The organism is Sphingomonas sp., from assembly GCF_050725575.1.
Lineage (GTDB): Bacteria > Pseudomonadota > Alphaproteobacteria > Sphingomonadales > Sphingomonadaceae > Sphingomonas.
This window is the reverse complement of the sequence record NZ_JBOHHW010000011.1, coordinates 1-56,193: the sequence shown is the minus strand read 5'-3', so window position 1 is coordinate 56,193 and position 56,193 is coordinate 1. Positions and strand designations below refer to the sequence as shown.

The window sequence follows — 56,193 nt, the reverse complement described above, 5'->3', positions numbered from 1 at the left end:
CTGGTGCTGCCTGTCCTGCTGCATAATTTCGGCAATTCCATTTTCCTGGTTCTTTAGGTGTATCGATGATCAAGTCTCTCCTCATCGCCAATCGTGGCGAGATCGCCTGCCGCATCATCCGCACTGCGCGCGCCATGGGCGTGCGCACCATCGCGGTCTATTCCGATGCCGACGCCAAGGCGCTGCATGTCCGCCAGGCGGATGAAGCGGTGCATATCGGCCCATCCCCGGCACGCGAAAGCTATCTAGTCGGTGAGAAGATCACTGCCGCCGCCAAGGCGACCGGCGCCGAGGCAATCCATCCCGGCTATGGGTTCCTGTCGGAGAATGCCGATTTCGCACAGGCCGTGAAGGACGCCGGCATCATCTGGGTCGGACCCAATCCCGACAGCATCCGCGCAATGGGCCTGAAGGACGCCGCCAAGGAGCGGATGATCGCCGCCGGCGTGCCGGTGACGCCCGGCTATCTCGGCGAGGATCAGTCGCCCGAGCGGCTCGCAGCCGAAGCGGCCAAGGTCGGCTATCCGGTGCTGATCAAGGCGGTCGCCGGCGGCGGCGGCAAGGGTATGCGCCGGGTCGACGACCCTGCTGACTTTGCCGACGCATTGCTGTCGTGCCAGCGCGAGGCGGCATCGAGCTTCGGCAATACCCAGGTGCTGATCGAGAAGTACATCCTCAGCCCGCGCCATATCGAGGTGCAGGTGTTCGGCGACAGCCACGGCAATGTCGTCCACCTGTTCGAACGCGACTGCTCGCTGCAGCGCCGCCACCAGAAAGTGATCGAGGAAGCCCCTGCCCCCGGCATGGACGAGGACACGCGCGAGGCGATCTGCGCCGCGGCGGTCAAGGCGGCCAAGGCGGTCGATTATGTCGGGGCGGGCACGATCGAGTTCATCGCCGATGCAAGCGAAGGCCTGCGCGCCGACCGCATCTGGTTCATGGAGATGAACACCCGGCTGCAGGTCGAGCATCCGGTGACCGAGGAAATCACCGGGCAGGACCTGGTCGAGTGGCAGCTGCGCGTCGCGTCGGGCGAGACGCTGCCGAAGCGGCAGGACGAACTGGCTATAAACGGCTGGGCGATGGAAGCGCGGCTCTATGCCGAAGATCCCGTGACGGGGTTTTTGCCCAGCACCGGGCCGCTCACGCATCTCATGCTGCCCGAACATCAGGTGCGGGTTGAAACCGGTGTCTATGAAGGAGGCAGCGTCACGCCTTTCTATGACCCCATGATCGCCAAGCTGGTCGCGTCGGCATCCAGCCGCACTGAGGTCATCGCCAAGCTCAAGACCGCCTGCGAAACAACAGCGGTATGGCCGGTAAAAACAAACGCAGCATTCCTCGCCCGCTGCCTCACCGACGACCTGTTCATCGCCGGGACGATGGACACCGGGCTGTTGGCGGCGCGCGCCGATAGCCTGATTCCACCAGCCACGGTTCCGGATGCAGTTCGTCAAGCCGGCGCCATGGCCGTGGCGGCGGCGTCCCCAGGATCACCGCTGCGTCAGTCTGGAGACAGCCTGATCGACCGGCGAGAGGCTCCCACGCCCTGGCAGAAAATGTTCGGTTTCCGCCTCAATGCAGGAAATCAGGGCGTCATCCATTTCGCAATCGATGGAAAGCCGGATTCGGCCACGATCGAAGACCCGTGGCAGCCTTTGCCGGCATGGGTCGAGACCGCCGGTGGCACCATTATCAGCGGCATCAATGACGGCCGGGTCTTTGCGATATCGCCCGCCCGCGCATCAGGCGTCGCCGCCGGCGCGGCCGGCGACGGCGCGATCCTGTCGCCGATGCCGGGGCGAATCATCGCGGTCGAGGTCGTAGCGGGCGATATAGTGACCAAGGGGCAAAAGCTCGTCACGCTCGAGGCGATGAAGATGGAGCACAGCCTGGTCGCGCCGTTCGATGGGACTGTCGCCGAACTCAATGCCGAAACCGGTGGGCAGGTCAGCGAGGGCGCCGTGCTGGCGCGGATCGAGAAGGCGGAGTGAGTTTTCCAATCCCGCTCGCCCCGAGCCTGTCGAAAGGCTGCTGATCGCGAACGTTGCACTTGGTGCTATGGGCTTCGACAGGCTCAGCCCGAACGGGAATTGGGGAGTGTTTTGGAACATGAGCATCGTCCTCCGCCTCGCCGCCCGGTCGGACCTTCCCGCCATCGTCGCGCTGCTGGCCGATGACGATCTCGGCAGCGGTCGCGAGGATGCGAGCCTGCCGCTCGACCCGCATTATGTCGCGGCATTCGAGGCGATCGATGCCGATCCGAACCAGGAGAGCATCGTCGCCGAACTGGGCGGCAAGATCGTGGGTACGATGCAGCTCAGCTACCTCCCCGGCATTGCGCATCGCGGCGCGTGGCGCGGGCTGATCGAAGCGGTTCGCGTCTCGTCCGAGCTCCGCGGCCAGGGCATCGGCGCGCAGATGATCGAGTGGGCCAATGCCCGCTTCGCCGCGCGCGGATGCCGCATGGCGCAGCTCACCTCGCACCGCAGCCGGACCGATGCGCACCGCTTCTATGAGCGGCTCGGCTGGGATAAGAGCCATTACGGGTTCAAGTACAAGCTCACCGACTGAGCGGTTCAGATCTGACCCGGGGAGAGAAACGCGATGGCATTCGATTTCAGCGGCAAGACGGTGATGGTGTTCGGCGGCACCAGCGGCATCAATCTCGGCATCGCCAAATCCTTTGCCCGCGCCGGGGCGAAACTGGCGGTGGCGAGCCGCAGCCAGGACAAGGTCGACGCCGCCGTCGAAGCGCTGTCGCACGACAACCCGGCGCTGGGCTATGCGCTCGACGTGCGCGATTTCGATGCGGTGCAGGCGGCGATCGCCGATTTCCATGACAAGCGCGGCTCGATCGACGTGCTGATCTCCGGCGCGGCGGGCAATTTCCCGATTCCCGCGGCGATGCTCAGCCCCAAGGGGTTCAAGACCGTCACCGATATCGATACGCTCGGCACCTTCCATGTGATGCGCGCAGCCTATGAGTATCTGACCAAGCCTGGCGCGAGCGTGATCAACGTGTCGGCACCCCAGGCCTGGATCCCGATGGCGATGCAGATCCATGTCTGCGCGGCGAAGGCCGGTGTCGACATGATCACCAAGACGCTGGCGATCGAATGGGGCCGCGAAGGCGTGCGGGTCAATTCGGTTTCGCCGGGCCCGATCGACGGCACCGAGGGGATGGAACGGCTGGCTCCGACGCCGGAGGCCAAGGCCGCCTCGGCACGCGCAGTGCCGCTGGGGCGGCTCGGCACGGTCGATGACGTGGCGGATGTGTGCCTGTTCCTCGCGTCGGACTATGCGCGCTATGTCAGCGGCGTGGTCATCCCGGCGGATGGCGGCTGGACCGCCGGGCGCGGATTTGGCGGGCTGGGCTGACCCGCCTGGCGTGCTGCTGCTGGCTGTTCCTGGCTGTTATTTCCCGATTATGTTTTTTGCTGGCTGTTATGTTGGATTTCAGTCCTGGATTTGCATTTGTTATCAGATGCTTGAGCCAGGCTGGCTGTTATCGGAATAACAGCCAGCGAACAGCCAGGTAACAGCCAATGAACAGCCAGCACATTGGCTGTTATGGCGCGGAACAGCCAGGGACGCGCGGTGCGATATTTTTCCGGTCATGAGAAAGAGCGCGGCGGGTGCAAACAGCATTCCGCCAGGCGCTACACTGTCATTAGCGGGGCCAGGGTTGAATCGGACTTCACTGGAACCTCACCCCGGACTTGTTCCGGGGTCGGGCCGATAGGTTTGAGCCAGGATGTTCAAATGCACTCCGCGCCGCGCCGTGGACCCCGGAACAAGTCCGGGGTGACGATCATGGTCGGTGATCGCAGCGCCTTTAGACCGTAAAGCTTTCCCCGCACCCGCATTCGCCCTTGGCGTTGGGGTTCTGGAACACGAAACCGGCGGCGAAATCATCCTCGACCCAGTTCATGGTCGAGCCGATCAGGTACAGGATCGACCCGCCATCGACGAACAGGGTGCCGCCGGGCGTGTCGATGCGTTCGTCGAACGGCTTTGCCTCAGTCACATAGTCGACCGAATAGGCGAGGCCGGAACAGCCGCGGCGCGGCGTCGACAGCTTTACACCGATCGCATCCGCCGGCGCCTTGGCCATCAATTCGGCAATTCGCGCCTCAGCCGACGGCGTCAAAAAAAGTGCGGTCGGGCGGTTACGGGTTTTCACATCTGACATCGTCTACTCCATGCCCCCGAAAGAGAAGTCGGAACGGACCGAGTCCCCCTTGACCCGTTCCGGCTTCTCAATTCCCTCACAACATGCCCAGTTCGAGCTTCGCATCGTCGCTCATCTTCTGCGGGTCCCAGGGTGGATCCCAGACGAGATTGACTTCGGCACTGCCGACACCGGGTACCGCGCCGACGCGCAATTCGACCTCCATCGGCATCGATTCCGCGACCGGGCAATGCGGCGTGGTCAGCGTCATCGTCACCACGGCATGACCATCATCGGTCACATCGACACCATAGATCAGGCCGAGATCATAGATATTGACCGGGATTTCGGGATCGAAGATTTCCTTCAGCGCATCGACCACCGCTTCATACAGTGCCCCGCCGGGCTCGCCCGCGGGAAGACCCTGCGGCTTTTGCGCGAGAAAGCCTTCGAGATAGTCGCGCTTGCGTTCGAACGTCTCTGCAGCCGCTTCGACGCGGACGCGCGGCGGTGCCTCGACCGCTTCGACCTCTTCGACCGCAATCTTGCGTTCTTCGTTCATCCGAAGATCCTCGTCACTCGTTCAATACCCTTGACCAGCGCGTCCACGTCCGCGGCACCATTATAAACCCCGAAGCTCGCCCGTGCCGTTGCCGGAACGCCTAGCGCCTCCATCAAGGGTTGAGCGCAATGATGCCCGGCGCGGATCGCGACCTTCGCTTCGTCCAAGATGGTGCCGATGTCGTGCGGATGCACCCCCTGGATCGAAAAACTGACGATCCCGGCCGAGTCTTCCGGTCCGTAGAGCGTCACCGAATTGATCTGCGACAGCGCCTCGCGGGTTTTCGCGACCAGCGCCGTTTCATGCGCATGGATCGCGTCGAGCCCGATGCTCTCGACATAGTCGATCGCCGCATGCAACCCGAGCGCACCGACGATGTGCGGCGTCCCCGCCTCGAACCGTGCCGGCGGCGGCGCATAGGTGGTGCGGGCGAAGGTGACCTTGTCGATCATCGCGCCGCCGCCCTGATAGGGCGGCATGGCGTCGAGCAGTTCCGCTTTGCCCCACAGGATGCCGATCCCGGTCGGGCCGTAGAGCTTGTGCCCGGAGAAGACATAGAAATCGCAATCGAGCGCCGCGACATCGACCGCCATACGCGGCACCGCCTGGCAGCCGTCGAGCAGGATCTTCGCACCGACCGAATGCGCAATCTCCGCCGCACGCTTCGCATCGAGAACCGAGCCCAGCACGTTGGAGACATGAGCGAGTGCAACCAGCTTGTGCGCGGGCGTGATCATCGCCGCCATCGCATCGAGATCGATGCGGTGATCGGCGGTCAGCGGCACGACATCGATCGCGGCGCCAACGCGCTCAGCGACGAACTGCCACGGCACGATATTGGAGTGATGCTCCAGCGTAGAGAGCAAGATGCGGTCACCGGCCTTGAGCTGAGTCCCGGCCCAGCATTGCGCGACGAGATTGATCCCCTCGGTCGCGCCGCGCACGAACACGATCTCGTCGGACGAGGTCGCACCGATAAAGCCGGCGGCGCGCTTGCGCGCCGCTTCATAGGCCAGCGTCATGTCGGCCGAGCGTTGATACACGCCGCGGTGCACCGTCGCGTAAGTCGTGTCGTAGCCGCGCGTGATCGCGTCGATCACGACCTGCGGCTTTTGCGCGGTCGCGGCCGTGTCGAGATAGGCCCAGCCGGCGGGGATCGCCGGAAAATCGGCGAGCCGATCAAGCGGGCGGGTATCGGTGACTATGGTCATGAGAGCATCCGCTCCAGCGCAGCCTGCGCTGCAGCCTCAATGCGCTCACGCTCGGCCGCATCCTCGATGCCGGCAAAGGCGCTGGCCACGAATGCCTGCAGCAACAGGATCTTTGCCTCGGCCGGCGCAATGCCGCGGCTCATCAGATAGAAGAGCGCCATCGCATCGAGCTCGCCGACCGTCGCGCCGTGCGCGCATTTTACGTCATCAGCGAAGATCTCGAGCTCGGGCTTGGCATTGGCGGTCGCTGTGCGGGTGAGCAGCATCGCCTTGACCGACTGGCTGGCGTCAGTCTTCTGCGCGTCGCGCGCGACCGCGACCTTGCCGAGATAGCTGCCGGTCGCCTTGCCGCCGAGCACCGAGCGGACCAGCTGGTTCGAGGTCGCATTGGGTTCAACATGGTTAAGCGTGGTGACAATCTCGAGCGTCTGATCGCCGCCGCCAAGCATCGCGCCGCCAAGCTCGAAATGCGATCCTTCATGGCAGGTCACATCGATCGCGACGCGGCCGAGCCTGCCGCCGATGTTGAGGATGTGGAAGGTCGCGGTCGCACCCTTGTGCAGCACGACACGGAAATCGCGGATCGCGACCGCATCAAGCGACGCGTCCTGCACGATCACGCGCGAGATTGATTCCCCCGCGGCGACTTCGACCAGTTCGGGCGCGGGGACTGGCCAGACTGAGGCGACCGCTTCGAGATCGCTATAGCGCCAGGCCTCGTCGCGCCGGGTGGGAAGAGCGAGAGTCATAGTTCCTCCCCGGCACGGGGAGGGGGACCATTCGCCTCTTCCGGCGAATGGTGGAGGGGGAGTGCCGCAGGTGACGCGCTTGTGGAGAGCCCCCTCCACCGCTTCGCGGTCCCCCTCCCCGTGCCGGGGAGGATTTGAAGGGCGCTCATGCCGCCACCGCCGCATAGCCTTCGGCTTCGAGCTCATGCGCGAGTTCCGCCCCGCCGGAGCGAATGATGCGACCGCCGCTCAGGACATGCACGAAATCCGGTTTCACATAGTCGAGCAGCCGCTGGTAATGCGTGATCAGGATCACCGCCTTGTCGGGCGCCCGCATGATGCGGTTGATGCCGTCGCCGACCACGCGCAGCGCATCGATATCGAGGCCGGAATCGGTTTCGTCGAGGATCGCCAGCTTCGGGCCAATAATACCCATCTGCACCATCTCGTTGCGCTTCTTCTCGCCGCCGGAAAAGCCGACATTGACCGGGCGCTTGAGCATCTCCTGGTCCATCGACAGCAGATCTGCCTGCGCGCGCGCCAGCTTGAGGAACTCGCCGCCCGATAGCGGCGCCTCGCCACGCGCCTTACGCTGAGCGTTCAGAGACTCGCGCAGGAACTGGACGTTGGACACGCCGGGGATTTCGACCGGATACTGGAAACCCAGGAACAGGCCGGCGGCGGCACGCTCATGCGGCGCCATCTCCAGCAGGTCCTCGCCGCCAAGCGTCACCGAGCCTTCAGTCACTTCATAACCGGGGCGCCCGCCCAGCACATAGCCGAGCGTCGACTTGCCCGCGCCGTTCGGGCCCATGATCGCATGGACCTCGCCGGCATTGACCGTGAGCGAGAGTCCCTTGAGGATTTCCTTGCCGTCGATTTCGGCATGGAGGTTGTCGATCTTCAGCATTTCAGTTTGAACTCGCCTTTGGCTTGAAACGATATTTGTCGCCCGCCTCTTGATAGAAGCGGCACCAGTTAAACTGCTGTCCGGACGAACCGGGATGGTCGCACAGATCACCCAGGACACTGCGCAACAGGAGATAATCTCCACTGCTTTTCGCATCGAAAAACCGCGCACCCACTTGCTCATTGGCAAAATGAGTCGGCGTCGAACCCAGCTCATGAAACAAGCCGAGCGCTTCATGACATGCCGGCGCATTCGCACGATCCGTTGCGGGGTGTCCGAAACATGCCTCAGCCCGCTGACGGTAAAGATCGGCCCGCGCTATTGCCTCGGCGCCGGATCGCTCATTGCCAGCCGCGCCAGCACTACATGCCGAAGTCATGGCGAGCGCTGCGATCGCAGCTGTCAGCCTGTAGGTGATCACCCCACGCTTCCCTCAAGCGAGATGCCCAGCAGTTTCTGCGCCTCGACCGCGAATTCCATCGGCAGCTGCTGCAACACTTCGCGCGCGAAGCCGTTGACGATCAGCGCCACCGCCGCCTCGCTGTCGAGCCCGCGCTGCATCGCGTAGAACATCTGGTCGTCGCTGATCTTCGAGGTGGTCGCTTCATGCTCGATCTGCGCCGAGGGATTGCGCACTTCGATATAGGGCACGGTATGAGCGCCGCACTGGTCGCCGAGCAGCAGGGAATCGCACTGCGTGAAGTTGCGCACCCCTTCCGCGGTCGGCGCCACGCGGACCAGGCCGCGATAGGTATTGTCCGAACGCCCGGCGGAAATGCCCTTCGACACGATAGTCGAGCGGGTGTTCTTGCCGAGATGGATCATCTTGGTGCCGGTATCGGCCTGTTGCCGGTTGTTGGTCACCGCGACAGAATAGAATTCGCCGACGCTGTTCTCGCCCGCCAGCACGCAGCTGGGATATTTCCAGGTGATCGCGCTGCCGGTCTCGACCTGAGTCCAGCTGACCTTTGAGTTCTTCCCCTGGCACAAAGCGCGCTTGGTGACGAAATTATAGATCCCGCCCTTGCCGTTCTCGTCGCCCGGGTACCAGTTTTGCACGGTCGAATATTTGATCTCGGCATCGTCGAGCGCGACCAGTTCGACCACCGCGGCGTGAAGCTGGTTCTCGTCACGCATCGGCGCGGTGCAGCCTTCTAGGTACGACACATAAGCGCCCTTGTCGGCGACGATCAGAGTGCGTTCGAACTGGCCGGTATTTTCGGCATTGATGCGGAAATAGGTGCTCAGCTCCATCGGGCAGCGCACGCCCTCCGGCACATAAACGAAGGTACCGTCGCTGAAGACCGCGCAATTGAGCGCTGCGAAATAATTGTCGTGCTGCGGTACGACCTTGCCGAGCCATTTGCGCACCATGTCGGGATAGTCGCGGATCGCTTCGCTGATCGAGCGGAAGATCACCCCGGCGCTTTCGAGCTCGGCACGGAAAGTGGTCGCGACCGAGACGCTGTCGAACACCGCGTCGACCGCGACCTTGCGCGCGCCCTCGACCCCGGCGAGCATCTTCTGCTCCTCGATCGGGATGCCGAGCTTTTCATAGACGCGCAGGATTTCGGGATCGACCTCGTCAAGCGAACCAAGCTTCGGCTTGGCCTTGGGCTCGGCGTAATAATAGGCGTCCTGATAATCGATCGGCGGGATGTTGAGCTTGGCCCAGTCGGGCGGGGTCATGGTCAGCCACAGGCGATAGGCCTTGAGCCGCCACTCAAGCATCCATTCGGGCTCGTTCTTCTTGGCCGAGATGAAGCGAACCGTGTCCTCGCTCAAACCCTTGGGCGCGAATTCCTGTTCGATGTCCGAATGGAAGCCCCATTCATAGGTCTTGTTGGCGGCGGCATGCGCTTCGGCGTTCTTGGGCATGTCCTTGGTGTCCAGGTCCTTGATGTCCATGTCAGTTCATCACCTCAGCGCCGAGCGCCATATCGACCCTGGTTTCGGCCGGATTGGTTTGGAGCGGCGTGCTGGAGAGCGTGGCGAGGCTGACGCCCGCCAATGCCCCGCGCACCGCGCCGTTGACGGTGTTCCAGTGCGGCTTCACCCGGCACACATCCTCATGCCCGCAATCATGGCGCCCGGCCTCGACGCATGAGGTCATCGCGATCGGCCCCTCGACCGCCTCGATAATGTCGGCAAGGCTGATCGCGGCGGCCGGCCGGGCGAGGCGAAAGCCGCCGCCGGTACCGCGCGCACTCTCGATCAGGCCCGCTGCCGAGAGCCGGCTGACCAGTTTCTGCACGGTAGGAAGCGGCACGCCGGTTTCCTCAGCCAGCAGAGTCGCGTTGAGCCGCGCCACGCCACCGCAATGGCGCGCGGTCGCGCTCATCATCACGACGGCATAATCGGCAAGGCTCGAAAGGCGCATGAGTTCCTAATCGGATTGATTCGTTCCGATTGGGCATGTGGGGGCGCGAAGGGGTCGGGTCAACCTTAAATCCACCCTGATCCTCCCCGATATGGGGAGGACTAGGTTCCGCTGATCAATGGGCTGACCTGCCCGCCCAGTGCCGTCCGCCGATGGATGGTCATGCGCTGCAGCACGCCCGGCTCCGCCTTGATCTGGCGCGGGGTCAGGCCAGTGAACTGCTTCACCTCGCGGATCAAGTGCGATTGATCGTAAAAACCGCGACCGATGACGTCGTCGACATCCTCGCCGTCCGCAACCAGCGCAACCGCGGCACGCAGCGCACGATATTTGCGCGCGAGCAGTTTCGGCGGTGCGCCGTACATGGCGTTGCACTTGCGTTCGACCTGACGCCGCGACAGGCCGGTCACTGCGACCAGATCGTCCATTTCGGGCGACAGGCTCGCGGCGAGCCAGCCATCGACCTGACGCACGAAGCGGCAAGCCTGTTCGTCACCCTCACGCACCAGGTCGCGCACCAGCGCCTCGCCGATCGCGAACCGCGCCGCATTGTCGGTCGCCTCGCGCAGTGCCGTCGCCGTTGCCTTCAACCGGGCCGCCCCGAAAGGAACGCTGGCGTCGATCGTGCGGTTCAGCACCGATGACGCCTCGCTGCCGATCATCGCCGCCCACCCCGCCGCGGTCACGCCCATGCCGAACACTTCGACCGGGCCGGCGACACGGACGTGCATCGGGCCACTGGTCGGGCCGATGATATGGAAATCGGCGGGCGTCTGGATCGATTCATCGGGGAAGCGATATTCCGCGCCGCCCGGCGACAGGCGGACGCGCAGCTGCGCATGATCGGCGCGTTCGCTATCCTCGAACACGGGAACATCGGCCCGGAAATAATAGAAAAGCGTGATATATTCGGACAGGTCTGCGGCCGGGACCGCGTAGTCCAGCTGAAAATCCGACAATGATTGCGCCCCTGTTCTTTTATGACCGCAGCCTATCGCTTCGGGACACAAAAGAAAAGCGGCCCGGGCGGCGAACCGCCCGGGACCGTAAAGTTAAAGAACCCCCTGTTGCGAAAGGGTTCCTTGGGTCGCAAGAGCCTTTGAGCAAATTCCAATCCGGCTGTATTGGACGAAACCGCCATATCGGTGGAAAAGCGTCATGAGATTTTTGACCGCGCGGCCCGCCAATGCCATGGCGCGGCGATGCTCTTTCCCCTGATCCGCCCGATTGTGTTCGCCCTTGATGCCGAGCGTGCGCATGGCCTGACCATCGCCCTGCTCGCTGCCTGGGGCGGTCGAGGGCTGACGCAAAGCAGCGACCCGATCCTGCGCACCAATATTGCCGGACTCGATTTCGCCAGCCCGGTCGGCCTGGCCGCCGGCGTCGATAAGGACGGACGCGCAATCGACGGCTTTTTCGGGCTTGGCCTGGGCAGCGTGGAGATCGGCACGCTCACCCCACTGCCACAGGCCGGCAATCCGCGCCCGCGCATCTTCCGGCTGCGCGAGGACCGTGGGGTGATCAACCGGCTGGGATTCAACAATGGCGGCATCGACGCTGCCCTGCCCCGCGTGAACACAGCCAGGCGCAAAGGCGTACTCGGCATTAATGTCGGCGCGAACAAGGATAGTGCGGACCGTGTGGCGGATTATCGCATCGGCGTGGAGCGGGCGGCGGCGATCGCCGATTATGTCACGATCAACATCAGTTCCCCCAACACGCCGGGCCTACGCGACCTGCAGCACGGATCGGCGCTGACCGAATTGCTCGCTGCCGCCGACGAAGCGCGGCGCATCCCGATCCAGCGCCCGCCCTTATTTCTGAAGGTCGCGCCCGACCTCAACGCGCGCGAGATCGACGGCATCGCCCGCGCCGCGATCGCCCACAATGTCGACGCGCTGATCATCAGCAATACGACCTTGTCGCGTCCCGGCCTCACATCGGCCCGCGCGATCGAGACCGGCGGCCTGTCAGGCGCGCCGCTCGCGAAACTCGCGCGCCAGCGACTCGGTGATTTCCGCAAGGCGACTGGCGCGGCGCTGCCGCTGATCTCGGTCGGCGGCATCGGCAGCGCGGAAGAGGCCTATGCCCGCATCCGCGGCGGCGCGAGCCTGGTCCAGCTCTATACCGCCCTGGTTTATGAGGGCCCCGGCCTGCCGCGCCGCGTCAACCAGGGGCTCGCCCGGCTGCTGCGTCGCGACGGCTTTGCCAATATCGAGGATGCCGTCGGCATCGAATGACGTAGCGTCTTGTTCGCCCCGAAAACCCCGCTACGGTTTTCGGCAATGAAAAGACTCATCCTCGCGCTCGCCCTGCTCCTTGGGCCAACCTCCGTCACTGCCCAGGGCATCGTTTCATCCGCCGATCCGCGCGCCTCGGCCGCGGGGCAACAGATCTTGCGCGAGGGTGGCAGCGCCGCCGACGCGGCGATGGCGATGATGCTCGCGCTGACCGTGGTCGAGCCGCAATCGAGCGGCATCGGCGGCGGCGGCTTCCTGCTCCATCACGACGGTAAGACCGGCAAGCTCGAGACAATCAACGGGCGCGAAAAGGCACCGATGGCCGCCACGCCGGGGCGCTTCCTCGACGAGGACGGCAAGCCCCTGCCCTATTTCAGGGCAGTTCCCGGCGGCCTGTCGGTCGGCGTGCCCGGCAATGTCCGGCTGCTGGCGATGACTCATGCGAAATGGGGCAAATTGCCGTGGAAGGCGCTGTTTGCGCCGGCGATCAAGCTCGCCGAAGAGGGCTATCAGGTCACCAAGCCAATGGCCAATGGCATCGGATTTGTCAGCCAATATTGGGGCAAGTTCCCCGACACGGCGAAGCAATATCTCGACGCTGACGGCAAGCCGTTGACGATCGGCACGACGGTCAAAAATCCCAAGCTCGCCGCGATATTGCGCACGCTGGCGGATGAGGGGCCGGAAGCCTTCTATACCGGCGCCAATGCCGAAGAGATCGTCAGGGTCACGGCTGGCGCATCGACCAATCCGAGCGACATGACGCTGGCCGATCTGGCCGCCTATCAGGCGCAAGAACGTCCGCCGGTGTGCGGCAAGTATCGCAGCTACCGCATCTGCGGCATGGGCCCGCCCTCATCGGGCGCGACCACCGTGTTGCAGATCCTCGGCATGCTCGAGCGGTTCGACATGAAAAAGCTCGGCAAGGAGTCTCCCGTCGCCTGGCATTTGATCGGCGAGGCGATGCTGCTCGCCTATGCCGACCGCGAGAAATATCTCGGCGATCCCGATTTTGTCGACGTGCCGGTCGCCGGCCTGATCGATCCCGCCTATATCAAATCGCGCTCCAGGCTGATTTCAGCGAGCAAGTCGCTCGGCAGCTATGAAGCCGGCACGCCGCCGGGCGCCAAGCCCCGCACCGCCGCGGTCCAGAACGAAGTACCGAGTACGACGCATTTCGTCGCGGTCGACCGCAATGGCGACGTCGTCTCGATGACCTCGACCGTCGAAGGACCGTTCGGCAGCCAGCTGCTCGCCAATGGCTATGTTCTCAACAACGAGCTGACCGACTTCACCATGGCGCCGGAAAAGGACGGCATGCCCGTCGCCAACCGAGTCGAGCCGGGCAAGCGGCCGCTATCCTCGATGGCGCCGACCATGGTCTATGATGCAAAGGGCAAAGCGATCTTCACAGTCGGCGCGGCGGGCGGCAAGACGATCATCATGCAAGTGGCGAAGGCGCTGATCGCGCATCTCGACTGGAACGAATCGGCGCGTGATGCGATCGGTGAGGGCCTGATCTATTTTAACGGTGATGCGTTGGTCCTCGAACAGGGCACGGAGCGCGAAGCAATCAAGCCGGCGCTCGAAAAGCTCGGTCACAAGGTCAATATCGCCAAGCTTGGGCTGAAGGCCAATGCCGCCGAACTGACGACGTCGGGCTGGGTTGGTGCCGCCGATCCGCGCAGTGTCGGCGTGGCGCTCGGCGAGTAATTCACGCAGCTAATTTCGCGCAGCCGAATACGGCGCGCGCTCAGGAGAGACAGATGCGGACCCTCGAGCATTTCCCCAACCTCGTCACCATGTTCTTCACGCGCGCCGTGGAACAGGGCGACAAGCCATTCCTGTGGCACAAGGAGGAAGGCGGCTGGGTTCCGCTCAGCTGGCGCGAGGCGGCGGTACAGGTGGCGAGTCTGGCGCGCGCGCTGAAGGCGATCGGGTTGGAGCGCGGCGACCGGGTGATGCTGGTCTCCGAAAACCGCCCCGAATGGTGCCTGAGCGACCTCGCGATCATGGCGGCGGGATGCGTCACCGTGCCGACCTATGTCACCAATACCGAGCGCGACCATACGCACATCATCGAGAATAGTGGCGCCAGTGCGGTGATCGTTTCAACCGCGAAGCTCGCCAAGACGCTACTCCCCGCCGCAGTCCGGGCGACGGCCGCCAAGATCGTGATCGGCATCGAGGATATCCGCGTCGCCCAGTCCGGCGCGCTCGAATTCCACAACTGGGCCAGGCTGATCGCGGATCATGCCGCCGATCCGAAACAGATCGCGGCCGAGGCGACTTTCAAGCGCGAGGATCTCGCCTGCATCATCTACACCAGCGGCACCGGCGGCGCGCCGCGCGGCGTGATGCAGCATCACGGCGCGATCCTGCACAATGTGCAGGGCTGCACCACGATCATTTCGGAGGATTTCGGGTGGGACGAGGAGGTCTTCCTGTCCTTCCTGCCGCTCAGCCACGCCTATGAGCATACCGGCGGCCAGCATTTCCCGATCGGGCTGGGCGCGCAGATCTATTATTCCGAAGGGCTCGACAAGCTCGCCTCCAATATCGAGGAGACGCGGCCGACGATCATGGTCGTCGTCCCGCGCCTGTTCGAGGTGCTGCGCACCCGCATCTCCAAGGCGATCGAGAAGCAGGGCAAATTCTCCAACTATCTGCTCGACCGCGCGCTCGATGTCGGCACGAAATCCTATGAAGGGCGGATGAGCCTGAAGGACCGGGCGATGGACCTGGTGGTCAGGGCGACGATCAAGCCCAAGATCGGCAAGCGCTTCGGCGGGCGGATGAAGGCGATGGTGTCAGGCGGCGCGCCGCTGACCCCGGAGGTCGGCATCTTCTTCCAGTCGCTGGGGCTGACTTTCCTGCAGGGCTATGGCCAGACCGAGGCCGCGCCCGTCATCTCGTGCAACCGCCCCGCCGCGGGGCTGAAGATGGATACGGTCGGCCCGCCTTTGCCCGATACCGAAGTGCGTATCGCCGAGGATGGCGAGATCCTCGTCCGCGGCGAGCTTGTCATGCACGGTTACTGGCGCAACGAGGCAGAGACCGCGCGCGTGCTCAAGGACGGCTGGCTGCATACCGGCGATATCGGCCTGATCGACGAGAAGGGCCGGATCAAGATCACCGACCGCAAGAAGGATATCATCGTCAACGACAAGGGCGACAATGTCGCACCGCAAAAGGTCGAGGGCATGCTCACGCTGCAACCGGAGATTGTCCAGGCGATGATCTTCGGCGATCGCAAGCCCTATATGGTCGCGGTGCTGGTGCCCGATCCCGACTGGACGCAGGAATGGTGTGCCCGGAACGGCGACGCGTGCCAGTTCGAAAAGCTGGTCGAGAACAGCAGTTACCGCACCGCGCTCAGCGCCGCGGTGGAGCGCGTCAACAAGGATCTGTCGGTGATCGAGCGGGTGCGCCGCTATGTGATCGCCGACGGGCCGTTCACGATCGAGAATGAGCAGCTCACCCCGTCGCTGAAGATCCGACGGCATGTGCTTAAGGAAGTATACGGGCCGAGGCTGGATGCCCTGTACAAGGGATGACCTTCGCTTCCTCTGGCGCCTCCCCCGGCTAAGCCGGGGGAGGGTATCGGTTACCGTCCCACCGCCACCGGCTTCTTCTTGACCAGAGGCGGCTTGACCTCCGGCGCGGCCACGGCCGTCACCGTCGGCTTCAACACCAGTGGCTTGTCGGCCAGCGCCTTGGGCACAACCGCCATCGTCCAGTCCTTGTCGGGCTGCAGATATTTCTGCGCGGTTGCCTGCACATCGGCCGAGGTCACCCGCGCCAGATCGCGGAACAACCCACGCAGTGCCGCGATGCGGCGCTCGTCATACATCGAACCGGCGAGATAGTTCATCCAGAACTGGTTGCCGGTCGACGAGCGCAGGATCGACTGTTTCATCGGCGTCAATATGCGTTGCAGTTCGTCGTCGCTGATCGGATTGGCGACCAGGTCGGCAGCGATCTCGCGCGACATCTTGAAGAACAGCGCGACATTGTCGGGCGCAACCTGCCCGATCGCGAACAGGCGGCCACCGCCGCTCATCCCCACCGGCCATTGGCTCTGCACCGACGGCGAATAGCTCGCGCCGGCCTCGGAACGGAGCCGGTCGAACAGCCGGTCGCTCATGATCGCGGCGAGCACATCGAGATAGCGGCTCTCAGTGACTTGCTCGACCCCGCCGCCGGTCGGCCAGACGATCACGGCCGCGGCCTGGTTTTCGGGGCCGCCATGAGTCTTGATCAGCGGCGTCACATTATGGGCCGGGAAGCGCACCGGCGGCGCGACGCCGGTCGAGGCGGCGCGCGGCGGCAGAGCGCCAATGCTTTGCGCGACCGCCTTGATCGCCGCATCGGCATTGATGTCGCCGAACACCTGAACTTCGATCGGGCCGGTCGCAAGCAAGGGCTCCCATAATTTGCGCACATCCGCCGCGGTGGTCGCAAGGACCTCCTCACGGGTCGGCGTGCCCCAGCGCGGGTCGCCGTCATGGAGCAGCCCTTCCAGGTCACGCGACAGTACGCCGTCGGGCGATGCGTCGAAGCCGTTATAGCCGGCAAGCACCAGCGATTTGGCCCGCGCGACCGGGTTGGGATCCCAGCCCGGTGCTGCCATCCGCGCCGCCATCAGCCGCAACTGATCGGCCAGGTCGGTCGGCGAGGTCATCGCATCATAGCTGAACGCATCGTCGTCAATGTCGAAATCGAGTCCGATGCGGCGGCCGGCGGTGAGCTGCTCGACATCGCCCTGCTTGAGCGTCCCGATGCCGCCTGCAACGAGCGAGAGCTCACCGGCCCAGGCGGGTGACTCGCGGTCGGCGGGCAAGGCATTATAGCCGCCACCGAACCGCACCCGGACATAGACGCGAGTCGATTCCGACGGGCTGGTACGCAGCATCAGCCGCACGCCGTTCGAGAACACCACTTTCTCGATATCCATATCGGAGATCTTCTCGCGGCTGACGACCGTGCCGGGCTTGCCGAGCCTGGGCAGTTTGGAGAAATCGACCTTGGCCTGGGCATTGCGCTTGCCGGCGAGCCCGCCGACATCGGCCTTGAGCGCCGCCGCCAGCTTGGTCGCCGCTCCTTCATCGGGAGTACGGATATTGATCAGCGCGCGGGTCGCGTCGCCGGTGAAGATGCGCTTGGTCGATGCCAGCACCGTCGCCGGCGTGAACATCTTCTTCTTCTCGGCATCCTTCAGCACGGTATAGATCGTCGCCGGCGCGGCAACCGTTTCGCGGATATCCACCGCGCTGACCATGTCGTCGGCCTGCGACGCCCCGGCCTCGGCGCGCTGCGTCTCGACTCGAGTCCGCATCACCGTGTCGAAATCGGCCAGCTCGCGTGTCACCTCGGCATCGCTCGGCGGCGTGGTCTGAGCATCGGCGATCACTGCGCGCACATCCTTCAGCGCCGCCTCCCAATCATCGCCGATCGGCAGGATATTGACGAAGGTGCCGCTGGCGGACCGGGAAACGTCATCAGTGCTGACATCGGCCTGGATGAAGCTGCCTCCGGCGCGTGCGCGCGTTTCGAGGCGACGGCTGATGACGCGCGCCGCGATCGAATCAACCAGCCGGTTCTGGTTCATCAGGATCGTATCGTCCTGATATTTCCACGGCCGCAAAACGGCCATGGCGACGATCGGCGGCAGGCTCGGCTCGACGATCACCGCGGTTCCCGGCTGGTTCGCTTCCGGCTTGCCGAAATCGGGATCGGCGGGTTTCGGGCCATTGCCCTGCCAGCCGGAAAAATTCTTCACGACAAGCCGTTCGAACAGGGCTGGATCGAGATCGCCCGAAATCACCACCACCGCGCGTTCGGGGCGATACCAGCGATCGTGGAACAATTTGACGCCCTCGGCGGTCGCTGCCTCCAGCGTCTTGATCGTGCCGATCGGCGAGCGATCGGCCAGCGGCTGTCCGGCAAAGAAGGTCGCCAGGCGCGCATCGCCGAAACGGACCTGCGGCCCCGGCGCTTCGCGCTGTTCGGCGAGCACGGCGGGGCGTTCGGCATTGAGTGCCGCAGTGGTGATGTTGGGCTTGTCGACCATGCCTGCCAGCACCTTCAGGCTCTCGTCGAGGCCCGCCTCGGTGGCGCTGGGAAGGTCGAGCTTGAACACCGTCTGGGTCGGTGTGGTCTGTGCATTGGTGTCCGACCCGAACGTGGCGCCGAAGCGCTGCCAGATCCGTTTCGCCTCACCATCGGGCACATATTCCGAACCGCGGAACGACAGATGTTCGATCAGATGCGCAAAGCCGCGCTCGCCATCGGTTTCCATCAGCGACCCGGCATCGATCCGCACCCGGATCGCCACCTGGCCCGGCGGCACACCGTTACGCCGCACGGCATAGCGCAATCCATTGAGAAGCGTGCCGAATCGCCATTCCGGATCGGGCGGAATGTCGCTGCCCTTGTAGAGCCAGGCAGAACGATCCACATTTTGTGTCGGCGCCGGAACGTCTACGGTAGGAACGACGTTCTGGCCGCTGGCGGGCAGCGTCAGACCGAGCAGGAGGGCGGAAATCAGCGGGAAACGCGTCACGCGCAGAAGAGCAAGCATGGGAGCGACCCTAGCCGCGTTCTCCGGCGACCGCCAGATGCCCGTTCTCAAGGTACGCAAAAGGACACAAAGCGCCATCATTTCGACCAACACGACCGTTACGCCCCGCCGAACCGAAGCGATAAGGGGGCGTACGTCGCTGCGGCGCAGCATAGGGAAATCTGGGCCGGTTGAGCACCCGCCCGCACGAAGGCGAGTATGTCAGTGATTACAAAAACCAAAGCGGTGGCCACCGCATTATGGCCTAAATCGGGCGAGGCCGACGATCATCGCACCATTCGCGTCCCCGATCTGAACGTCATTTCGGGCGCCCCGGCGCCGGGCGCGAAGCTCGAAGCGGACCCCAACCGGCCTTTCATCATCCGATTCGGCAAGCATTTGCGTGGTGTGTTCGATCGGCTGATCGCGTCGTCCTCACTGGTCTCCAATGATCCGATACTCGACGTGCGGGATTTCGCCTGGACCGCGATCCTGCGCGACAATTGGGAGACGATCCGCGACGAAGCGATCGAAGTCGCGCTGCAGGGACAGGCGTCGCCGAGCCTGGCAACCATCTCGCCCGATCACCGCGCGATTGCGCAGGTGAACATGTGGCGGTCCTTCTTCCTGTGGGGCTATGGTTTCCCGATCGAGGACAATCTCGCACGCTGCCCGAAGACGCAGGCGATCGTCGAGCAGATCCCGGGGCTGAACAGTGCCTTCTTCTCGATCCTCGCTCCGGGCACCCATATTCCGGATCATCGCGGTGTGACCAAGGGCCTGATCACCTGCCATCTCGGCCTGATCGTGCCGACCGACGGCGATGTCCGGATGCGCGTCGATGACCGCATCGTGCGTTGGTCGGAAGGGGAAACCCTGGTCTTCGACGACACCTATCAGCACGAAGTATGGAACGACACCAACGGCACGCGCGTGGTCCTGCTGGTGCAATTCGAGCGCCCCTTGCGTCAGCCCGGCCGCTGGATCGCCGACACGTTCCTCAAGGTCGTGCGCAAATCCGCCTTCGTGCAGGAAGCGCGCGACAATATCGCGAGCTGGAACGACGCGATGAAGAAGATGGACGTTTAAGACCTTTCTCCCCTCCCGCATGCGGGAGGGGAATTGGTCTGTTTCCAACTCCCGTCTTGATCCGTCCCCATCGCCACGCCACATGCACATGATGCTAATCGAAACCGAAACGACGCCCAACCCCGCGACGCTCAAATTCCTTCCCGGCCGCGCCGTGATGGAAGCCGGCACGCGCGACTTCGCCACCCCCGAAGAGGCCGAAGCCTCGCCGCTGGCCGAACAGTTGTTCAACCTTGGCGATGTGACCGGTGTCTTTTTCGGTAGCGACTTCATTTCCGTCACTGCGGCGCCCGGCGTCGAATGGTCGCAGCTGAAGCCCGATGTGCTCGGCCTGCTGCTCGACCATTTCTCCGCCGCAATGCCGTTGTTCCGTCCCGGCAATGCCGGCGGGATCAGCGTCCCCTCGGCCGAGGAGAGCTTCGCGGAGAATCCCGAAGACGCCGATATCGTCGCGCAGATCAAGGAATTGATCGATACCCGCGTGCGCCCCGCCGTCGCCAATGACGGTGGCGATATCATTTATCGCGGCTTCGACCAGGGCAAAGTCTTCCTCAAGATGCAGGGCGCCTGTGCCGGCTGCCCGTCATCGACTGCGACCCTGAAGAACGGGATCGAGCAATTGCTCAAATATTATGTTCCCGAGGTCACTGAAGTCCGCGCGGTCTGATCCGCTTTTTATTTCACTACCCTGATCTTTTCCACGAGGTTCTGCCATGGCCGAGAAGCTGTCCGATGCAGCGCTCGATACGATCTTCCGTACCGCGCGCACCTATAGCGGCTATACCGATCAGACGGTCTCCGAGGCCGAGCTTCACGCGATCTGGGACCTGATGAAATGGGGGCCGACATCGGCCAACCAGCTTCCGGCACGCCTGGTATGGTGTGTGAGCGATGCGGCAAAGGCAAAGCTTGCCGCATGCAGTTCGGCGCAGAATGCGCCGAAGATTCTCAAGGCGCCGGTCAGCGTCGTGATTGGCATGGACCAGAATTTCCACGATCATCTGCCGGAGTTCTTCCCGCACGTTGACGCGCGGCCATGGTTTGCCGATGCCGACCTCCGCGCCGTCTCGGCGATGCGCAACTCCACGCTGCAGGGCGCCTATTTCATCATCGCTGCTCGCGCGCTGGGCCTGGACACTGGCCCGATGTCGGGTTTCGACAATGCCAAGGTCGATGCCGCCTTCTTCGCCGATACGCCGAATGTGCGGTCGAACTTCATCGCGACGCTCGGGCATGGCGACCCGGCGAGCATCTTCGAACGCCTGCCGCGCCCGGCGTTCGAGAAGTTCAACACGATTGCCTGACTTGATTTCCCGCTCCCCGACAGGGAGAGGGCGTTGATGCGAACTCTCGTGATCGAAACCGCCACTGCCGCCTGCTCGGTAGCCCTGATCGAGACGGGGACCGATTCAGATACGGTGATCGCGTCGCGCCATGAGGTGGTCGGCCGTGGCCATGCCGAGCGGTTGATACCGATGATTGCCGAGCTGCCGGACGGCGGGCGTGCGGGCCGCATCCTGGTCGATTGCGGCCCGGGCAGCTTCACCGGCGTGCGGGTCGGCATCGCCGCCGCCCGCGGCCTTGCCTTTGGCTGGCAGGCAGAGGTGCACGGCTTCTCCTCGCTGCCGCTGATCGCCGCCGCCGGCTTTGCCGCGAAACCCGGCTTCGACTCGCTTGCCGTGGTTCTCGAAGGCGGGCATGGCGAAGTCTTCATGCAGGTCTTTCATGCTTCGCTCACACCCGTCGGCGCCTTCAGTTCGCTGAAGCCCGCAGCCGCTCTTGCCGCAATCGACGGACGTCATGCGATCGGCAACGGCATCCGCTGGCTTGCCGCGCTCGACCCCGCGCTCGATGCGACTGAGGCGCTGCCCGATGCCGCCAGCGCCGTCCTTTTGCCGGCCGCCCTCACGTCTCTCCCGCCGCGCCCGATCTACGGCCGAGCGCCCGATGCGAAACCACAGGCCGCATGAGCAGCGTGCTGACGATGATCGAATTGCGCAGCGGCGGCACCGCCGATCTTCCCATGGTCGAGTCGCTGATGACCGAGGCGTTCGACCCGAGATTCGGCGAAGCATGGACCCGCGGCCAGTGCCTTGGGATCATGGCGCTGCCCGGCGTCTGGCTGACCATCGCCTCGATCGACAAAAAGCCGGTCGGCTTCGCGCTGTCGCGGCAGATTCTCGATGAAGCCGAGCTGCTGCTGCTCGCGACCGCGCCGGCGAGTCGCCGCAAAGGTGTCGCAGCGGCATTGCTGCGCTCGGTAATTACTGAAGCGCGGGAAAAAAATGCGTTAAAACTGCATCTTGAGGTACGCGAGGGCAATGACGCGATCAAGCTTTACCGCGCCTCGGGCTTCACTAAGGTCGGGGAACGTCGCGCTTACTATCGCGGCAATGCCGGCCAGACCTTTGATGCTTTTACGTTTCGTCGCGAATTGCCGTAATTTAACTTATTCAGCTTGCTTTTACTGCTTGCACTGAACCTTCCAAAAGACGATAGGCCCAATTTGGTTGCGTCGTAATGCAGCTATAATATGGGTCGGAAGGACGACAATGGATATCAATAACGATCTGCAGGAAACCCTGATCACGCTGACGGCGGATATTGTCGCGGCACATGTCAGCAACAACAGCGTTGCGGTTTCGGATCTGCCGGTCCTCATCGCCAATGTGCATGGCGCACTCTCCGGGCTTGGCACGCCGGTCGCGGTTCCCGAAGTGAAGCAGGAGCCTGCAGTTTCGATCCGTTCGTCGATCAAGCCGGACTATATTGTCTGCCTCGAAGACGGCAAGAAGCTGAAGATGCTCAAGCGCCATCTGATGACGCATTATCAGATGACCCCGGAACAGTATCGCGCCAAGTGGAACCTCCCCGCCGACTATCCGATGGTCGCGCCGAGCTATGCCGAACAGCGTCGTACGCTGGCCAAGAAGATTGGCCTCGGCACCAAGCGTCGCAAGACCCGGTAAGTCTCCCCCGGTTCGTCCGGTAGGGAAAAAATTAAGGGCGGTCGGCTTGTTGCGAGTCGATCGCCCTTTATCAATAAGACCGAAGCGCCTACATTGGCTGCATGGCTCGCAAGATCGATCTCGAAGCGCTGTGCAATGAAAAAGGCCTGCGCATAACCGAACAACGCCGCGTCATCGCACGCGTTCTGTCGGAGGCCGAAGACCATCCCGATGTGGAGAAGGTCTATGAGCGCGCCTCACAGATCGATCCGGGCATCTCGATCGCCACCGTCTATCGCACCGTGCGCCTGTTCGAAGAGGCCGGCATTCTCGACCGCCATGATTTCGGTGATGGCCGTGCACGCTACGAACCCGCACCCGAGGCGCATCATGACCATCTGATCGATGTCGAAACCGGCAAGGTAATCGAGTTCGTCGACCCCGAACTCGAGCAACTGCAAAAGGCGATCGCGGAACGGCTCGGCTTCCGTCTGGTCGATCATCGCATGGAACTCTACGGCGTTTCGCTCGACCGCAAGGTCTAGGTTTTGAGCGGCCTCAGCCCCGCGGCGCGTGCCGAAGCTGCGGCCGGCAATCCACCCCCGATCGATGCGGCCGGCTACGTCCGGATTACGCTGCGCGCGACGGGGCTGGTACTCGCGCTGCTGCTCACGGTGCCGCTCCATTATCTCTGGCGGTTTCTCCGCATCGGCTCACCCTGGCCGAAGATATTTCTCGGCTGGGCCGCGCGGCTGGCCGGCGCCCGCGTCGAACGTGTCGGTGTACCGCTCAAGCGCGACGTCTTCTACATTTCCAATCATCTCAGCTGGATCGATATCCTGGCCATCGCCGGACAGAGCGGCACCGCCTTTGTCGCCAAGCAGGAAATCCGTGCCGCGCCGGTGGTCGGCTGGCTGTCGACCCTCAACCGCACCGTGTTCGTCAAGCGCGAGAACCGGCTTGGCGTGGCCGAACAGATCAACCAGCTACGCGATGCGCTGACGGATAACTGGTCGGTCACCGTCTTCCCGGAAGGAACGACCACCGATGGTCAATCGCTGCTTCCCTTCAAGACGCCGATGCTCCGCGTGCTCGAACCGCCCCCACCGGCAGTACTCGTCCAGCCTGTGCTGCTCGATTATGGCGCCGTCGCCGAGGAAATCGGCTGGATTGGCGTGGAAAGCGGCGTGAACAATGCCAAGCGCATCCTGTCGCGCCCGGGCAGTTTTCGCATGAAAGTGCATTTCCTGGAGCCGTTCCACCCACGCGACTTCCCCGGCCGCAAGGCAATTGCAGCGGAGAGCCGGTTGCGAATCGAGGCGGCTTTGGTCGAGGTGCTGGGCAAACCGCTGCGTCCCTTCGCCTATGCGGTCGAGGCGGTGAGATTCGCCCCCTCGGACACCTGATCCTCCCCGTTTCGGGGAGGATTGGTTTCAGACGCCACACGGCCTATAGGCGCGCGATCATGAAGACAGCCCCCAAGACCTTTGCCGTCAAATCCTTCGGCTGTCAGATGAACGTCTATGACGGCGACCGAATGAGCGAACTCATGTCGGCACAGGGGCTGACCGCGACCGATCCAGACCAGGCCGATTTGATCGTCCTCAACACCTGCCATATCCGCGAGCGCGCGACGGAGAAGGTCTATTCGGACATTGGCCGGATTCGCAAGCACGCCATGGCCAAGCACGGCAAGAACCCGATGATCGCCATCGCCGGCTGCGTCGCGCAGGCCGAGGGCGAGGAAATCGTCCGCCGGGCGAAGGTCGATGTCGTGGTCGGACCACAAGCCTATCACAATCTGCCTGGCCTGGTCGCCAAAGCCGCACGCGGCGAAAGCGCGCTCGACACCGGCATGCCAGTCGAGATGAAGTTCGGCCATCTACCCGCACGTCGCCGGGTCCCGCCCTCGGCGTTCCTGACGGTGCAGGAAGGGTGCGACAAATTCTGCACCTATTGCGTCGTCCCCTATACGCGCGGCGCCGAGGTCAGCCGCCCCTGGGCGCATATCGTCGACGAGGCCAAGGCGCTGGTCGAGGCCGGCGCCAGGGAGATCACCCTGCTCGGCCAGAACGTCAATGCCTGGGAAGGCGAGGACGCCGCCGGCGCCCGCGGCGGTCTCGACGCGCTGATCCGTGCGCTCGATCGGATCGAGGGGCTGAAGCGCATTCGCTATACCACCAGCCACCCCAACGACATGCGCGAAGGACTGATCCGCGCCCATGCCGAGGTCGAAAAGCTGATGCCGTTCCTGCACCTGCCAGTTCAGGCGGGCAGCGACCGCATCCTGAAAGCGATGAACCGCAGTCACACGCGCGATTCCTATCTGCGCCTGCTTGACCGTGTCCGCGCGGTGCGACCCGATATCGCGCTGTCCGGCGACTTCATCGTCGGTTTCCCTGGCGAAACCGATGCCGATTTTGCTGAGACGCTGAGCCTTGTCGATTCAGTCGCTTACGCCCAGGCCTTCAGCTTCAAATACAGCCCGCGCCCCGGCACGCCGGCGGCCGATATGGCCGGTCAGGTCCCGGCCGAGGTGATGGACGAACGGCTGCAACGATTGCAGGCAGCGCTCAACCGCGATCAGGAGGCATTCAATACCGCCACTGTCGGGCGGAGATGCGACGTGCTGCTTGAACGCAAGGGCAAATTGCCGGGCCAATTGATCGGCAAGTCGCCCTGGTTGCAATCGGTGCATTTGATCAGCGATGCGGTAATCGGCGATCTCGTCGAGGTAGAGATCGCTTCGGCCGGAGCGAACTCGGTTGCAGGCACGGAGCGACTGCCGGTCGCCGCCTAGAGTTTGATCCAGCTGGGCTGAAGCGCGGCGCCGGTTTCCTGGATCAAACTCTAAAGAACCTCCTGTTGCTCGTTTCGCACACAAGGAGGGCGGAAAGCGGGCGAGCAATATTCCCCCTGTCCTCCCGCTCTCCGCTCTGCCAAACTCCGCGTCGGATGCAGCAGACTCGCCCCTTCGAGCTTCCCGGCGGAACCAACCGCCCCGGCGTCCTGTTCGACCCGCGATCCAGCCAGCACCGGGACGCGCTATTGCGTCCATTGTTCATCCTCCGACCTGAAGGAACCGCATGAGCCGCAAGCCTGTCCCCGCCCAGTCCGGTGATCGCAGCCGCACAGAGGTCGTGTTCGACAAGCCGCAACTCATGGCTCAGCTTTTCGGGGAGTTCGACCAGAATTTGCTGCTGCTGGAGAGCCGGCTTGGCGTCTATATCACCGCACGCGGCAATCGCGTCGGTCTCGAGGGTCGTGCCGAGGCGGTGGCCGAGGCGCGCGATGTCCTGCAGGGACTCTATAATCGTATCGTGCGCGGCGAACGGGTCGATCCCGGCCTGATCGACGCAGTGATCGCCATGTCCGCGGAACCGACGCTTGCCGGGATCATCGCGGCTGATGCCGGCGGTGCGCCGCAAGTGATGATCCGCACGCGCAAGAAGACGATCGTGCCGCGCACCATCGCGCAGCAGCATTATATGCGCGAGCTGCTCAACCATGACATCATCTTCGCGCTCGGGCCGGCAGGCACCGGCAAGACCTATATCGCTGTTGCGCAGGCTGTGGCGCAGCTGATCACCGGCAGCGTGCAGCGACTGATCCTGTCGCGTCCGGCGGTGGAGGCGGGTGAGAAGCTTGGCTTCCTGCCGGGCGACATGAAGGAGAAGGTCGATCCTTATCTCCGCCCGCTATATGACGCGCTCAACGACTGCCTGCCCGCCGAGCAGGTCGAGCGCCGCATCGCATCGGGCGAGATTGAGATCGCGCCGATCGCTTTCATGCGTGGCCGCACACTCGCAGACGCCTTCATCATTCTCGACGAAGCGCAGAACACCACGCCGGCGCAGATGAAGATGTTCCTCACCCGCTTTGGCGAGAATAGCCGCATGGTGGTATGCGGCGATCCCAAGCAGACCGACCTTCCCGGCGGGATGAATGCTTCGGGACTCAATGACGCAGTTGGGCGGCTTGAGGGTGTCGAAGGCCTGTCGATCTGCCGCTTCGGCGCGGGCGATGTTGTTCGCCATCCGATCGTCGGGCGCATCGTCGAGGCCTATGAGGGCGTCGATGCTTGAGACCGCGCTTTCGCAGGAGGAGTCCTGGCCGGACTCTACTGACTGGGAAGCGCTCGCTCAGCGTGCGGCGACCGCCGCAATCGAGCGCACGATTCATGGCGATTTGCTGACCTCAGCCGCGCTGATCGAGATTTCGGTTCGCCTGACCACCGACGAGGAAGTCCGCACGCTCAACGCCCAGTATCGCGACAAGGACAAGCCGACCAACGTCCTGAGCTTTCCGATGGTACAGGCCGATCTGCTCGACACGATCAGCCAGAATTCGGACGATGGCGAAGTATTGCTTGGTGATATCGTTCTCGCTTACGGCGTTTGCGCAACAGAGGCGGCCGAGAAAGGCATTTCGACCGAGAATCACGCCACGCATCTGATCGTGCATGGTACGCTGCATTTGCTGGGCTATGATCACATCGAAGATCATGAGGCCGACGCGATGGAGAGTATCGAGATCGATACACTTGCGTCACTCGGCCTGCCCGACCCTTATCTGATACGCGAGGACTGAACGACCACTATGCCCGAGGGCCAAAGTACCACCCACGCCGGAGACGCCGGTACCAATGAAGGCAGCATATGGCGCTCGCTGCGCGCCTTGATTTTCGGTGAGTCGGGCGATGATTCGCTCCGCCACCAGCTCGAAGAAGCGATCGACGCACATGAGGACGATCCGGCGCCCGACGCCAAGGGCGACCTCTCGCCGCTCGAACGGACCATGGTGCGCAACCTGCTCCATTTCGGCGAACGTGATGCCGGCGATGTCGGCGTGCCGCGCGCCGACATCATTGCGGTCGAAGAGCAGACCTCCTTTGCCGACTTGGTCAAATTGTTCGCCGAGGCTGGCCATAGCCGCCTGCCGGTCTATCGCGAGAAACTCGATACGATCATCGGCATGGTCCATATCAAGGATGTGTTCGCGATCCTGGCGACCGGCGCACCGCATCCGGAAAAACTGGAAAGTCTGATCCGTCAGCCGCTGTTCGTGCCGATGTCGCGCGGCGTGCTCGACCTGCTCGCCGATATGCGCGCCAGCCGCGTGCATCTGGCCGTCGTGCTCGACGAATATTTCGGCACCGAGGGCCTGGTCACGATCGAGGATTTGATCGAGGAAATCGTCGGCGATATCGAGGATGAGCATGACGACGCACCCGAGGCGCTGATCGTGCCGCTCGACGGCGGTGCGTGGGATGTCGACGGCCGTGCCGAGCTCGAGGATATCGGTGAGACAATCGACAAGCGGCTGGCCGAGGTCGACGAGGATATCGACACGCTTGCCGGCCTGGCCGCGCTGATCGCCGGTCATGTCCCGCAGGCGGGTGCGTGCCTGTCGCATGAGAGCGGCTGGAAGCTCGAAGTGGTCGAAGCGGATACGCGCCGCGTGACCAAGCTCAGGCTGCATCCTCCACAGCCTGAGTCGGAGGAGAGCACCTCCTGACATCGGTCACAGTGCCCCCCTGTGATTGCCCCCTGTGATCGTCCTGCCCGATCACTGACTTCGCGATTTAATGTTTCTCCGATCACTGGCGCTCGGCTACCCCTGTGCGGGACGACGATAACCTGAAAACTTAGGAGACGACGATGGATAGCAAGACCAGCGGCTGCCCGGTGACCGGAAGCCCCCTAAGTGATCAATCCAAGGAGTCGCGCGCGCTCCGGACTCTGCTCGGTCGGACCAGCCGCGACTGGTGGCCGAATCAGCTCTCGCTGGACATCCTCCAGCAGAACGGCCTGTCGGGCGACCCGATGGGCGATGATTTCGACTATGCCAAGGAATTCAAGTCGCTCGATTATGCCGCGGTCAAGCGTGACCTGACGGCATTGATGACCGACAGCCAGTCCTGGTGGCCGGCGGATTATGGGCATTATGGCCCGTTTTTCATCCGCATGGCATGGCACAGCGCCGGCACTTACCGCAGCGGCGATGGCCGCGGCGGCGCCTCATCCGGCTCGCAGCGCTTCGCGCCGCTCAACTCCTGGCCGGATAACGGCAATCTCGACAAGGCGCGTCGCCTGCTCTGGCCGATCAAGCAGAAATATGGCCGCAAGCTCAGCTGGGCTGATCTGCTGATCCTCGCCGGCAATGTCGCGATCGAATCGATGGGTGGACCGGTGTTCGGCTTCGGCGGCGGCCGCGCCGACGTGTTCGAACCGGAGAAGGACATTTATTGGGGCACCGAAGAAGAATGGGTCGGCCAGACCCGCATTGACGAGCAGGCCGGCATGGCGCTCGAAGAGCCGCTGGCGGCGATCCAGATGGGCCTGATCTACGTCAATCCCGAAGGGCCGGGCGGCAATCCCGACCCGGTGCAATCGGGTCGCGACATTCGCGAAACCTTCAAGCGCATGGGCATGAATGACGAGGAAACCGCTGCGCTCACCGCCGGTGGCCATACTTTCGGCAAGGCGCATGGTGCGGGCGACGCGTCGCTGGTCGGCGTCGAGCCGGAGGGCGCCGACATCGCCACCCAGGGGCTTGGCTGGATCTCGAACCATGAGAGCGGCATGGGCGACCATACGATCACCAGCGGCATCGAAGGCGCGTGGACCCCAACGCCCATCACATGGGACATGAGCTATTTCGATATGCTGCTCGACCATGAGTATGAACTGGTGAAGAGCCCGGCAGGCGCGAACCAGTGGCAGCCGGTCGGCAATCCGGCGGAAACGCTGGCACCGGGCGCGCACAGCCCGGACCGGCGTGTGCCGACGATGATGACCACTGCCGATATGGCGATGAAGGTGGACCCGGCGTACCGCGCGATATCCGAGCGGTTCCGCGCAGATCCCGCTTATTTCGCCGATACCTTTGCTCGCGCCTGGTTCAAACTGTGCCACCGCGACATGGGCCCTAAGGCGCGCTATCTCGGCCCCGACGTGCCGGCGGAAGATCTGATCTGGCAGGATCCGATCCCCAAGGCAGATCATGCCACGATCGAGGTGGGCGACGTGGCCGGACTCAAGGCGAAGATCCTCGCTTCGGGCCTGTCGGTTGCCGAACTGGTGACGACTGCCTGGGCTTCGGCCTCGACCTATCGCGGTTCGGACCATCGCGGCGGGGCGAATGGCGGCCGGATACGGCTGGCGCCGCAGAAGAACTGGGCGGTCAATGAGCCCGAGAAGCTCGCCAGGGTGCTTGGTGTCTATGAAGGCATCAAGAGCGACTTCGATGGTGGTGCGGGCGGCAGGAAGGTCAGCATCGCCGACCTGATCGTGCTCGGCGGCACCGCTGCGGTCGAAAAGGCCGCAGCCGATGCGGGGCACAGGATCGAGGTGCCGTTCACGCCAGGCCGCACCGACGCGTCGCAGGAACAGACCGATATCGAAAACTTCGATGTGCTCGAACCCAAGGCGGACGGCTTCCGCAACTATCTCTCGGTCCGCTTCAGCGTGCCGACCGAGGAGCTGCTGGTCGATCGCTCGCAATTGCTTGGGTTGAGCGCACCGGAAATGGCCGTGCTGCTCGGCGGCTTGCGCGTGCTCGGCGCCAATCATGGCGGCTCTAAGCACGGCGTGCTTACCGACCGCCCGAGTCAGCTCACCAACGACTTCTTCGTCAATCTGCTCGACATGGGCACGGCGTGGAAGGAAATCGACGAAGCGGGCGATGAAGAGTTTGCGGGCACCGACCGCAAGACCGACCAGCAGAGATGGACCGCGACACGCACCGATCTGGTTTTCGGCTCAAATTCGCAGTTGCGCGCACTGTCCGAGGTCTATGCCTCAGCCGATGCGGGCGAGAAGTTCGTCAAGGACTTCGCCGCAGCCTGGATCAAGGTGATGAACGCCGACCGGTACGACCTCGCCTGAGGATTGCGCCGACACCATAACAGGTTCCCCGAGCACATCGCTCGGCCGGCCGCCGGCGTCCCCCTCGTCGGCGGCCTTTTTGTGTGTGTTCGGCTCGGCACGCTGGAATTTGGCACACCGAGCGACCCAGCTATCCATTTCATGGATAGCTGAACAGGAATTTGCCCGATATGGTCGATACCAGAAATCATGGGAAATCCAATCAACCTATTGTTATACTTGTATAATCACGATATTTTACTCGATCGATAGCCTGGCTCGCCCGCCTCGCACCGGGATATGGCACAATGGGTGTCCCATATCTCCCGGAACCCCTCTCCGCGGCGCTCTCGTCGGCGGCGATTCAACCAGCGCGCAGGATCGGGCACGTCATCCGGCACGCTCTTTCTTATTGTCGAAACAGGATTGCCCGCGCGCATGAAGCGCGCCGGATAAATGCTCCGTGCCTGAGGGTCGGGGCTTCCTTTGCTCCCTGGTCCGGGGTAACCTTATCTCATGCGCAAACATATCCTCATCGTCACCGGCCTGATCCTCCTCGCGGTGGCAGGCTTCTGGTTCTGGATCAGCCAGCCCGATGAGGCGCAGTTGTCCGTCGCCGCCGTCTCCGGCGAAAAGCCCAAGATCACGGCGCCGCGCGTGCAGATGATCCCGACGATCGGCGTCGCGGATGCGGTCGGCTGGCCCAAGGGCGCAAAGCCGACGCCCGCCGCCGGCCTGACCGTCGGCGCTTTTGCCGCCGGGCTGGACCATCCGCGCTGGCTTTATCGCTTGCCCAATGGCGACGTGCTGGTTGCCGAAACCAATTCCCCGCCGCGTCCGAAGAGCGGCATCACCAGCGTGGTGATGGGTTTCCTGATGGGTAAGGCGGGCGCCGGCGTGCCGTCGCCCAACCGCATCACCCTGCTTCGCGACAGCGACGGCGACGGCGTGGCGGAAAGCCGCTCGATATTCCTGACCGGACTCAACTCGCCGTTCGGCATGGCCGTGATGGGCGACTGGCTCTATGTCGGCAACACCGATGCGCTGGTCCGCTTCCCGTTCAAGGTCGGCGAAACGAAGATTACCGCCAAGCCCGAAACAATCGTTAAGCTGCCCGGCGGCGGCAATCACTGGGCGCGCAACGTCCTTGCCGCCGAGGACGGCAAGACGCTGTACGTGGCGGTTGGATCGTCGAGCAACATCGCCGAAAACGGCATCGAGGCGGAGAAGTACCGCGCCAACATCCTGCAGGTCTTTCCCGAAGCAAAGACCTTCCGCATTTATGCGGCCGGCCTGCGCAACCCCAACGGCTTGGCGCTAGAGCCGCATTCGAAGCGGCTTTGGACGACGGTCAATGAACGCGACATGCTCGGCTCCGACCTCGCACCCGACTATATGAGCCAAGTCGAATTCGGCGATCATTTCGGCTGGCCCTGGTATTATTGGGGTGGCTATCCCGACAAGCGAGTCGATCCGCCCAACCCGGCGCTGCAGCAATATTCCAAACGCCCCGACTATGCGCTCGGGCCCCATACCGCCTCGCTCGGCCTCGCTTTCGCCAGTGATGCCAAGCTTGGCGCGAATTTCGCCAATGGTGCGTTTGTCGGTCAGCACGGATCGTGGAACCGCAAACCCGTGTCGGGCTACAAGGTCATCTATGTGCCGTTCGCGGACAATGGCTATCCGGTGAAGGGCGCCAAGCCAGTCGATGTGCTTGGCGGCTTCCTCAATGCCAAGGGCGAGGCGCAGGGCCGCCCGGTCGGCGTCATCACTGACAAGACCGGCGCGCTGCTGGTCGCGGACGATGTCGGCAATACGATCTGGCGCGTGGCCGCGGGCAAGTGACCTGCGGCGCGCCCTGAAACGGTAGCGGTAAACGAAAACGGGCTGCGCACTCCCCCCGAAGCGCACAGCCCGCCTTAAGTCGCTGCGGTTATCCGCGCGACACCCTCCCCCGTAACCCGTTGATCCGGCTGTCTGAAGCGCGCCGATCCATCGATCCCCGACGTGCGTATATCTTGTTGGGCTCCACCGATAGTTTACGGTAAAGCATCAGCTACCCATATTGGGTATCACGGCCATATCGGCCCTATTCGGGAATACCTGCCTTGAGCGACCGGGTCGTCACCAATCCTGTGAAAATGGCCGAAAACTGGCGCATCGCGATGATGTCGATCTGTAACCAGTTCCTCACCGCGCACCGCATCTTTACCGGCCCGCGAAACCTGAATCCGACCGAGTTGATCATCTATCTGACCATCTCTGTCGCCAATGTGCAGAAACTGATGCGTGAACGCAGCATCCCGGGGGAATATGCCGCCACCGCGATTCTCCCGCGCGAATGGGTCGTACCGATTTCGCGCAACGCCATCGCCTCGGCCAGCGGTCTGCCGCGTGAAACGGTACGCCGCCACGTCGGCCGCATGATCGAAAGCGGCCTGCTGATCGAGGACGAACGCGGCGGCGTGACCCCGCCGCCCGGCGTGATCCAGAATCTCGGACTCGAGCCGCTGCTCGAAGCACTGATGACCGAATTCGCACGCACCACCGAAGCGTTGCTGCGCATCGGTGCGATCGAGATACATTCCGACTAGCACTACGCGCTGATTCCCTCAGATTTCCGAATGCCGGCCTGCTCATCGATTGTCGGGTTGACAGAGGCTCGTTCTCATAATAACCATTTGGTTATTGAACTATAGAGTTATACAGATGACAGCTGACGAACGCCTCGACGCCACGTTCACTGCGCTTGCTGATCCGACCAGGCGCGCGATACTCGCCCGGCTGGCTCAGGGCGAGGCGACGGTGGCCGAACTCGCCGCCCCCTTCGCGATGAGCCAGCCGGCCATTTCCAAGCATCTCAAGATGCTGGAACGCGCCGGCCTGGTCGCCGGTGCAATCGATGCCCAGCGCCGGCCGCGGCAGATCGTCGGCGCGCCGATGGCCGAGGCGGTCGGCTGGCTCGAACAATATCGGCGGATCTGGGAACGGAATTACGCCCGCCTCGACTCGCTGCTCGAGGAGCTGAAGTCACTGGAAAACCAAGCTAAGAAAGGAAAACCGCAATGAACCGCCTGGAACTGGTCGCCAATGGCGACCGCGAAATCATTATGACCCGCATCTTCGACGCGCCGCCGCATCTGGTGTTCGATGCGCTGACCATCCCCGCTTTGCTGAAGCGCTGGCTCAAGGGTCCGGATGGCTGGTCGCTCGAAACCTGCGATATCGATCTGCGCGTCGGCGGCGCCTATCGCTATGTGTGGAAGAACGATGACGGCACCGAAATGGGCATGGGCGGGACCTATCGCGAGATCGCACGGCCCGAACGCATCAGCCAGACCGAGATGTTCGACGGCAACTGGACTGGCGGCGAAGCGATCAGCACTGCCGCGCTCGAACCGTTCGGCGATCGCACCCGGCTGACCACCACCGTCCTCTATGCCTCGCCTGAATCGCGCGATGGCGCGATCCAGTCGAACATGGAGGCCGGCATTACCGCCAGCTATGCCCGGCTCGACACGGTCCTGGGCGACGAGCAGAAGGAGCAGGCACAATGACCGCCGCAACCGCCGCCGCGCCGCGCAGCATTGGCCGCAGCGTCCTCGCGATTGTCGCTGGCCTCGCTTTCAGCGTGCTGCTTGCGCTGGGGATCGACATGATCCTCCATGCGCTGCAGGTCTTCCCGCCCTGGGACCAACCCATGACCGAGACCAGTGATGCCGCTCTCGCTTTCTCCTATCGCGCGGTAATCGCCATCGGCAGCGGCTATCTCGCCGCACGGCTCGCCCCGTCGGCGCCGATGAAACATGCGATCATCCTTGGCATGATCGGCATGACGCTGGCGACGCTCGGACTGATCGGCGCCGTGACGATGAAGATGGGGCCGCTCTGGTATCCCGCCGCGCTGGTGATCACTGCCCTGCCCCTGGCCTGGATCGGCGGCGCACTCGCGCACCGCCGCGCCTGAAGGCCTATCAGACTATTCCAGCAGCTTTGGCGCTTCCTTGGCCAGCTTGGCCCTGATCTTGTCGGCGAACAGCGACAGGAAGGGCGGCAAGTCGATCGTCGCGCGGACATAGGTATCGAACAACTCGAGTCGGCTCGCTACCTTCTGGCCCATTGCCTGGACGGTGAAGTGCATCGTCTCCCCTTCCCAGCGATGATCGACGACTGCCCCGCCGGGGAACATGCCAGCAAGCTTGCCGATGCCTTTGTCGAGCCGTTCGCGCACCTCGGTACGACCATGTTTATGCGGGATATCGAGAGTGATGGGTTGAGCCATGCCCGCTTCCTTACGTCGCGAAGATCATCGCGTCATCGGCAAATGCTTTGAATTCGAGCGCGTTGCCGCTGGGATCGCGAAAGAACATCGTCGCCTGTTCACCCGGCTGCCCCTTGAAGCGGATATGCGGTGCGATGCCGAACCGGATGCCCGCCGCCGCGACACGTCCGGCCAGCGCTTCCCAGTCGACCATGGTCAGCACGACCCCGAAATGCGGCACCGGCACATCATGCCCGTCGACAGGATTGGTCACCGCAACGGGTTTAGCGGCTGGATCGAGATGCGCAACGATCTGATGCCCGAACAGATCGAAATCGATCCACGCGTCGCTGCTGCGCCCTTCGGGGCAGCCCATCACTTCGCCGTAGAAATGCCGCGCGGCGATCAGGTCATGGACGGGAAAGGCGAGATGAAAGGGGCGAAGCGTCATCGTGATATAATGCACTCCCAAGCCTAATTCGTCACCCCGCACTTGTTCCAGGGTCCGCCGTTCCGCATAGGCTGCGATCGGAGCCCTTGAGGTTCGGTGGATGCCGGGACAATCCGGCATGACGGGTGAGAACTGCCGGTGCTCGATAAACAGATTCAGGCCGTAAAACGCTACCCCCTTCTCCTGTCGCTCGCTCTGGGTGCGCTTGCCGCCACGGGCTTCGCGCCACTCATCTGGTGGCCGGTCACGCTTGTCTGCTTCGCCCTGTGGATGCAGCTGGCCCATGATGCACCGACCCTGAAACAGGCACTGCTGCGCGGTTGGATCTTCGGTGTCGCGCATTTCACCATTGGCAACAACTGGATCCAGCGCGCCTTCACCTATCAGGACGCAATGCCGCACTGGCTCGGCTATCTCGCGGTCATCCTCCTGTCGCTTTATCTCGCGCTCTATCCGGCGATCGCCGCGGGGCTCGCCTGGCGCTTCGCCAGTCCGCGTTCGGTCGGCGATGATCGCACCACAGCGGGCGGTGGCTTCATGTTCGTCTTCGCTGTGGCATGGATCGCGACCGAATGGCTGCGCGGCACGATGTTCACTGGCTATCCTTGGAATCCGCTGTCGGAGATCTGGCTGCCAATCCCTCCGCTCGCCGCGATCGGTCGGCTGGTCGGCACTTATGCCCTGTCGGGCCTGACGGTCGTTGTTGCCGGATCCCTGCTCCTGCTGGCGCAGCGCCGCTGGCGGCTTGCCGCGGGCACCGCGCTTGCCGGGCTAGTGCTGGCACTGGGCTCGCTCGCTCCGGCACAGGTCATGTCGACGGCCGATACCGCGCCCCGCATTCGGGTGATCCAGCCCAATCTCGATCAGGAAGAGCGCCCGCGCGACGATTATGCCGAGCAAAATCTGCTGGCAATTGAAGCGCTTAGCGGTATGCCCGGCCCGGCACCCCGGCTGATCGTCTGGCCCGAAGGCGCGCTGCGCTTCTTCATCGAGGACGGCTATCCGGCCGCCACCTATTGGCGCGCCGATCCTTTAGTCACACGCCGGCGCATCGCCTCACGACTCGGACCGAACGATATCGTCCTGGCAGGCGGCAACGCGCTGAAGTTCGATGCGCAGGACAATGTCACCGCCGGTACCAATTCGGTCTTCGCAATCGATTCGCGCGCAAGAATCCTTGGACGCTACGACAAGGCGCACCTCGTACCGTGGGGCGAATATCTGCCGATGCGCCCGATCATGTCGGCGATCGGCCTGTCGCGGCTCGTGCCGGGCGATTTCGATTTTGACCCCGGCCGGGCGGCCGGCGGCTTTGCCCTGCCCGGCTTCGGCAATGTCGGATTCCAGATCTGCTATGAAATGATCTTCTCCGGCGAGACGGTCGATCGCCACCATCGCCCCGCCTTCATCTTCAACCCCTCGAACGACAGCTGGTATGGCAGTTGGGGCCCGGTCCAGCACCTCGCCCAGGCGCGGATGCGTGCGATCGAGGAGGGGCTGCCGATCATCCGCGCAACGCCGACCGGTATTTCCGCGATCATCGACGCCAATGGAACCTTACTGGCAACAGTGCCGCCGCACCGCGCCGGCGCGATCGAATTGCCGATCCCGCCGCCGCAGGCACCGACCCTGTTCGCGCGGGTCGGCAATCTCATGGCCTTCATCACTGCCATGGTGATGCTGCTGTTCGCCGTTGCCATCAGGCGATGGTCCCGCTAGTGGCCATCATATAAGGAAAGCTTTATATGCGGTTCCGTCAGCGGAGCCGCGCAGCCCGAGGGTAGATTGATGCGCGCTTCGTTTCTCTTCACGTCCGAATCGGTTTCGGAAGGTCACCCCGACAAGGTCGCTGACCAGATTTCGGATTCGGTCGTCGACCTGTTCCTGTCCAAGGATCCCTATGCGCGCGTCGCGTGCGAAACCCTGACCACCACCAACCTGGTCGTGCTGGCCGGCGAAATCCGCTGCAAGGGCGTGTTCGAGAATGGCGAATGGGCGCCCGGCGCGCTCGACGAGATCGAGGCCACAGTCCGCGCGACAGTGAAGCGCATCGGTTACGAGCAGGACCAGTTCCACTGGAACACGTTCGAATTCATCAATCGCCTGCACGGCCAGTCAGCGCATATCGCGATGGGTGTCGATGAAAGCGGCAACAAGGACGAAGGCGCCGGCGATCAGGGCATCATGTTCGGTTATGCCACCGACGAGACGCCGGATCTGCTGCCCGCCACGCTCTATTATTCGCACCGCATTCTCGAGCAGCTCGCGCATGACCGCCACAACAAGGTCGTGCCGTTCCTTGAACCCGACGCGAAGAGCCAGGTGACGCTCGCATACGAGAATGAAGTGCCGGTCCGCGCCACCGCGCTGGTCGTCTCGACTCAGCATGCGCCGGGCTATTTCTTCCATAACAATGAAGGCGATCCGGCCAAGTACAAGGAACTGCGCGACTATGTCGTCGGCGTGTTCGACAGCGTGCTGCCCGAAGGCTTCATCACCGATGAGACCGCGATCTACGTCAACCCGACCGGTCGGTTCGAAATCGGCGGCCCGGACGGCGACGCCGGTGTCACCGGCCGCAAGATCATCGTCGACACGTACGGCGGCGCTGCACCGCATGGCGGCGGCGCTTTCTCCGGCAAGGATCCGACCAAGGTCGATCGCTCGGCCGCGTATGTCGCACGCTATCTGGCAAAGAATGTCGTCGCGGCTGGCCTTGCGCGCCGCTGCACGATCCAGCTGAGTTATGCGATCGGCATTGCCGAGCCGCTGTCGGTCTATGTCGACACGCATGGCACCGGCACGGTTTCCGAAGCGAAGCTCGAAGAGGTGCTGCCGCAGCTCGTTCGGCTGACTCCCAAGGGAATCCGCGAGCATCTCAAGCTCAATGCGCCAATCTATCAGAAGACCGCCGCCTACGGGCATTTCGGGCGCGCGCCCGAGGGCGAGTATTTCACCTGGGAAAAGACCGACCTGGTCGATCGGCTCAAGGCAGCAATCGCTTAGGAAAGAGCAACCATGTCAGCCCGCGCCTGCGCGCGGGCTGACGGTTTACGGTTTCATCCAGTCTTTATCATCGGTGAGCGGCGTTTCCGCCACCTTTGCCGCGCCGCTATTGTCGAAGGTGTGCGAGAAGAATTGCGAGCGGCGCTTTTTGCGCGGTGCGCGGCTGCGCATGACAAAATACACAATGGCGACGACCGCGGTCAGAATGACGATAATGAGTGCGAATTTCATGCGTTGCTCGATCCGATTAACCAATTGGTGGAGGCTGCGACCCGCATCGGCGTGTCCCATCCCCTCTCTAAGCGAAGCCAACGACGAACATTTTCAATTGCTTACTGCACCACACCATAAGGATAGCGCGTGTGGGAGAGCCATATCACGCCCTCTGTGCGATAACCATGATCGTATGATGACATCTTTGTCAGGTTTCGGGATACCCGCATGAACGATCCTGCCTCGATCCGCCGGCTCTATGGCCGCCGCCAGGGTCACAAACTGCGCCTTGGACAGGCGGCATTGGTCGAAGACACGCTTGCGGCATTGAGCGTACCGGAAGCGGGGCCGGTCGATGCGGCCACCCTGTTCGGCAGTGATCGCCCTCTCGCCTTCGAAATCGGCTTCGGCGCGGGTGAGCATCTCGCCGCGCAGGCCGAGGCGAATCCGGCAATGGGCTTTATCGGCTGCGAACCCTTCCTCAACGGCGTGGTCGGCGCGCTGGGTCATATCCGCGACCGCGCGCTGGACAATGTCCGGCTGCACATGGGCGACGCGCTGGAGGTGCTCGAGCGGCTCCCCGACGCAAGCCTCGACCGCCTGTTCCTCCTCCACCCCGATCCGTGGCGCAAGGCGCGGCACGCCAAGCGCCGCATGGTCAATCACGGGCCGCTCGACCTGATCGCCGCCAAGCTCAAGCCCGGCGCCGAGTTCCGCCTCGGCACCGACGACCCGACCTATTGCCGCTGGGCAATGATGGTGATGAACACGCGCCGCGATTTCGAGTGGCAGGCGAAACATCCACGCGACTTCCTCGAACGCCCCGCCGACTGGCCTGAGACCCGCTATGAGCGCAAGGCGCGCCGGCAGGGACACGAAGTCTGGTACTTCCGTTACGACCGCCTTTAGAGCGTCAGACACCCGACCAAATGCACGCGTGGCGGCTCAGCCAAGGGCAGGAGCATTGCGTCCGCAGCTCCGTGGTCATCCTGTTCCCCGACAATCAGAAAGAGCGTGCTGGTTTAAGTCCGGCACGGGATTCCATGCCAGCGTCGGTGCCATGGTTGAATCGCGCCGGCACCCTGGCTGAGGGGATGGCCCGCGGGAGATATGGGACACCGGTTGTGTCGTATCTTTTCACCGCCATTTCCGCATGGAATCATATAATTCATTTTTATATCAGATACTTATCCAGAAATTCCTACCCTTGCATCTTGGGCGCGGGACAGGCCGGAATTCCAGAACATCGAGCGACGCCGGATTGGCGCTGGATGATATGTTCTGCAACGCTCCGATCGCACCACAGGTGAAATTGCACCGACTCAGCGCGAAAACACTCGCGACTCGCCACCGGGACGCAAGAATCCGCCGCAACCTCCAACCAGGCCCAGGAGCCCCCATCCTCGCTGCAGGATTTCTCCGGAAACGCCGACCTGGACCTCCTGAACAGTCTTGAGCCCGCGCCGGCAGGCGCTGTTGGGACCTCGGAGGGCGCGTCGGTCGAGGAGCTGGTCGCGGCGCTGTGATCGAGTACGATTTCCGCCTAACCGACAGGAGCGGCCGCGGGCGTGAAGACCACCGGCAGCGTCTTCAGGGCGCGGGCCTCGCTCGCGGTGTAATCGGGCTGGAATCCGTCCTCGATCCGATAGTCGCCGATCCGGCGCAGCACGGTTTTCAGGCAGATGTCGATCATCACGCGCGCATAATGCCGGCCAATGCAGATATGCGCGCCGGTGCCGAAACTCATATGGTCGCGCGCGTCGCGGCTGATGATGCACTTGTCCGGCTCCGGGAATTTGGCCGGATCGCGGTTCGCAGCACCGTTGATCGCCAGCACGAAGCTGCCCTCCGGCACCAGGCCGCCATCGAGTTCGGTCTCCTTGCTGGTGGTGCGGCGCAAGGTCTGGATCGGCGTGGTGAAGCGCAGGAATTCCTCGATCGCTCCGGCCCATGGCACCTCGCCCGACAACAGGCGCGCCTTGTCCTCGGGATGCTCCCCAAGATGATAGAGTGAGCCGCTCATTGCCGAACTGGTCGAATCGAGCGCGCCGAACAAGGCCAGGATCAGCACCTGATAACCCTCGGTGTCGGTCAGCATGCGGCCGTCGAATTCTTCCTCGATCAGACATTGGAGAAGATCGTCGCGGCGCTCGGTCGCGGTGCGCCGTTCGGCGACAAGGTTGGTGAGATACGCCGCGATCTCGCCGTAGCGCTGGACCCAGCCGTCATGATCGTTGAGACGGTGATGCACCATCCACAACAGTTTCTCGGACAGCATCTGCCGGTCGCTGAGCGGTACGCCGAGCACCGGCAATGTGGTCATAGCGAGGAACGGCCGGGTCAGCTCGTTGACGAGATCGGCGTTGCCCCGCGCGGCGAATGCGTCGATCAGTTCATCGGCAAGCCCCTGGATGCGCGGGCGATCCGCCTCCGCCGCCTCCTGAGTGAAGAAGCGGTTGAGCACCCGGCGCCAGCGGGTGTGGCTCGGCGGATCGAGATCGACCGGCAACAAGCGGACAAGCTGGTCGGGCAACCCGGCCCCGTCCGCGGAAGAGAAGGTCTTGTATTCGGCAAAGACCCGCTTCACGCCTTCGTAGGTGGTCGGGAAATAGAAGCCGCCCAGTTCGTTGGAATGCCCGAGCGGGCATTTGCCGCGAACCGCCGCCAGGAAGCTATAGGGATCCTGTGCGATCTCCGGGCTGTGATGGTTATAGTCGGCCTCGGTATAGTTCGCGGTCATCCTGGCTCTCCTGTCACGCTTAACGCTGGCTGCTCGGGGTGAGGATGGTGATACCCTCCATCGCCGCCGTGACGTGAATCTGGCACGACAAGCGGCTGCGTTCATCCACATCAACGCCGAATTCGAGCATCTCCCGTTCATCGGCGGATGCTTCGCCAGTCACCGCGCGCCACTCGTCGGGGATGTGGACGTGACAGGTCGCACAAGCGAGCGCGCCGCCGCATTCTCCCTCGATCGCGACGACGCCGTTGCGCACCGCCGATTCCATCAAGCTGGCGCCTTCCGTGGCGTCCACCACGGTTTCGGCGCCCGCCACATCCTTGTACGTGACCCTGACCATCACTGCTCCCTTGCTGGCGTGTGATCGGCGGCAACGCGCCGCCGGTCACCATACTTGCCGTTCCCCGCCCCGATCGTCACCGGTTCTTGAAGCTGACCGTAACGCCCACGGTCCGCGGTGGCGCGAGGAACTGGATGTCGCCCAGCGCCTGCTCGGTACGGTTCAGATAATAATCCTTGTCGAACAGGTTGCGGACCCAGAACTGCACGCCGTAGCGCTTGTCGGGCGAGGTCCAGCCGATCGTCGTATTGACCACCGCATAGGCCGGGATGAACAGCCGGTTGGCGGCCGAGACGAACACCTTGTCGCGATAGGAGCCGGTGGCGTTCAGCCCGAACTCGCCGAAGCTGGTCGGGATGCGATAGTCGAGCGACAGATTGCCGCTGGTCCTTGGCGCATAGATCATGTCGTTGCCCGTCGCGTTCACGACCGTTTGCGGCCCGAGCAGCGGCGAAGAAGGCGTGAAGGTCGCGTTGGGGAAGTCGGTATATTTGCCGTCGAGCCAGCCAAAGCCCGCCGAGATGGTGAAATAACGCGAGGCCTTGATCGTCAGATCGGCATCGATGCCGTGCACCCGCGCCGCGGCGGCGTTGGTGGTCAGCACCGCACCGCCGCCGGTGATGTTGAAGACCTGGATATCTTTGTAGCTGTAGATGAACGCCGCGACATTGAAGCGGACCTTGTTGTCGAACAGCTGCATCTTCAGCCCGGCTTCGTACGAGTCCAGCACCTCGGGCCGATAGCCGGGGGTGCCGGGATTGATCATGTTGAAGCCACCGCTCTTGATACCGCGGTTGTACGAGAGATAGCCGAGAATATCCGACGAAAAATTGTGATCCAGCGCCGCACGCCAGGTCAGTTTCTTGATGCTTTGCGACTGCGGGCAATTGGTCGTGGCGCTGCCGCACAGCGGATTAGGGGGATGCGGGAATATCACGCCGCCGCTCGCGTTATAACCATCGGTGTCCTGCGTTTCATAGGTATAGCGCAGGCCGCCGGTCAGCTTGGTATCGTCGGTGACCGGAACGGTCGCCTGACCATAGGCCGAATAGGATCTGGTCTTTTGCGAGCCGAACGCGTCCACATTGGGCAGTCCACCGGCGGCGATCCCGGCGATCCGCAACGGCGTATAGGCGTATTTGGCGTCGAAGAAATAACCGCCGATCAACCAGTCGATCTTCGAGTCCTTCTTCGACAGCAGCTGGACTTCCTGCGAGAAACTCTCGGCGAACTGGTTGATCGTGGCCTGTACGAGCGGCAGCGGCGTCGCATCCTGGTCGAGATGGAATTCGCCTGTGACATGGCGATAGCCGGAGATGCTGACCAGTCGCGCGAAGTTCAGATCCTGATCGACCCGCAGCGAGAAGCCATAGACCTCATTATTGGCCGTGTTGCGGAAGTCGGTGTTGGTCTTGCGCTTCCCGGGATAGCCGGTGACGCCGTCTATGCCGATAACGCCCTGAGCGAGCTGATAATCGGCGCCGGTCGAGCGCAGCCGGCTATAATCGCCGGTCAGCCGGATCTCGGTGTTGGACCCCGGGGTCCAAAGGATTTTCGACCGAACGGCGACCTGGTTGTGGAGGAAGATATCCGCATTGCGGTTGATGTCCTTGCCATAACCATTGCCGTTGCGATCGAGGCTGAAGGCGATATCCGCCGCCAGATTACTGCCAAGCCCGCTCGACAGATAGGCCTGGGCCTCAAGCGTGTCGAAGCTGCCATAGCCGACACTGGCATCGACCAGGGGCCGCTGCGTCGGATCACGGGTGATGATCTGAATCACGCCGCCAGTGGCGTTGCGGCCGAACAAGGTGCCTTGCGGGCCCTTGAGCACCTCGATCCGCTCGACATTGTTGAACTTGAAGATGTTGCCGGTGACCGACGGGATATAAACGCCGTCGATATAGGTCGCGACCGACGCTTCGTCGTTCGGGTTGGACTGATTGGAGCCGACACCGCGCAGGAACGGCGTCGCCGACACGCCATTCTCGGTGAGAGTCAGGTTCGGCACCGCCGTATCGAGATTGAGCGAACTCGTTACCTGACGCGACGCGAGATCGTCCGCCGTGACGGCCGTCACCGCGATCGGCACTTTCTGCAGCGATTGCGAGGTGCGCTGCGCGGTGACGACGATATCGGCCAGCCCCTCGGATCCGGCAGCGGCCTGCTGATCGGCGTTCTGATCGTCTGGTCCCGCGGGCGCCGATTGCGCCTGGCACGGCGAGGCGAAGCACAAACCCAGCGATACACCACCGAGTAACAAGGCACGAGTTCTCATCTCATCCTCCCCAATCATGGGCGGGAGCCTGCTTCTGTGAGCCAACCCTCCGCCGCCGCGCATCGAGTCCAGCGGAGCATAAGCCCGTATTGAACCAAACACTGTTAGTTGCTTATCCTTTAAATTGCCGCTGCGCAATGTCTGAGTTGCAATGAATCGGAACACGCCATCAGAATCGTGGATGGGCTGCAATTGCGTTCGCGCCTGCGCAATCTACAAGAATAGGCTGTTCTGGATGCTCGCGCGGACTCGCTTGCCCAGTTTATGAAACATCGTTAGGAAGAAGAACACGAACGCGGCCAATGTAGAAAGCCGCACGGGTCAGGAGATGTGATGATTGTGGACGATCAAACGCTCGATCGTGTTCGGCGCGGACGCTTCCTGATTGACGGCGAATGGGTCGAACCGGGCGCTCGCGCGACTTTCGATATCGTCACGCCATCCGACGAAACCGTCTTCGCCACCGTCCCTTTTGCCACGGCCGCCGACATCGAGAGCGCCGTCGCTGCGGCACGGCGCGCCTTCGACCATGGCCCATGGCCACATCTGTCGCATCGCGAGCGCGGCGCTTTCCTGCTGAAGCTGGCCGATGCGATCGACGCGAAGTCGGCGATCTTCAGCCGGATCTGGTCTTCTGAAGTGGGCGGGCTGATCGGCCATGCCGGCTATATGACGCTCTCGGCAACGGCGTTGCTGCGCGACTATGCGCGGCTCGCCGGCGATTTTCCCTTTGTCGAACGCCACACGCCGACCGCCGGCGGAACCGTCGGCATGCTGATCCATGAGCCGGTCGGCGTGGTCGCCGCGATCATCCCGTGGAACGCGCCGCTGCTGATGCTTGCGGCCAAGCTCGGCCCGGCCTTGCTCGCAGGCTGTACGGCCGTGGTGAAGATGTCGCCCGAGGCACCGCTCGAGGCGGTGCTGCTCGGCGAGATCGCGATGGAGCTCGGCCTGCCTCCCGGCGTGCTCAATATCCTGATGGCCGACCGTGCCGAATCCGAGTTGCTGGTCCGCAATGAAGGTGTCGACAAGGTCAGCTTCACCGGGTCCAGTGCGGTCGGTCAGCGAGTCGCCTCAATCTGCGGCGGGCGCATGGCGCGCGCGACGCTGGAACTGGGCGGCAAGTCCGCCGCGGTGGTGCTCGACGATTCGCCGCTCGATCTGGTGGTGGATGCTATCGCGCCGCAAGTCAGCATGCTCGGGATGCAATTCTGTTCGGCGCTGAGCCGCGTCATCGTCACGCGCGACCGCCATGATGCGCTGCTTGAGGGGATCGCATCGGCGATGGGCAAGGTGCGGGTCGGCGACCCGTTCGATCCGGCCAGCGAAATGGGCCCAATGTCGATGAAGCGCCAGCTTGACCGTGTCGAGGATTATATCGCCAGCGGCAAGGCCGATGGCCTGACGCTCGCTACCGGTGGCGCCCGTCCGCCGGGCCTCAATCGCGGCTTCTATATCGAGCCGACCCTGTTCGGCGACGTGCCCAATAGCGCGCGGATCGCGCGCGAGGAGATTTTCGGGCCAGTGATCTGCGTAATCCCCGCGCGCGACGAGGAGGAAGCGATCGCATTCGCCAATGACAGCGATTTCGGCCTCAACAGCTCGGTCTTCACCGCCGACACCGACCGCGCGATGCAAGTCGCGCGACGGATGCGCGCCGGTACCGTCGGCCATAACGCCTTTCGCAGCGACTTCGGCATCGCCTTTGGCGGCTATAAACGCTCCGGCATCGGGCGCGAAGGCGGACGGCTTGGCCTGATGCCCTATCTCGAAAGCAAGACCGTGATCATGGACGAAGAGCCATCATCGGTGCTCGCATGAGCCGCCTGGGGGGATTGATGAACCGGACCCGACCCGGCCTCGCTATCGGCCTCGCCTTGTTCGCTGCGGCGTGCGGCAGCCAGACGCCGGGCACCGTCGCGCCCGACGAATGGCCCTTTTACGGCCGCGACCAACAGGAGCAGCGCTTCAGTCCAATCGACCAGATCAACCGCTCGACCGTCACCAAGCTCGGCCTCGCATGGTCGCAGGAAGTGGAGAGCGACCGCGGCCAGGAAGCGACGCCGCTCATGGCCGACGGGGTGGTTTATGTCAGCACCGCCTGGTCGCTGGTCTATGCCTTCGACGCCGCGACCGGCAAGCAGTTATGGTCGTTCGATCCGCAGACCGACCGGTCCTCGCTGGTCAAGGCATGTTGCGACGCCGTCAATCGCGGCGTCGCGCTGGCGGGCGGCAAGGTCTTTGTCGGCACGCTCGATGGCCGTCTCATCGCGATCAATGCCAAGACCGGCAAGCAAATCTGGTCCGCCAACACGCTGGAAGGCGCGCCGGCGATCATGAAATATACCATCACGGGCGCACCGCGCATCGCCCGGAACAAGGTCCTGATCGGCAATGGCGGCGCGGACATGGGCGCGCGCGGTTTCGTCACCGCCTATGACACCGATACCGGCCGTCTCGCCTGGCGTTTCTACACCACGCCCAATCCGGCCGGAAAGCCGGACGGCGCCGCCTCCGACGAGGCGTTGAAGGCCAAGGCGCAAGGCACTTGGGGCGACGGCGAATGGCGCAACAGCGGTGGCGGCGGCACGGCATGGGATGCGATCACCTACGATCCCGATTCTGGCCTCGTCTATATCGGCACGGGCAATGGCGGACCGTTCGACTATGCCATCCGCTCGGGCAGCAAGGGCGACAATCTGTTCCTGTCCTCGATCGTCGCGGTCGATCCCGATACTGGGAAATATCGCTGGCACTATCAGACGACGCCGCAGGATTCGTGGGATTATACCGCCACGCAGCAGATGATCTCGGCCCGGCTGAAGATCGGCGGCCAGGATCGCGACGTGTTGATGCAGGCGCCGAAGAACGGCTATTTCTATGTTCTCGACCGCACCAGCGGCGCGCTGCTGTCGGCCAAGCCATTCGCGCCGGTGACCTGGTCGAGCGGCATCGACATGAAGACCGGGCGGCCAATGCTGAACCCTGGCGTCCATTACGACAAAGCGCCGAGCGTTCAGCAGCCCGGCCCGTTCGGCGCGCATTCGTGGCAAGCCATGTCATTCAGCCCGCGCACCGGCCTCGTCTATATTCCTGTGCAATTGACCACCGGCGTCTATCAGCGCGACGACAAGTTCAAATACCGCTCGATCGGCCAGGCCGCCGGCCTGAAGCCCGCCGAATTCCCTGAGGATCAGGTCGCAGCCGCGCGCAAGGCGTCCAGTGGGCAGCTGCTCGCCTGGGACCCGGTCAACCAGAAAGCGGCGTGGTCGATCCCGAAACGCTGGTTCGTCAATGGCGGCACGCTGGTGACGGCGGGCGATCTCGTCTTCCAGGGCGATATCGACGGATTCCTCACCGCCTATGACGCCTATAAGGGCAACAAGCTCTGGTCGGTGAATGTCGGCACGAGCATCATTGCGCCGCCCATCACCTACCGGGTGAATGGCGAGCAATATGTCGCCGTGATGTCCGGCTTTGGCGGTGCGGGCGGGCTGATCGGCAAGCTGGTGCCGGAACATCCCCGTCGCAATGGCCGGTTGCTGGTGTTCAAGCTTGGCGGCACCGCGCCGCTCGAAAAGATCACCGATCCGGTGCCGCCGCCGATTGATGTCGCAGGCGTCACCTCGACCGGTGATATCGAGGCGGGCATTCTCGAATTCTCGCGGACCTGTTCGGGTTGCCACGGGGCGAATGCGTCCAATCCCTATATCGCCGACCTGCGCCGTTCTGCGGCCTTGCGCGATGCCAGGCTGTGGCAATCGATCGTGATCGACGGGGCGCTGAAGGATCAGGGCATGGTCAGCTTCAAGCCGATCCTGACCCCGGCCGAGGCGGAGAATATCCGCGCCTATGTCCTGCGCGAGGCACGCCGGGGCGCCGCCGCGGCAAAGGCGCCGCCCGCGGCCCCGGCTAAAGGCGGCTGATCCGGCCTCAGGCGACCCGGTCGGGCGGCGGATACCCGGCGAGCCAGGCGTCGAGATTGGCAAGCGCGCGCATCCCCATCGCGGTTCGCGCTTCATGCGTCGCGCTACCCAGATGCGGCAGCGCGACCAGATTGGGTGCGGCCAGTAAGGCCGGCGAGACGGCCGGCTCGCCCGCAAAGACGTCAAGCGCGGCACCGGCGATCATGCCGCGATGGAGCGCCTGTACCAACGCCGCCTCATCGATCACGCTGCCCCGCGCGGTGTTGATCAGGAAAGCGCCGGACCGCATCCGCGCGAGTTCGGCAGCGCCGATCATGTGTTCAGTGTCGCGCCCACCGGGCACGTGCAGCGATACGAAATCGGACTTGGCCAGCAACGCGCCGAGATCGGGTTCGAACCGCGCGTCCAGCGCCTGCTCGACCGCGCGATCGGCGCGGGTGCGAGCGTGATAGGCAATCCGCAACCCGAGCCCGCGCGCCTTGTGCGCGGTGGCCTGGGCAATACGGCCAAAGCCGATGAGGCCGATCGTCTTGCCCGATACCTGCGTGCCGATCATGTGCGTCGGCCGCCAGCCGGACCAGTCCCCGGCGCGCACTTCGCGCTCGCCCTCTCCGCCACGGCGCGCGACCATCAACATCAGCAGGATCGCCAGCTCAGCGGTCGACTCGGTCAGCACATCGGGTGTGTTGGTGACGACAATGCCAAGCCGCCGGCACGCCTCGAGATCGATATGGTCAGTCCCCGCGCCATAATTGCACAGCAGCCCGACCGCGCGGTCGGGCAGATCCAGTACCTCGGCGGTGATGCGATCCGACACGGTCGGGCAGATCACGTCGAAACGGCATGCGGCAAGCGCAAGCGCTGCTGCGGCCATCGGCGCATCGTTCACGTTCAGCACCGCAGCAAATCGATCCGCAAGCAGCACCTCGACACTGGCGGGCCATTTTCGGGTAACGAGAACGGAGGCGGTCATGACATTTTCCGGGCAATGGAGACGGGATGGAACAGCAACCGATGGCGGAAGAGGAGACACAGGTCCTGCGCGCATTGTTTGCCGAGGAACAGATCCCCGCCGCCGGCGATGATCTGCAGCGCGCCTATGGCACGATCGCCGGCTGGATCATCGCGCGCCGCGAAGCCGCTGACCGCCCCCTGCTCGTCGGCATTTGCGGCGCTCAAGGCAGCGGGAAATCCACGCTCGCGCTGGGACTGGCGCGGCTGATCGAGCATCGCACAGAGTTGAAGGTGGCGGCATTGTCGATCGACGATTTTTATCTGCCGCACGCCGCGCGGCAAGCCCTGGCGCACACGGTGCATCCGCTGTTCGCTACCCGCGGCGTACCGGGAACTCATGATGTCGCGCTGGCCGAACGCACGATCCGGCGTCTTGCGACGGCGGCGTCCGATGCGAAGACTCCCCTGCCCCGTTTCGACAAGGCCAGCGACGATGTCGAACCGCAACCCGTCTGGCCGGTATTCCACGGCCGCGCCGATATCATATTGTTCGAGGGCTGGTGTGTTGGCGCTCGGCCAGAGACCGCTGCAGCACTCGTGTCGCCAATCAACATGCTGGAGCGCGACGAAGACCCCGACGGAATCTGGCGCCGCGCAGTGAATACGGCATTGGCGGAGCAATACCATGCCTTGTTCGGGCATCTCGACCTGCTGCTGATGATCGCCGCGCCATCGTTCGACACGGTCTTTGCCTGGCGCGGTGAGCAGGAACGAAAACTGGCCGCACGCGCGCGCGCCGCCGGCAAGCAGACCGATGCGATCATGGACGATACTGCGCTCAGGCGTTTCATCAGCCATTACGAACGCCTCACGCGCCACATCCTCGCCGACATGCCCATGCGCGCCGATGGCGTGATGACGCTCGACGATCAGCGCGGGGTCGAGGCGCTGCGATTGGGATAAGCCATGCCTCAATAGGCGATCGAGAACCGCGCCCGGCTATGCCTGGGCTGCTCCAGCTCATCGACCAGTGCCTTGGCCAGATCTTCGTACGAAATGCTGCTGTCCCCGCGATCGTCGCGCATCAACTCGCCGCCGCCCAGCCGATAAGCCCCGGTGCGTTCGCCGGGAACGAAGCTCACAGCCGGCGACAGAAAAGTCCAGTCCGCATCGCTGCCGCGCAGCGCATCGAGAAAGTCGCGACCGGCCGATACCTCCGGCCGAAACGCTTCGGGAAAATCCGGCGTGTCGAGCAATTGCACGCCCGGCGCGACCAACAATGTTCCAGCACCACCAACCACCAGGATTCGCGCCACCCCCGCCGCGCGCATGGCGCGCAGGATTGCAGCCGCATCGGTCGACACGAACCGCCCCGACACCATCAGCGCATCATTGCCGCGGATCGCCGCCGCAAGCGCGTCGACGTCATTGGCGTCGGCAAGGACGAACGGCACGCCAGAGTCATCGGCGGGCGGGTTGCGCGCAATTCCGACCACCTGATGACCGCGACCGAGCAACTCGGCGACCAGCCGCCGGCCGACCTTGCCGCCAGCACCGATCAGCGCGACCTTCATCGCCGCGCCGCGGCAAGCTTGAAGATGTTGTTGCGCTGCACCGCCGAGGAGCCTCCGATGATCGGCATCAGCAGCGCCTCGCGAACATAGCGCTCGGCATCGAAATCCTTGACGTAGCCATAGGCGCCAAGGATCGTCTGGCATTCCAGCGCGACCGATTTCGACACTTCGGTGGCGAACAGCTTGGCCATCGAGGTTTCCTGCGCGCAGGGCCGCCGCTCATTGGCCAGCCATGCCGCCTGATAGAGGACCAGTCGGGCGGCATGGACCTGAGTATGCATCTCGGCGAGCTTGTGCTGGATCGACTGGAAATCGCCGATCGCCCGACCGAACTGGCGGCGCTCCATCGCATAGGCCCAGGCATCATCGAGCGCGGCGCGCGCAATGCCGATGCCGATCGCGGCAACCTCCAGCTTCTCGACATCGAGCCCGGGACCGACCAGCATCCGCCAGCCATGATTCCAGGCCGCCTCGCCGCCGACCAGATTGGCAACCGGCACCTCGACATTGTCGAAGCTGACATCAGTGGTCGCCGCCCCCTTCATGCCCATCGACTCGATCTTGGTGATGGTCACGCCCGGTACATCGGGCGGCACCAGCACGAAGGACAGGTTGCGATGCCGCGCCTCGGCCGGCCCGGTGCGCACCAGCGTATAGATATAATCGGCGATCCCGGCGCCCGAACAGAAACGCTTGGCGCCGTTGATGCGCAGCATCTCGCCGTCGCGCTCGGCACGCGTCGTCACGCTGGCGAGGTCGGCGCCGGCATCGGGCTCGGTCAGGCCATAGGCAAACAGCAGGTCGCCCGAGACGATCTTCGGCAGCAGGTCGCGCTTCTGCTCCTCTGTCCCGCATTCCTCGATATTCATGCCGGCATAACAGGCAGCCATGATATAGGGCACCGAGACGGCAAGGCTGCGCCGCGACAATTCCTCGATCACCACCATGGTCGCGACGATGTCGCGGCCGAGGCCACCATACTCCTCCGGGATGGTCAGCCCGAGCACGCCAAGATCGGCAAGCTTGCGGTGCACCTCGCGTGGGAAGTGATTGCGCGCATCCCAGTCCTGCGCCGCGCTGCGCGGCATTTCGCGCTCGACGAACTTCTCGAGCGAGTCGCGCAGCGCGACGACAATCTCGCTTTCGTCGAAATTCATGTCCCGGCCCGCGCGAACACCGGCGGGCGCTTCTCGGCAAAGGCGCGCACCGCTTCCTGATGGTCGGGCGTCACATTGGAGAGCGCTTCATAGGCGAGCGACGCATCCATGATCGACGTGGCGAGATCGCGCAGGCCGATATTGACCGACATCTTGGTCCAGCGGATCGCCTTGGTCGCGCCAGCGACGAGCCGATCGGCAAAGGCGTCCACCCGCGCATCCAGCTCGTCGGCCGGCACGACATGGTTGATCAGGCCCATTCCCGCCGCCTGCGTCGCGGTCATCAGGTCACCGGTCAGCAGATATTCCTTGGCCCGCGCATAGCCGATCAGCTGCGGCCAGATCACCGCGCCGCCGTCACCCGCGACAAACCCCACACTGACATGCGGATCGCCGATCTTTGCGTGTTCGGCGGCGAAGATCACGTCGCAGAACAGCGCGATCGTCGCGCCAAGGCCGGTCGCATGGCCATTGAGCTTGGCAATGACCGGCTTTTCGCAATCGATCAGGCCGAACACGATCTGCTTCGCTTCGCGGCAGGTCTGTTCGAACGCCTGCGGCTCATCGATCGCATCCTGCATCCAACGGATATCGCCACCGGCCGAAAAGGCCCGCCCGGCACCAGTCAGTACCACCACATCGCTGTCAGGGTCGTTCGAAACCTCAACGAACACGCGCGCCAGTTCGGTGTGCAGTTCGGCATTGGCTGCGTTGAGCGTCTCGGGCCGGTTGAGGATGACCTCCAGCACACGGCCACGGCGGTTGAACAGGATGTTCTGATAATCGTCGAAAAAAGCCATCTGCTTGCCCCCTCGCTCAGGCCGCGACGCGTGTGTTGGCGAGCACGGTGTCGTTGACCAGGTCGCGCTCGGCCAGCCAGGTCGAGATGATGCCGACCGCTTCGCCAAGGTGCGATTTGCCTTCGGCGCCGGTGAAATAGTGGTTGGCATGGTCGATCGTGACCTTGCACTTGTCGGCCGATCCCATCGCCGCGAACATCGCATCGGTATGTTCGGGCGGGCAGGCATCGTCGGCGCCGGCAGTCATCACCATGCCCGGCACGGTGATCCGCGGGCCGGCATCGACCGAATCGAACTGCGCATGGTCATAGCTCCATTGCGACAGCCAGCCGCGCAGCGAGTTGAACCGGCCGAGCGCGGAGGCGCTGTCATTGACCACGCGCGGATCGCCCAGATAGGTCCAATTGGGCCGGCGCTGATTGGGGTCGACGCTCGGGTCGATCCAGCGCGGATCGGCCATGGTGCGGTGAACGACGAAGCAATATTCGTCATGCTCGCCGCCCTTGGCCTTCAATTCAGCCAGCCTGGCCCTGGCCCAGTCGCTGATCCTGCGGTTGCGCGCGATCTGCGCTGCACGATAGGTAGTGATGAAATCGGCCGAATAGGGCGGCTGCGCCGGATTGGCCGGATCATAGATATCGAGCGCCGCATCACGCTGGCCAGGGTTCCTCTCATCGAGCACCGAAGGATCGATCTGCCCGGTCAGCAGCTTGTGGCGGCTGCGGTGCGAGGCGACCAGCATCAGCGCATCGCCGGGAATCAATCCCGCCCCGGCAAGCGGCGTTTCCTCGCCCGATGCGGTCAGTTGTACGACCGGCTTCTCGGCCTCGGCCTGATAGCCCGCCATCAGCGATCCGCCGCCGCTCCAGCCGAGCAGCACCAGCTTCTTGTAGCCAAGCCGCTCGCGCGCATCCTTGATGCACGCGCCGAGATCGAGAACGACATTCTCCATCTCCAGCGCCGCATCGCCATTCGAATAGCGCGACGCGCAAGCGACGATGTGATGGCCGGCGCGGGCAAGCTGCGCGAACACCGGCAGATAGGCCGGCGCGCCGATCGGATGCATCACCACCAGCGCGGTGTCGGACGGAGTGGGCCCGCGCATCAATTGCGCCTGGAGCACGACCGCATCATCGATCGCGCCATAGACATCCTTGCGGACGCGGTCCTCGCGGTGAACGATCAGATAGGGCGTGCGGGTGTAGCGGACGGGCTCAGCCATCATGGACTCCTTGGTATTGCTAGACCGACTTGCTGCCGCCGAACTGAATGCGCAGCGCGGGCTTGGCGATCTTGCCGGTGACATTGCGGGGGAAGGAATCGACCAGCGCGAGATGCTTGGGATGCTTGTAACGGGCGAGCTTGCCCTCGCAGGTCGCGCACAACGCTTCGAGCGTGACTTCATGCCCCGGGGTTGCGACCACCACCGCCAGCCCGACTTCGCCCCAGCGGCTGTCGGGAACACCGATCACCGCGCATTCGGCGACCGCGGGATTGGTGACCAATACGCCTTCGACCTCAGCCGAGAAGACATTCTCGCCGCCCGATTTGTACATGTCCTTGACCCGGTCGACGACGTAGAAGAATCCTTCCTCATCCTCCCACAGGACGTCGCCGGTGCGGTGCCAGCCCTCGGGCCGGACGATCTCCGCCTCGGCGCCGAGATAGCCGATGGTGACGCCAGGGCCACGCACCCACACCTCGCCCGGCGTGCCGCGCTCGACATCCTTACCCTCGTCATCGACCACCCGGGCATCGATATGGAGCGATTTCTGCCCGCACGATCCGGCCATGATCTTGTCGAGCCGATCGGGATTCATCGACGTCACCGGCCCGGTTTCAGTGCCGCCATATTGCGGGACGAACCGGGCGCCCTTGGGCTCATAGGCGGCACGCAGCCGTTCCGACACGCGCCCGCCACCGCAGATGAAGCGACGCAGGGTCGAGAAATCGGCAGCAGCGAATTCCGCACTGTCGGCCATCATCTGGTACATCACCGGGGGCAGACAGAGATGCGTCACCGCGTTTGCCGGGTCGCCGCAAAATGCCGTGGTCGCCGCCGGGTCGAAGCGCGATGCGACCGTCACCTGTCCGCCGAAGTAAAGCACCGGGTTGCTTGCGGTATTGAGCCCGCCGAAATGGAACAGCGGCATCGGCTGGAACAAATGCCCGCCGGGTTCAGCCGTGGCGCAGAACTGCACTTGCTGCAGCGAGTGGCAGACCATGCCGCCCAGCGTGACGATCGCCGCCTTGGGCGTTCCGGTGGTGCCCGAAGTGTAGAGGATCTGAAGCGGTGCATCGCTGTCGATCTCGCCATTCTCCGGCATATAGCCCTGCGGATCGAGCAACTGGTCGAGATCGCCGCCCGGCCCCCAATCGAGAATATGGGGAATGCCGGTGTCGGCCGCGACCTCGCGCGCCAGCGCGCCCCATACTTTGTCGGTCAGCATGATTTGGGGCCGCATCTCGCGACACGCCCGGCCAAGCTCGACCGCAGTATGGCGAAAATTGAGCGGCACCCAGACCAGGCCGGCGCGTGCACAGGCGAATTGCAGTTCGAAATGGCGCAAGTCGCCATCCGAGATATTGGCGATACGGTCACCGCGCTCGAGCCCGAGGACATGGCGCAACGCATGGGCGATCCGGCCGACGCGTAGATCCAGTTCCGCCCAGGTGCGGGTTTCGCCGGAGTCGAAATTACTGAGCGCGGGGGCGTGGGGCTGCGTCCGGGCGTAATTCCCAACCCAATCCGCCGCGGCGTATTTCATGCGACACCCTCCAAATTTGAGCGGACCTCGCCGCTTCGATCTTGCTTTGTGATATGTTGCCTAACACTGATTGTTTTTTAGTGCAATCGCGCCAATGCCCGGCGTTCGAAAATGATCGCTCCGCAGCGAAAGGGCCGCTATGGCCGGACAAGGAGAAACCAACGTTTCGGAGAGCTGGCGCCCATGGGCCGTCCTAAGAAAGCACTTATTTCGCGGCGCAAGACACTGGAAGTCGCGCTGCGTATCATTGACGAGGAAGGGCTCGAAGCGTTGAGCATCCGCCGTTTGGGCGATCAACTCAATGTCCGCGGCATTTCGCTCTATCATCACTTCCGCAGCAAGGAGCACATCCTGGTCGGCGCGTGCGAATTGGCGCTCAATGACGTGCGCACGCCGAACACATCGAACATCGACTGGCGCGAATGGCTGGTGCGCAACGCAACCGAATATTGGAAGGCATTGCGCGCGCATCCCAACCTCATCCCGATTCTGATGCGCCGCCATCCGCTGCGCATCGGCCTGTCCGAACATAATGCCACGGCCGGGTTGCTTGCGGTACAGGGCGTGCCGCCAGGGGCTATCATGCCGCTGCTCGAAGGGCTGGAATCGCTGGCGCTTGGCTGTGCCGCCTATGAATCGGCGGTCGCCTCCGACACCGGAACCGACAACTGGCAGGAGCAGAATCCGTTTCTGTACCGAGTCAGCGTCAATGCCGGCATTCCGCGGGCCAATGCCTTCCGGGCAATGGCGAATGCCGTGGTCGGCGCGATTCTCGATGAATATGAGAATCCGTCGGAACCGTTTGCGGAGGACGCGGACGGGCTTGGTCAATCGACCTGATCCGCCGATAATGTCTCGGTCTTACCGGGACTGGAAAGTGGCATGCCTGACCACCCAGGCGCGATCGACAGTCGACCGGGGGCTGGTGCGATGCGAGTCGCGGTCATCATCCGGTTCGATTTTCCGCTGTTGTCCGGAATAAAAAAAGCCACCCCTGTTATGTTGGATTTCGAGTGTCGATTTCCGGCCTGTTCCCAATGCGTTGGGAGCCCC

At 63.5% G+C, this 56,193-nt stretch carries 55 protein-coding genes (1 of these 55 only partly in view); 32 read left to right on the top strand and 23 right to left on the bottom strand.

The features are described 5' to 3' along the window. The 4 genes from ACRECS_RS09965 to ACRECS_RS09950 form a co-directional block, all read left to right on the top strand. Window positions 1-57, top strand: the end of a protein-coding gene (locus ACRECS_RS09965; protein WP_431582808.1) for a CPBP family intramembrane glutamic endopeptidase, BDIM_20840 family. It extends 663 nt beyond the left edge of the window; only the last 57 of its 720 coding nucleotides appear in the window; its start codon lies beyond the left edge, outside the window; the stop codon is at window positions 55-57. Between the two features lie 8 nt (window positions 58-65). Next, a complete protein-coding gene (locus ACRECS_RS09960; protein ID WP_431582807.1) occupies window positions 66-1,994 on the top strand; it encodes an acetyl/propionyl/methylcrotonyl-CoA carboxylase subunit alpha in 1,929 nt (642 codons plus the stop codon). 118 nt (window positions 1,995-2,112) lie between these two features. Next, window positions 2,113-2,574, top strand: coding sequence for an N-acetyltransferase family protein (locus ACRECS_RS09955; protein WP_431582806.1), 462 nt, complete (start codon window positions 2,113-2,115; stop codon window positions 2,572-2,574). 33 nt (window positions 2,575-2,607) lie between these two features. Continuing rightward, a complete protein-coding gene (locus ACRECS_RS09950; RefSeq protein ID WP_431582805.1) occupies window positions 2,608-3,381 on the top strand; it encodes an SDR family oxidoreductase in 774 nt (257 codons plus the stop codon). Window positions 3,382-3,838: 457 nt separating this feature from the next. On the opposite strand, the gene ACRECS_RS09945 is transcribed toward ACRECS_RS09950, so the two are convergent. From ACRECS_RS09945 to ACRECS_RS09905, 9 genes are all read right to left on the bottom strand, one after another. Then, window positions 3,839-4,195: a HesB/IscA family protein gene (locus ACRECS_RS09945; protein WP_431582804.1), complete on the bottom strand. Its 357-nt coding sequence runs from the start codon at window positions 4,193-4,195 to the stop codon at window positions 3,839-3,841. A 76-nt stretch (window positions 4,196-4,271) separates the two neighbouring features. Continuing rightward, entirely contained in the window at window positions 4,272-4,736 is a 465-nt protein-coding gene (locus ACRECS_RS09940; RefSeq protein WP_431582803.1) for an SUF system Fe-S cluster assembly protein, read from the bottom strand. Next, window positions 4,733-5,947, bottom strand: a complete 1,215-nt coding sequence (locus tag ACRECS_RS09935; protein ID WP_431582802.1) for a cysteine desulfurase — start codon at window positions 5,945-5,947, stop codon at window positions 4,733-4,735. The genes ACRECS_RS09940 and ACRECS_RS09935 overlap by 4 nt, the downstream gene beginning before the upstream one ends. Next, a complete protein-coding gene (locus ACRECS_RS09930) occupies window positions 5,944-6,696 on the bottom strand; it encodes a SufD family Fe-S cluster assembly protein (protein ID WP_431582801.1) in 753 nt (250 codons plus the stop codon). The genes ACRECS_RS09935 and ACRECS_RS09930 overlap by 4 nt, the downstream gene beginning before the upstream one ends. Window positions 6,697-6,841: 145 nt before the next feature. Beyond that, complete coding sequence (gene sufC, locus ACRECS_RS09925; protein WP_431582800.1) at window positions 6,842-7,585, bottom strand: Fe-S cluster assembly ATPase SufC; 744 nt, start codon at window positions 7,583-7,585, stop codon at window positions 6,842-6,844. 1 nt (window position 7,586) lies between these two features. After that, window positions 7,587-8,006 carry a hypothetical protein gene (locus ACRECS_RS09920; RefSeq protein WP_431582799.1) on the bottom strand — a complete coding sequence of 140 codons (420 nt, stop codon included), beginning with the start codon at window positions 8,004-8,006 and terminating at the stop codon, window positions 7,587-7,589. Continuing rightward, the gene (gene sufB, locus ACRECS_RS09915; protein ID WP_431582798.1) at window positions 8,003-9,493 is read right to left on the bottom strand and encodes a Fe-S cluster assembly protein SufB; all 1,491 of its coding nucleotides are present in this window, start codon (window positions 9,491-9,493) and stop codon (window positions 8,003-8,005) included. Before sufB ends, ACRECS_RS09920 begins: the two co-directional genes overlap by 4 nt. Window position 9,494: 1 nt before the next feature. Next, window positions 9,495-9,965 carry an SUF system Fe-S cluster assembly regulator gene (locus ACRECS_RS09910; RefSeq protein WP_431582797.1) on the bottom strand — a complete coding sequence of 157 codons (471 nt, stop codon included), beginning with the start codon at window positions 9,963-9,965 and terminating at the stop codon, window positions 9,495-9,497. Window positions 9,966-10,066: 101 nt separating this feature from the next. Then, window positions 10,067-10,924, bottom strand: a complete 858-nt coding sequence (locus tag ACRECS_RS09905) for a helix-turn-helix domain-containing protein (protein WP_431582796.1) — start codon at window positions 10,922-10,924, stop codon at window positions 10,067-10,069. Window positions 10,925-11,167: 243 nt separating this feature from the next. Here ACRECS_RS09905 and ACRECS_RS09900 point away from each other — a divergent pair, with 243 nt between their 5' ends. From ACRECS_RS09900 to ACRECS_RS09890, 3 genes are read left to right on the top strand one after another with little or no spacing between them, the layout of a single operon-like run. Continuing rightward, complete coding sequence (locus ACRECS_RS09900; protein ID WP_431582795.1) at window positions 11,168-12,205, top strand: quinone-dependent dihydroorotate dehydrogenase; 1,038 nt, start codon at window positions 11,168-11,170, stop codon at window positions 12,203-12,205. Between the two features lie 45 nt (window positions 12,206-12,250). After that, window positions 12,251-13,918, top strand: a complete 1,668-nt coding sequence (ggt, locus tag ACRECS_RS09895) for a gamma-glutamyltransferase (protein ID WP_431582794.1) — start codon at window positions 12,251-12,253, stop codon at window positions 13,916-13,918. Between the two features lie 53 nt (window positions 13,919-13,971). Continuing rightward, window positions 13,972-15,762, top strand: coding sequence for an AMP-dependent synthetase/ligase (locus tag ACRECS_RS09890; protein ID WP_431582793.1), 1,791 nt, complete (start codon window positions 13,972-13,974; stop codon window positions 15,760-15,762). A gap of 50 nt (window positions 15,763-15,812) precedes the next feature. Here ACRECS_RS09890 and ACRECS_RS09885 read toward each other — a convergent pair whose 3' ends face one another. Next, window positions 15,813-18,788, bottom strand: a complete 2,976-nt coding sequence (locus tag ACRECS_RS09885; RefSeq protein ID WP_431582792.1) for a M16 family metallopeptidase — start codon at window positions 18,786-18,788, stop codon at window positions 15,813-15,815. A 198-nt stretch (window positions 18,789-18,986) separates the two neighbouring features. On the opposite strand from ACRECS_RS09885, the gene ACRECS_RS09880 reads away from it, so the two are divergent. The 18 genes from ACRECS_RS09880 (at window position 18,987) to ACRECS_RS09795 (ending at window position 34,639) form a co-directional block, all read left to right on the top strand. Beyond that, window positions 18,987-19,856, top strand: coding sequence for an aspartyl/asparaginyl beta-hydroxylase domain-containing protein (locus ACRECS_RS09880; protein ID WP_431582791.1), 870 nt, complete (start codon window positions 18,987-18,989; stop codon window positions 19,854-19,856). A 91-nt stretch (window positions 19,857-19,947) separates the two neighbouring features. Then, window positions 19,948-20,523, top strand: coding sequence for a NifU family protein (locus tag ACRECS_RS09875; protein WP_431582873.1), 576 nt, complete (start codon window positions 19,948-19,950; stop codon window positions 20,521-20,523). 46 nt (window positions 20,524-20,569) lie between these two features. Next, window positions 20,570-21,160, top strand: coding sequence for a malonic semialdehyde reductase (locus ACRECS_RS09870; RefSeq protein WP_431582790.1), 591 nt, complete (start codon window positions 20,570-20,572; stop codon window positions 21,158-21,160). Window positions 21,161-21,196: 36 nt separating this feature from the next. After that, window positions 21,197-21,826: a tRNA (adenosine(37)-N6)-threonylcarbamoyltransferase complex dimerization subunit type 1 TsaB gene (gene tsaB / locus ACRECS_RS09865; protein WP_431582789.1), complete on the top strand. Its 630-nt coding sequence runs from the start codon at window positions 21,197-21,199 to the stop codon at window positions 21,824-21,826. After that, the gene (locus ACRECS_RS09860) at window positions 21,823-22,299 is read left to right on the top strand and encodes a GNAT family N-acetyltransferase (RefSeq protein ID WP_431582788.1); all 477 of its coding nucleotides are present in this window, start codon (window positions 21,823-21,825) and stop codon (window positions 22,297-22,299) included. The genes tsaB and ACRECS_RS09860 overlap by 4 nt, the downstream gene beginning before the upstream one ends. Window positions 22,300-22,408: 109 nt before the next feature. Next, window positions 22,409-22,825, top strand: a complete 417-nt coding sequence (locus ACRECS_RS09855; protein ID WP_431582787.1) for a MucR family transcriptional regulator — start codon at window positions 22,409-22,411, stop codon at window positions 22,823-22,825. 101 nt (window positions 22,826-22,926) lie between these two features. Beyond that, entirely contained in the window at window positions 22,927-23,349 is a 423-nt protein-coding gene (locus ACRECS_RS09850) for a Fur family transcriptional regulator (RefSeq protein ID WP_034157230.1), read from the top strand. 3 nt (window positions 23,350-23,352) lie between these two features. Next, window positions 23,353-24,210, top strand: coding sequence for a lysophospholipid acyltransferase family protein (locus tag ACRECS_RS09845; protein WP_431582786.1), 858 nt, complete (start codon window positions 23,353-23,355; stop codon window positions 24,208-24,210). A 59-nt stretch (window positions 24,211-24,269) separates the two neighbouring features. After that, window positions 24,270-25,604: a tRNA (N6-isopentenyl adenosine(37)-C2)-methylthiotransferase MiaB gene (gene miaB, locus ACRECS_RS09840; RefSeq protein WP_431582785.1), complete on the top strand. Its 1,335-nt coding sequence runs from the start codon at window positions 24,270-24,272 to the stop codon at window positions 25,602-25,604. A gap of 286 nt (window positions 25,605-25,890) precedes the next feature. After that, complete coding sequence (locus ACRECS_RS09835; protein WP_187760117.1) at window positions 25,891-26,889, top strand: PhoH family protein; 999 nt, start codon at window positions 25,891-25,893, stop codon at window positions 26,887-26,889. After that, window positions 26,882-27,394 carry an rRNA maturation RNase YbeY gene (gene ybeY / locus ACRECS_RS09830; protein ID WP_431582784.1) on the top strand — a complete coding sequence of 171 codons (513 nt, stop codon included), beginning with the start codon at window positions 26,882-26,884 and terminating at the stop codon, window positions 27,392-27,394. The genes ACRECS_RS09835 and ybeY overlap by 8 nt, the downstream gene beginning before the upstream one ends. Window positions 27,395-27,403: 9 nt before the next feature. Further along, window positions 27,404-28,321: a hemolysin family protein gene (locus ACRECS_RS09825; RefSeq protein WP_431582783.1), complete on the top strand. Its 918-nt coding sequence runs from the start codon at window positions 27,404-27,406 to the stop codon at window positions 28,319-28,321. A 143-nt stretch (window positions 28,322-28,464) separates the two neighbouring features. Beyond that, window positions 28,465-30,693, top strand: coding sequence for a catalase/peroxidase HPI (gene katG / locus ACRECS_RS09820; protein ID WP_431582782.1), 2,229 nt, complete (start codon window positions 28,465-28,467; stop codon window positions 30,691-30,693). A gap of 495 nt (window positions 30,694-31,188) precedes the next feature. Beyond that, window positions 31,189-32,517, top strand: coding sequence for a PQQ-dependent sugar dehydrogenase (locus tag ACRECS_RS09815; protein ID WP_431582781.1), 1,329 nt, complete (start codon window positions 31,189-31,191; stop codon window positions 32,515-32,517). A 263-nt stretch (window positions 32,518-32,780) separates the two neighbouring features. Beyond that, the gene (locus tag ACRECS_RS09810) at window positions 32,781-33,266 is read left to right on the top strand and encodes a hypothetical protein (protein WP_431582780.1); all 486 of its coding nucleotides are present in this window, start codon (window positions 32,781-32,783) and stop codon (window positions 33,264-33,266) included. 115 nt (window positions 33,267-33,381) lie between these two features. Then, a complete protein-coding gene (locus tag ACRECS_RS09805; RefSeq protein ID WP_431582779.1) occupies window positions 33,382-33,741 on the top strand; it encodes an ArsR/SmtB family transcription factor in 360 nt (119 codons plus the stop codon). After that, a complete protein-coding gene (locus ACRECS_RS09800) occupies window positions 33,738-34,229 on the top strand; it encodes an SRPBCC family protein (RefSeq protein WP_431582778.1) in 492 nt (163 codons plus the stop codon). The genes ACRECS_RS09805 and ACRECS_RS09800 overlap by 4 nt, the downstream gene beginning before the upstream one ends. Then, complete coding sequence (locus ACRECS_RS09795; RefSeq protein WP_431582777.1) at window positions 34,226-34,639, top strand: hypothetical protein; 414 nt, start codon at window positions 34,226-34,228, stop codon at window positions 34,637-34,639. Before ACRECS_RS09800 ends, ACRECS_RS09795 begins: the two co-directional genes overlap by 4 nt. Window positions 34,640-34,651: 12 nt before the next feature. On the opposite strand, the gene ACRECS_RS09790 is transcribed toward ACRECS_RS09795, so the two are convergent. Both ACRECS_RS09790 and ACRECS_RS09785 read right to left on the bottom strand, forming a co-directional pair. Then, window positions 34,652-34,954: a polyhydroxyalkanoic acid system family protein gene (locus ACRECS_RS09790; RefSeq protein WP_431582776.1), complete on the bottom strand. Its 303-nt coding sequence runs from the start codon at window positions 34,952-34,954 to the stop codon at window positions 34,652-34,654. 10 nt (window positions 34,955-34,964) lie between these two features. Continuing rightward, window positions 34,965-35,384: a VOC family protein gene (locus tag ACRECS_RS09785; protein ID WP_431582775.1), complete on the bottom strand. Its 420-nt coding sequence runs from the start codon at window positions 35,382-35,384 to the stop codon at window positions 34,965-34,967. 138 nt (window positions 35,385-35,522) lie between these two features. On the opposite strand from ACRECS_RS09785, the gene lnt reads away from it, so the two are divergent. Continuing rightward, window positions 35,523-37,103, top strand: coding sequence for an apolipoprotein N-acyltransferase (lnt, locus tag ACRECS_RS09780; protein ID WP_431582774.1), 1,581 nt, complete (start codon window positions 35,523-35,525; stop codon window positions 37,101-37,103). A 69-nt stretch (window positions 37,104-37,172) separates the two neighbouring features. Next, complete coding sequence (metK, locus tag ACRECS_RS09775; protein ID WP_431582773.1) at window positions 37,173-38,390, top strand: methionine adenosyltransferase; 1,218 nt, start codon at window positions 37,173-37,175, stop codon at window positions 38,388-38,390. A 45-nt stretch (window positions 38,391-38,435) separates the two neighbouring features. On the opposite strand, the gene ACRECS_RS09770 is transcribed toward metK, so the two are convergent. Continuing rightward, on the bottom strand, window positions 38,436-38,681 hold the full coding sequence (locus ACRECS_RS09770) for a hypothetical protein (protein ID WP_431582772.1): 246 nt from the start codon (window positions 38,679-38,681) through the stop codon (window positions 38,436-38,438). Window positions 38,682-38,831: 150 nt separating this feature from the next. Between ACRECS_RS09770 and trmB the strand changes: the two genes are divergently transcribed. Next, window positions 38,832-39,512: a tRNA (guanine(46)-N(7))-methyltransferase TrmB gene (gene trmB, locus ACRECS_RS09765; protein ID WP_431582771.1), complete on the top strand. Its 681-nt coding sequence runs from the start codon at window positions 38,832-38,834 to the stop codon at window positions 39,510-39,512. Window positions 39,513-40,146: 634 nt separating this feature from the next. Here the strand turns inward: trmB and ACRECS_RS09760 are convergent. The 3 genes from ACRECS_RS09760 to ACRECS_RS09750 all read right to left on the bottom strand — a co-directional run bounded on the left by ACRECS_RS09760 (window position 40,147) and on the right by ACRECS_RS09750 (window position 43,961). Then, the gene (locus tag ACRECS_RS09760) at window positions 40,147-41,343 is read right to left on the bottom strand and encodes a cytochrome P450 (RefSeq protein ID WP_431582770.1); all 1,197 of its coding nucleotides are present in this window, start codon (window positions 41,341-41,343) and stop codon (window positions 40,147-40,149) included. A 19-nt stretch (window positions 41,344-41,362) separates the two neighbouring features. After that, window positions 41,363-41,683, bottom strand: a complete 321-nt coding sequence (locus ACRECS_RS09755; RefSeq protein ID WP_431582769.1) for a 2Fe-2S iron-sulfur cluster-binding protein — start codon at window positions 41,681-41,683, stop codon at window positions 41,363-41,365. Window positions 41,684-41,759: 76 nt separating this feature from the next. Beyond that, window positions 41,760-43,961 carry a TonB-dependent receptor gene (locus ACRECS_RS09750; RefSeq protein WP_431582768.1) on the bottom strand — a complete coding sequence of 734 codons (2,202 nt, stop codon included), beginning with the start codon at window positions 43,959-43,961 and terminating at the stop codon, window positions 41,760-41,762. A 333-nt stretch (window positions 43,962-44,294) separates the two neighbouring features. Here ACRECS_RS09750 and ACRECS_RS09745 point away from each other — a divergent pair, with 333 nt between their 5' ends. Together ACRECS_RS09745 and ACRECS_RS09740 are read left to right on the top strand one after the other, a co-directional pair. After that, window positions 44,295-45,782, top strand: a complete 1,488-nt coding sequence (locus tag ACRECS_RS09745) for an aldehyde dehydrogenase (RefSeq protein ID WP_431582767.1) — start codon at window positions 44,295-44,297, stop codon at window positions 45,780-45,782. 17 nt (window positions 45,783-45,799) lie between these two features. Further along, window positions 45,800-47,887: a PQQ-dependent dehydrogenase, methanol/ethanol family gene (locus tag ACRECS_RS09740; protein WP_431582766.1), complete on the top strand. Its 2,088-nt coding sequence runs from the start codon at window positions 45,800-45,802 to the stop codon at window positions 47,885-47,887. A gap of 7 nt (window positions 47,888-47,894) precedes the next feature. On the opposite strand, the gene ACRECS_RS09735 is transcribed toward ACRECS_RS09740, so the two are convergent. Continuing rightward, window positions 47,895-48,860 (bottom strand): 2-hydroxyacid dehydrogenase, encoded by a 966-nt coding sequence (locus ACRECS_RS09735; RefSeq protein ID WP_431582765.1) that lies wholly within the window; start codon window positions 48,858-48,860, stop codon window positions 47,895-47,897. A gap of 26 nt (window positions 48,861-48,886) precedes the next feature. On the opposite strand from ACRECS_RS09735, the gene ACRECS_RS09730 reads away from it, so the two are divergent. Continuing rightward, window positions 48,887-49,804: a kinase gene (locus ACRECS_RS09730; protein WP_431582764.1), complete on the top strand. Its 918-nt coding sequence runs from the start codon at window positions 48,887-48,889 to the stop codon at window positions 49,802-49,804. Between the two features lie 8 nt (window positions 49,805-49,812). Here the strand turns inward: ACRECS_RS09730 and ACRECS_RS09725 are convergent, their stop codons facing one another. Genes ACRECS_RS09725 through ACRECS_RS09705 form a run of 5 tightly spaced genes read right to left on the bottom strand, consistent with a single transcriptional unit; the run spans window position 49,813 to window position 55,140 of the window. Next, window positions 49,813-50,415 (bottom strand): NAD(P)-dependent oxidoreductase, encoded by a 603-nt coding sequence (locus ACRECS_RS09725; RefSeq protein ID WP_431582763.1) that lies wholly within the window; start codon window positions 50,413-50,415, stop codon window positions 49,813-49,815. Further along, on the bottom strand, window positions 50,412-51,572 hold the full coding sequence (locus tag ACRECS_RS09720; protein WP_431582762.1) for an acyl-CoA dehydrogenase family protein: 1,161 nt from the start codon (window positions 51,570-51,572) through the stop codon (window positions 50,412-50,414). The genes ACRECS_RS09725 and ACRECS_RS09720 overlap by 4 nt, the downstream gene beginning before the upstream one ends. Further along, a complete protein-coding gene (locus tag ACRECS_RS09715; RefSeq protein WP_431582761.1) occupies window positions 51,569-52,372 on the bottom strand; it encodes an enoyl-CoA hydratase/isomerase family protein in 804 nt (267 codons plus the stop codon). Before ACRECS_RS09715 ends, ACRECS_RS09720 begins: the two co-directional genes overlap by 4 nt. A 16-nt stretch (window positions 52,373-52,388) precedes the next feature. Then, window positions 52,389-53,594 (bottom strand): alpha/beta hydrolase, encoded by a 1,206-nt coding sequence (locus ACRECS_RS09710; RefSeq protein ID WP_431582760.1) that lies wholly within the window; start codon window positions 53,592-53,594, stop codon window positions 52,389-52,391. Window positions 53,595-53,613: 19 nt separating this feature from the next. After that, complete coding sequence (locus ACRECS_RS09705; protein WP_431582759.1) at window positions 53,614-55,140, bottom strand: AMP-binding protein; 1,527 nt, start codon at window positions 55,138-55,140, stop codon at window positions 53,614-53,616. A 183-nt stretch (window positions 55,141-55,323) separates the two neighbouring features. Here ACRECS_RS09705 and ACRECS_RS09700 point away from each other — a divergent pair, with 183 nt between their 5' ends. Then, window positions 55,324-55,980, top strand: a complete 657-nt coding sequence (locus tag ACRECS_RS09700) for a TetR/AcrR family transcriptional regulator (RefSeq protein ID WP_431582758.1) — start codon at window positions 55,324-55,326, stop codon at window positions 55,978-55,980. Here the strand turns inward: ACRECS_RS09700 and ACRECS_RS09695 are convergent. Then, window positions 55,968-56,193 (bottom strand): hypothetical protein (locus tag ACRECS_RS09695; RefSeq protein WP_431582757.1); only part of this gene is annotated, 226 nt, incomplete at its 5' end. The two genes, ACRECS_RS09700 and ACRECS_RS09695, sit on opposite strands and share 13 nt — an antisense overlap.

What these genes read in the sequence shown, in the direction of transcription:
- ACRECS_RS09960 (WP_431582807.1), top strand. Translation starts at nt 66, where the DNA reads ATGATCAAGTCTCTCCTCATCGCCAATCGTGGCGAGATCGCCTGCCGC.
- ACRECS_RS09955 (WP_431582806.1), top strand. Translation starts at nt 2,113, where the DNA reads ATGAGCATCGTCCTCCGCCTCGCCGCCCGGTCGGACCTTCCCGCCATC.
- ACRECS_RS09950 (WP_431582805.1), top strand. Translation starts at nt 2,608, where the DNA reads ATGGCATTCGATTTCAGCGGCAAGACGGTGATGGTGTTCGGCGGCACC.
- ACRECS_RS09945 (WP_431582804.1), bottom strand. Translation starts at nt 4,195, where the DNA reads ATGTCAGATGTGAAAACCCGTAACCGCCCGACCGCACTTTTTTTGACG.
- ACRECS_RS09940 (WP_431582803.1), bottom strand. Translation starts at nt 4,736, where the DNA reads ATGAACGAAGAACGCAAGATTGCGGTCGAAGAGGTCGAAGCGGTCGAG.
- ACRECS_RS09935 (WP_431582802.1), bottom strand. Translation starts at nt 5,947, where the DNA reads ATGACCATAGTCACCGATACCCGCCCGCTTGATCGGCTCGCCGATTTT.
- ACRECS_RS09930 (WP_431582801.1), bottom strand. Translation starts at nt 6,696, where the DNA reads ATGACTCTCGCTCTTCCCACCCGGCGCGACGAGGCCTGGCGCTATAGC.
- sufC (WP_431582800.1), bottom strand. Translation starts at nt 7,585, where the DNA reads ATGCTGAAGATCGACAACCTCCATGCCGAAATCGACGGCAAGGAAATC.
- sufB (WP_431582798.1), bottom strand. Translation starts at nt 9,493, where the DNA reads ATGGACATCAAGGACCTGGACACCAAGGACATGCCCAAGAACGCCGAA.
- ACRECS_RS09910 (WP_431582797.1), bottom strand. Translation starts at nt 9,965, where the DNA reads ATGCGCCTTTCGAGCCTTGCCGATTATGCCGTCGTGATGATGAGCGCG.
- ACRECS_RS09900 (WP_431582795.1), top strand. Translation starts at nt 11,168, where the DNA reads ATGCTCTTTCCCCTGATCCGCCCGATTGTGTTCGCCCTTGATGCCGAG.
- ggt (WP_431582794.1), top strand. Translation starts at nt 12,251, where the DNA reads ATGAAAAGACTCATCCTCGCGCTCGCCCTGCTCCTTGGGCCAACCTCC.
- ACRECS_RS09890 (WP_431582793.1), top strand. Translation starts at nt 13,972, where the DNA reads ATGCGGACCCTCGAGCATTTCCCCAACCTCGTCACCATGTTCTTCACG.
- ACRECS_RS09885 (WP_431582792.1), bottom strand. Translation starts at nt 18,788, where the DNA reads ATGCTTGCTCTTCTGCGCGTGACGCGTTTCCCGCTGATTTCCGCCCTC.
- ACRECS_RS09880 (WP_431582791.1), top strand. Translation starts at nt 18,987, where the DNA reads ATGTCAGTGATTACAAAAACCAAAGCGGTGGCCACCGCATTATGGCCT.
- ACRECS_RS09875 (WP_431582873.1), top strand. Translation starts at nt 19,948, where the DNA reads ATGCTAATCGAAACCGAAACGACGCCCAACCCCGCGACGCTCAAATTC.
- ACRECS_RS09870 (WP_431582790.1), top strand. Translation starts at nt 20,570, where the DNA reads ATGGCCGAGAAGCTGTCCGATGCAGCGCTCGATACGATCTTCCGTACC.
- tsaB (WP_431582789.1), top strand. Translation starts at nt 21,197, where the DNA reads ATGCGAACTCTCGTGATCGAAACCGCCACTGCCGCCTGCTCGGTAGCC.
- ACRECS_RS09860 (WP_431582788.1), top strand. Translation starts at nt 21,823, where the DNA reads ATGAGCAGCGTGCTGACGATGATCGAATTGCGCAGCGGCGGCACCGCC.
- ACRECS_RS09855 (WP_431582787.1), top strand. Translation starts at nt 22,409, where the DNA reads ATGGATATCAATAACGATCTGCAGGAAACCCTGATCACGCTGACGGCG.
- ACRECS_RS09850 (WP_034157230.1), top strand. Translation starts at nt 22,927, where the DNA reads ATGGCTCGCAAGATCGATCTCGAAGCGCTGTGCAATGAAAAAGGCCTG.
- miaB (WP_431582785.1), top strand. Translation starts at nt 24,270, where the DNA reads ATGAAGACAGCCCCCAAGACCTTTGCCGTCAAATCCTTCGGCTGTCAG.
- ACRECS_RS09835 (WP_187760117.1), top strand. Translation starts at nt 25,891, where the DNA reads ATGAGCCGCAAGCCTGTCCCCGCCCAGTCCGGTGATCGCAGCCGCACA.
- ybeY (WP_431582784.1), top strand. Translation starts at nt 26,882, where the DNA reads ATGCTTGAGACCGCGCTTTCGCAGGAGGAGTCCTGGCCGGACTCTACT.
- ACRECS_RS09825 (WP_431582783.1), top strand. Translation starts at nt 27,404, where the DNA reads ATGCCCGAGGGCCAAAGTACCACCCACGCCGGAGACGCCGGTACCAAT.
- katG (WP_431582782.1), top strand. Translation starts at nt 28,465, where the DNA reads ATGGATAGCAAGACCAGCGGCTGCCCGGTGACCGGAAGCCCCCTAAGT.
- ACRECS_RS09815 (WP_431582781.1), top strand. Translation starts at nt 31,189, where the DNA reads ATGCGCAAACATATCCTCATCGTCACCGGCCTGATCCTCCTCGCGGTG.
- ACRECS_RS09805 (WP_431582779.1), top strand. Translation starts at nt 33,382, where the DNA reads ATGACAGCTGACGAACGCCTCGACGCCACGTTCACTGCGCTTGCTGAT.
- ACRECS_RS09800 (WP_431582778.1), top strand. Translation starts at nt 33,738, where the DNA reads ATGAACCGCCTGGAACTGGTCGCCAATGGCGACCGCGAAATCATTATG.
- ACRECS_RS09795 (WP_431582777.1), top strand. Translation starts at nt 34,226, where the DNA reads ATGACCGCCGCAACCGCCGCCGCGCCGCGCAGCATTGGCCGCAGCGTC.
- ACRECS_RS09790 (WP_431582776.1), bottom strand. Translation starts at nt 34,954, where the DNA reads ATGGCTCAACCCATCACTCTCGATATCCCGCATAAACATGGTCGTACC.
- ACRECS_RS09785 (WP_431582775.1), bottom strand. Translation starts at nt 35,384, where the DNA reads ATGACGCTTCGCCCCTTTCATCTCGCCTTTCCCGTCCATGACCTGATC.
- metK (WP_431582773.1), top strand. Translation starts at nt 37,173, where the DNA reads ATGCGCGCTTCGTTTCTCTTCACGTCCGAATCGGTTTCGGAAGGTCAC.
- ACRECS_RS09770 (WP_431582772.1), bottom strand. Translation starts at nt 38,681, where the DNA reads ATGGGACACGCCGATGCGGGTCGCAGCCTCCACCAATTGGTTAATCGG.
- trmB (WP_431582771.1), top strand. Translation starts at nt 38,832, where the DNA reads ATGAACGATCCTGCCTCGATCCGCCGGCTCTATGGCCGCCGCCAGGGT.
- ACRECS_RS09760 (WP_431582770.1), bottom strand. Translation starts at nt 41,343, where the DNA reads ATGACCGCGAACTATACCGAGGCCGACTATAACCATCACAGCCCGGAG.
- ACRECS_RS09755 (WP_431582769.1), bottom strand. Translation starts at nt 41,683, where the DNA reads ATGGTCAGGGTCACGTACAAGGATGTGGCGGGCGCCGAAACCGTGGTG.
- ACRECS_RS09750 (WP_431582768.1), bottom strand. Translation starts at nt 43,961, where the DNA reads ATGAGAACTCGTGCCTTGTTACTCGGTGGTGTATCGCTGGGTTTGTGC.
- ACRECS_RS09745 (WP_431582767.1), top strand. Translation starts at nt 44,295, where the DNA reads ATGATTGTGGACGATCAAACGCTCGATCGTGTTCGGCGCGGACGCTTC.
- ACRECS_RS09740 (WP_431582766.1), top strand. Translation starts at nt 45,800, where the DNA reads ATGAACCGGACCCGACCCGGCCTCGCTATCGGCCTCGCCTTGTTCGCT.
- ACRECS_RS09735 (WP_431582765.1), bottom strand. Translation starts at nt 48,860, where the DNA reads ATGACCGCCTCCGTTCTCGTTACCCGAAAATGGCCCGCCAGTGTCGAG.
- ACRECS_RS09730 (WP_431582764.1), top strand. Translation starts at nt 48,887, where the DNA reads ATGGAACAGCAACCGATGGCGGAAGAGGAGACACAGGTCCTGCGCGCA.
- ACRECS_RS09725 (WP_431582763.1), bottom strand. Translation starts at nt 50,415, where the DNA reads ATGAAGGTCGCGCTGATCGGTGCTGGCGGCAAGGTCGGCCGGCGGCTG.
- ACRECS_RS09720 (WP_431582762.1), bottom strand. Translation starts at nt 51,572, where the DNA reads ATGAATTTCGACGAAAGCGAGATTGTCGTCGCGCTGCGCGACTCGCTC.
- ACRECS_RS09715 (WP_431582761.1), bottom strand. Translation starts at nt 52,372, where the DNA reads ATGGCTTTTTTCGACGATTATCAGAACATCCTGTTCAACCGCCGTGGC.
- ACRECS_RS09710 (WP_431582760.1), bottom strand. Translation starts at nt 53,594, where the DNA reads ATGGCTGAGCCCGTCCGCTACACCCGCACGCCCTATCTGATCGTTCAC.
- ACRECS_RS09705 (WP_431582759.1), bottom strand. Translation starts at nt 55,140, where the DNA reads ATGAAATACGCCGCGGCGGATTGGGTTGGGAATTACGCCCGGACGCAG.
- ACRECS_RS09700 (WP_431582758.1), top strand. Translation starts at nt 55,324, where the DNA reads ATGGGCCGTCCTAAGAAAGCACTTATTTCGCGGCGCAAGACACTGGAA.